General features: G+C 72.5%; 48 protein-coding genes and 2 pseudogenes (1 of these 50 running past the window's edge). 29 read left to right on the forward strand and 21 right to left on the reverse strand.

Annotated features, from left to right (window positions below; genetic code table 11):
- The 5 genes from AB0A61_RS32505 to zapE form a co-directional block, all read right to left on the reverse strand.
- A partial coding sequence (locus AB0A61_RS32505; protein WP_361300338.1) for an SPFH domain-containing protein occupies positions 1–255 on the reverse strand: 255 nt, incomplete at its 3' end.
- A 134-nt stretch (positions 256–389) separates the two neighbouring features.
- Entirely contained in the window at positions 390–1,934 is a 1,545-nt protein-coding gene (locus AB0A61_RS32510; RefSeq protein ID WP_361300341.1) for a SulP family inorganic anion transporter, read from the reverse strand.
- A gap of 17 nt (positions 1,935–1,951) precedes the next feature.
- Complete coding sequence (locus AB0A61_RS32515) at positions 1,952–2,530, reverse strand: carbonic anhydrase (RefSeq protein WP_361300344.1); 579 nt, start codon at positions 2,528–2,530, stop codon at positions 1,952–1,954.
- A 137-nt stretch (positions 2,531–2,667) separates the two neighbouring features.
- Positions 2,668–3,066: a hypothetical protein gene (locus AB0A61_RS32520; RefSeq protein WP_361300347.1), complete on the reverse strand. Its 399-nt coding sequence runs from the start codon at positions 3,064–3,066 to the stop codon at positions 2,668–2,670.
- Between the two features lie 219 nt (positions 3,067–3,285).
- A complete protein-coding gene (zapE, locus tag AB0A61_RS32525) occupies positions 3,286–4,398 on the reverse strand; it encodes a cell division protein ZapE (RefSeq protein ID WP_361300350.1) in 1,113 nt (370 codons plus the stop codon).
- 37 nt (positions 4,399–4,435) lie between these two features.
- Between zapE and AB0A61_RS32530 the strand changes: the two genes are divergently transcribed.
- The 10 genes from AB0A61_RS32530 (at position 4,436) to AB0A61_RS32575 (ending at position 14,321) form a co-directional block, all read left to right on the forward strand.
- Positions 4,436–5,263: a pyrimidine reductase family protein gene (locus AB0A61_RS32530; protein WP_361300353.1), complete on the forward strand. Its 828-nt coding sequence runs from the start codon at positions 4,436–4,438 to the stop codon at positions 5,261–5,263.
- A 255-nt stretch (positions 5,264–5,518) separates the two neighbouring features.
- Positions 5,519–5,992, forward strand: a complete 474-nt coding sequence (locus AB0A61_RS32535) for an indole-3-glycerol phosphate synthase (RefSeq protein WP_361300356.1) — start codon at positions 5,519–5,521, stop codon at positions 5,990–5,992.
- A gap of 235 nt (positions 5,993–6,227) precedes the next feature.
- A complete protein-coding gene (gene murC, locus AB0A61_RS32540) occupies positions 6,228–7,619 on the forward strand; it encodes a UDP-N-acetylmuramate--L-alanine ligase (RefSeq protein ID WP_361300359.1) in 1,392 nt (463 codons plus the stop codon).
- Between the two features lie 14 nt (positions 7,620–7,633).
- Positions 7,634–8,041, forward strand: a complete 408-nt coding sequence (msrB, locus tag AB0A61_RS32545) for a peptide-methionine (R)-S-oxide reductase MsrB (protein ID WP_361300362.1) — start codon at positions 7,634–7,636, stop codon at positions 8,039–8,041.
- Positions 8,042–8,225: 184 nt separating this feature from the next.
- Entirely contained in the window at positions 8,226–8,594 is a 369-nt protein-coding gene (locus tag AB0A61_RS32550; protein ID WP_361300365.1) for a DUF6479 family protein, read from the forward strand.
- A 251-nt stretch (positions 8,595–8,845) separates the two neighbouring features.
- Positions 8,846–9,976 (forward strand): ABC transporter ATP-binding protein, encoded by a 1,131-nt coding sequence (locus AB0A61_RS32555; protein ID WP_361300368.1) that lies wholly within the window; start codon positions 8,846–8,848, stop codon positions 9,974–9,976.
- Positions 9,973–10,689, forward strand: a complete 717-nt coding sequence (locus tag AB0A61_RS32560; protein WP_361300371.1) for an ABC transporter permease subunit — start codon at positions 9,973–9,975, stop codon at positions 10,687–10,689. The genes AB0A61_RS32555 and AB0A61_RS32560 overlap by 4 nt, the downstream gene beginning before the upstream one ends.
- Positions 10,686–11,354: an ABC transporter permease gene (locus AB0A61_RS32565; protein WP_361300373.1), complete on the forward strand. Its 669-nt coding sequence runs from the start codon at positions 10,686–10,688 to the stop codon at positions 11,352–11,354. Before AB0A61_RS32560 ends, AB0A61_RS32565 begins: the two co-directional genes overlap by 4 nt.
- A 171-nt stretch (positions 11,355–11,525) precedes the next feature.
- The gene (locus tag AB0A61_RS32570; RefSeq protein WP_361300376.1) at positions 11,526–12,482 is read left to right on the forward strand and encodes an ABC transporter substrate-binding protein; all 957 of its coding nucleotides are present in this window, start codon (positions 11,526–11,528) and stop codon (positions 12,480–12,482) included.
- 384 nt (positions 12,483–12,866) lie between these two features.
- Positions 12,867–14,321: an MFS transporter gene (locus AB0A61_RS32575; RefSeq protein ID WP_361300379.1), complete on the forward strand. Its 1,455-nt coding sequence runs from the start codon at positions 12,867–12,869 to the stop codon at positions 14,319–14,321.
- A 4-nt stretch (positions 14,322–14,325) separates the two neighbouring features.
- Here the strand turns inward: AB0A61_RS32575 and AB0A61_RS32580 are convergent, their stop codons facing one another.
- A complete protein-coding gene (locus tag AB0A61_RS32580; protein WP_361300382.1) occupies positions 14,326–15,345 on the reverse strand; it encodes an Lrp/AsnC family transcriptional regulator in 1,020 nt (339 codons plus the stop codon).
- 378 nt (positions 15,346–15,723) lie between these two features.
- Between AB0A61_RS32580 and AB0A61_RS32585 the strand changes: the two genes are divergently transcribed.
- On the forward strand, positions 15,724–16,080 hold the full coding sequence (locus AB0A61_RS32585; RefSeq protein WP_361300385.1) for a metalloregulator ArsR/SmtB family transcription factor: 357 nt from the start codon (positions 15,724–15,726) through the stop codon (positions 16,078–16,080).
- Positions 16,070–18,766, forward strand: a complete 2,697-nt coding sequence (gene mgtA, locus AB0A61_RS32590) for a magnesium-translocating P-type ATPase (protein WP_361300388.1) — start codon at positions 16,070–16,072, stop codon at positions 18,764–18,766. Before AB0A61_RS32585 ends, mgtA begins: the two co-directional genes overlap by 11 nt.
- Positions 18,767–18,801: 35 nt before the next feature.
- Here the strand turns inward: mgtA and AB0A61_RS32595 are convergent, their stop codons facing one another.
- Both AB0A61_RS32595 and AB0A61_RS32600 read right to left on the reverse strand, forming a co-directional pair.
- Positions 18,802–19,314, reverse strand: coding sequence for a DUF6114 domain-containing protein (locus AB0A61_RS32595; RefSeq protein WP_361300523.1), 513 nt, complete (start codon positions 19,312–19,314; stop codon positions 18,802–18,804).
- Positions 19,315–19,330: 16 nt separating this feature from the next.
- Complete coding sequence (locus AB0A61_RS32600) at positions 19,331–20,032, reverse strand: DUF6230 family protein (protein ID WP_361300526.1); 702 nt, start codon at positions 20,030–20,032, stop codon at positions 19,331–19,333.
- A 648-nt stretch (positions 20,033–20,680) separates the two neighbouring features.
- Here AB0A61_RS32600 and AB0A61_RS32605 point away from each other — a divergent pair.
- Positions 20,681–21,334, forward strand: a complete 654-nt coding sequence (locus AB0A61_RS32605) for a Tat pathway signal sequence domain protein (protein WP_361300391.1) — start codon at positions 20,681–20,683, stop codon at positions 21,332–21,334.
- An 18-nt stretch (positions 21,335–21,352) separates the two neighbouring features.
- On the opposite strand, the gene AB0A61_RS32610 is transcribed toward AB0A61_RS32605, so the two are convergent.
- The 3 genes from AB0A61_RS32610 to AB0A61_RS32620 all read right to left on the reverse strand — a co-directional run bounded on the left by AB0A61_RS32610 (position 21,353) and on the right by AB0A61_RS32620 (position 23,930).
- Entirely contained in the window at positions 21,353–22,294 is a 942-nt protein-coding gene (locus AB0A61_RS32610; protein ID WP_361300394.1) for a lytic polysaccharide monooxygenase, read from the reverse strand.
- Between the two features lie 137 nt (positions 22,295–22,431).
- Positions 22,432–23,280 carry an NAD(P)H-binding protein gene (locus AB0A61_RS32615; RefSeq protein ID WP_361300397.1) on the reverse strand — a complete coding sequence of 283 codons (849 nt, stop codon included), beginning with the start codon at positions 23,278–23,280 and terminating at the stop codon, positions 22,432–22,434.
- Positions 23,280–23,930 (reverse strand): ScbR family autoregulator-binding transcription factor, encoded by a 651-nt coding sequence (locus AB0A61_RS32620; RefSeq protein ID WP_361300400.1) that lies wholly within the window; start codon positions 23,928–23,930, stop codon positions 23,280–23,282. Before AB0A61_RS32620 ends, AB0A61_RS32615 begins: the two co-directional genes overlap by 1 nt.
- 174 nt (positions 23,931–24,104) lie before the next feature.
- Between AB0A61_RS32620 and AB0A61_RS32625 the strand changes: the two genes are divergently transcribed.
- The 3 genes from AB0A61_RS32625 to AB0A61_RS32635 all read left to right on the forward strand — a co-directional run bounded on the left by AB0A61_RS32625 (position 24,105) and on the right by AB0A61_RS32635 (position 26,951).
- Complete coding sequence (locus AB0A61_RS32625) at positions 24,105–25,031, forward strand: ScbA/BarX family gamma-butyrolactone biosynthesis protein (RefSeq protein WP_361300403.1); 927 nt, start codon at positions 24,105–24,107, stop codon at positions 25,029–25,031.
- A 71-nt stretch (positions 25,032–25,102) separates the two neighbouring features.
- Positions 25,103–25,750 (forward strand): ScbR family autoregulator-binding transcription factor, encoded by a 648-nt coding sequence (locus tag AB0A61_RS32630; RefSeq protein WP_361300406.1) that lies wholly within the window; start codon positions 25,103–25,105, stop codon positions 25,748–25,750.
- Between the two features lie 22 nt (positions 25,751–25,772).
- Positions 25,773–26,951: a damage-control phosphatase ARMT1 family protein gene (locus AB0A61_RS32635; protein WP_361300409.1), complete on the forward strand. Its 1,179-nt coding sequence runs from the start codon at positions 25,773–25,775 to the stop codon at positions 26,949–26,951.
- 84 nt (positions 26,952–27,035) lie between these two features.
- On the opposite strand, the gene AB0A61_RS32640 is transcribed toward AB0A61_RS32635, so the two are convergent.
- Positions 27,036–28,340 carry a cytochrome P450 gene (locus AB0A61_RS32640; protein ID WP_361300412.1) on the reverse strand — a complete coding sequence of 435 codons (1,305 nt, stop codon included), beginning with the start codon at positions 28,338–28,340 and terminating at the stop codon, positions 27,036–27,038.
- The gene (locus tag AB0A61_RS32645; protein ID WP_361300415.1) at positions 28,337–29,128 is read right to left on the reverse strand and encodes an alpha/beta hydrolase; all 792 of its coding nucleotides are present in this window, start codon (positions 29,126–29,128) and stop codon (positions 28,337–28,339) included. Before AB0A61_RS32645 ends, AB0A61_RS32640 begins: the two co-directional genes overlap by 4 nt.
- A 243-nt stretch (positions 29,129–29,371) precedes the next feature.
- Between AB0A61_RS32645 and cyc2 the strand changes: the two genes are divergently transcribed.
- The 4 genes from cyc2 (at position 29,372) to AB0A61_RS32665 (ending at position 35,028) form a co-directional block, all read left to right on the forward strand.
- Positions 29,372–31,606 carry a germacradienol/geosmin synthase Cyc2 gene (cyc2, locus tag AB0A61_RS32650; RefSeq protein ID WP_361300418.1) on the forward strand — a complete coding sequence of 745 codons (2,235 nt, stop codon included), beginning with the start codon at positions 29,372–29,374 and terminating at the stop codon, positions 31,604–31,606.
- A 113-nt stretch (positions 31,607–31,719) separates the two neighbouring features.
- The gene (locus AB0A61_RS32655) at positions 31,720–32,304 is read left to right on the forward strand and encodes a PDZ domain-containing protein (RefSeq protein WP_361300421.1); all 585 of its coding nucleotides are present in this window, start codon (positions 31,720–31,722) and stop codon (positions 32,302–32,304) included.
- A gap of 458 nt (positions 32,305–32,762) precedes the next feature.
- On the forward strand, positions 32,763–33,890 hold the full coding sequence (locus AB0A61_RS32660) for an aminopeptidase P family protein (RefSeq protein WP_361300424.1): 1,128 nt from the start codon (positions 32,763–32,765) through the stop codon (positions 33,888–33,890).
- Between the two features lie 49 nt (positions 33,891–33,939).
- Positions 33,940–35,028 (forward strand): aminoglycoside phosphotransferase family protein, encoded by a 1,089-nt coding sequence (locus tag AB0A61_RS32665; protein WP_361300427.1) that lies wholly within the window; start codon positions 33,940–33,942, stop codon positions 35,026–35,028.
- Between the two features lie 231 nt (positions 35,029–35,259).
- Here the strand turns inward: AB0A61_RS32665 and treZ are convergent, their stop codons facing one another.
- A complete protein-coding gene (gene treZ, locus AB0A61_RS32670) occupies positions 35,260–37,014 on the reverse strand; it encodes a malto-oligosyltrehalose trehalohydrolase (RefSeq protein WP_361300430.1) in 1,755 nt (584 codons plus the stop codon).
- 174 nt (positions 37,015–37,188) lie between these two features.
- On the opposite strand from treZ, the gene AB0A61_RS32675 reads away from it, so the two are divergent.
- The 3 genes from AB0A61_RS32675 (at position 37,189) to AB0A61_RS32685 (ending at position 39,716) form a co-directional block, all read left to right on the forward strand.
- Complete coding sequence (locus AB0A61_RS32675) at positions 37,189–37,740, forward strand: DUF1707 and FHA domain-containing protein (RefSeq protein ID WP_361300433.1); 552 nt, start codon at positions 37,189–37,191, stop codon at positions 37,738–37,740.
- A 228-nt stretch (positions 37,741–37,968) separates the two neighbouring features.
- Positions 37,969–39,294: a M14 family zinc carboxypeptidase gene (locus AB0A61_RS32680; RefSeq protein WP_361300436.1), complete on the forward strand. Its 1,326-nt coding sequence runs from the start codon at positions 37,969–37,971 to the stop codon at positions 39,292–39,294.
- Positions 39,291–39,716: an SSI family serine proteinase inhibitor gene (locus tag AB0A61_RS32685; RefSeq protein WP_361300439.1), complete on the forward strand. Its 426-nt coding sequence runs from the start codon at positions 39,291–39,293 to the stop codon at positions 39,714–39,716. The genes AB0A61_RS32680 and AB0A61_RS32685 overlap by 4 nt, the downstream gene beginning before the upstream one ends.
- An 82-nt stretch (positions 39,717–39,798) precedes the next feature.
- Here the strand turns inward: AB0A61_RS32685 and AB0A61_RS32690 are convergent, their stop codons facing one another.
- Both AB0A61_RS32690 and AB0A61_RS32695 read right to left on the reverse strand, forming a co-directional pair.
- Positions 39,799–41,049, reverse strand: coding sequence for a M14 family zinc carboxypeptidase (locus tag AB0A61_RS32690; protein ID WP_361300442.1), 1,251 nt, complete (start codon positions 41,047–41,049; stop codon positions 39,799–39,801).
- 244 nt (positions 41,050–41,293) lie between these two features.
- Positions 41,294–41,485 (reverse strand): annotated as a pseudogene (locus AB0A61_RS32695) (FAD-dependent oxidoreductase); the annotation flags it as partial.
- Positions 41,486–41,617: 132 nt separating this feature from the next.
- Here AB0A61_RS32695 and AB0A61_RS32700 point away from each other — a divergent pair.
- Positions 41,618–42,162, forward strand: a pseudogene (locus tag AB0A61_RS32700) (LysR family transcriptional regulator); the annotation flags it as partial.
- A gap of 157 nt (positions 42,163–42,319) precedes the next feature.
- Here the strand turns inward: AB0A61_RS32700 and treY are convergent.
- Together treY and glgX are read right to left on the reverse strand one after the other, a co-directional pair.
- The gene (gene treY / locus AB0A61_RS32705; protein ID WP_361300445.1) at positions 42,320–44,677 is read right to left on the reverse strand and encodes a malto-oligosyltrehalose synthase; all 2,358 of its coding nucleotides are present in this window, start codon (positions 44,675–44,677) and stop codon (positions 42,320–42,322) included.
- Positions 44,678–44,874: 197 nt separating this feature from the next.
- Positions 44,875–46,992, reverse strand: a complete 2,118-nt coding sequence (gene glgX / locus AB0A61_RS32710) for a glycogen debranching protein GlgX (RefSeq protein WP_361300447.1) — start codon at positions 46,990–46,992, stop codon at positions 44,875–44,877.
- A 181-nt stretch (positions 46,993–47,173) separates the two neighbouring features.
- Between glgX and AB0A61_RS32715 the strand changes: the two genes are divergently transcribed.
- From AB0A61_RS32715 to AB0A61_RS32730, 4 genes are all read left to right on the forward strand, one after another.
- Entirely contained in the window at positions 47,174–47,983 is an 810-nt protein-coding gene (locus AB0A61_RS32715) for a Tat pathway signal sequence domain protein (protein WP_361300450.1), read from the forward strand.
- Positions 47,984–48,616: 633 nt separating this feature from the next.
- On the forward strand, positions 48,617–49,939 hold the full coding sequence (locus AB0A61_RS32720) for a copper amine oxidase (protein WP_361300453.1): 1,323 nt from the start codon (positions 48,617–48,619) through the stop codon (positions 49,937–49,939).
- Between the two features lie 102 nt (positions 49,940–50,041).
- Complete coding sequence (locus AB0A61_RS32725; RefSeq protein ID WP_361300456.1) at positions 50,042–51,280, forward strand: SAV2148 family HEPN domain-containing protein; 1,239 nt, start codon at positions 50,042–50,044, stop codon at positions 51,278–51,280.
- A gap of 175 nt (positions 51,281–51,455) precedes the next feature.
- On the forward strand, positions 51,456–52,178 hold the full coding sequence (locus AB0A61_RS32730; protein ID WP_361300459.1) for a 3'-5' exonuclease: 723 nt from the start codon (positions 51,456–51,458) through the stop codon (positions 52,176–52,178).
- A gap of 97 nt (positions 52,179–52,275) precedes the next feature.
- Here AB0A61_RS32730 and AB0A61_RS32735 read toward each other — a convergent pair whose 3' ends face one another.
- Both AB0A61_RS32735 and AB0A61_RS32740 read right to left on the reverse strand, forming a co-directional pair.
- The gene (locus AB0A61_RS32735; RefSeq protein ID WP_361300462.1) at positions 52,276–53,139 is read right to left on the reverse strand and encodes an aminoglycoside phosphotransferase family protein; all 864 of its coding nucleotides are present in this window, start codon (positions 53,137–53,139) and stop codon (positions 52,276–52,278) included.
- Positions 53,140–53,417: 278 nt separating this feature from the next.
- The gene (locus AB0A61_RS32740; RefSeq protein WP_361300465.1) at positions 53,418–55,667 is read right to left on the reverse strand and encodes an MMPL family transporter; all 2,250 of its coding nucleotides are present in this window, start codon (positions 55,665–55,667) and stop codon (positions 53,418–53,420) included.
- A gap of 440 nt (positions 55,668–56,107) precedes the next feature.
- Between AB0A61_RS32740 and AB0A61_RS32745 the strand changes: the two genes are divergently transcribed.
- Complete coding sequence (locus AB0A61_RS32745; RefSeq protein ID WP_361300468.1) at positions 56,108–56,659, forward strand: DUF1697 domain-containing protein; 552 nt, start codon at positions 56,108–56,110, stop codon at positions 56,657–56,659.
- 317 nt (positions 56,660–56,976) lie between these two features.
- Here AB0A61_RS32745 and AB0A61_RS32750 read toward each other — a convergent pair whose 3' ends face one another.
- Positions 56,977–57,671: the 3' portion of a sirohydrochlorin chelatase gene (locus AB0A61_RS32750; protein ID WP_361300471.1), read on the reverse strand. 58 nt of this gene lie beyond the right edge of the window; only the last 695 of its 753 coding nucleotides appear in the window; its start codon lies off the right edge, out of view — the gene reads right to left on this strand; it ends in the stop codon at positions 56,977–56,979.

The raw sequence follows: 57,671 nt of genomic DNA on the forward strand, positions 1-57,671 counted from the left end.
CACGGTCACGTTGTCCCGGGTGATGCCCTCCTGGGCAGGGATCGGCAGCGTGACGATCTGCATGTTCACCTTGTGCAGCCGGTCCACGAACGGAATGATCACCGCCATCCCGGGCGCGCGCGGCTCACCGGCCAGCCGGCCGAGCCGGAAGACCACCCCGCGCTCGTACTGCTTGACGATGCGCACGCCCGCGGCGAGGTAGACGAGCCCCACGCAGCCGGCGGCGATCACAGCGGACACCACTTCCTGAAGCATGATGACGACCCCTTAGCCAGCCGCCGATGCGCCCCTATGCGCCTGTTGCAACGATATGCCCGGTCCGAGACCGTGGTCGAGTCTCGGACCGGGCATCACCGTGCGCCCGTGTGCAGCTCGCGGGATCGGCGCTCTCAGGGTGCTGCTCCCGGCACGCCGCCCCCGGGCTGACGCTCCGAGGGTGCCGATCCCTCCGTGGGCTCGGTGGCGGCCACCGTCGCCGTCAGCTTCACCGGTTCGGTGCCGGCCGCGCTGTGCCGCTCGGCCCAGTTCTCCAGCGCCGTACGGCAGGCGTGGTCCAGGTGGTGCAGCCCGGACAGGTTCAGCTCGACGGGCCGGTTCCGGGGGAGTGCCTCCAGGGTGTCGAGGATCTTCGGCAGCCGCAGGAAGGTCGCGTTGCCCGACAGATGGGCCTGCACCGGGCCGGCGCCCTTGTCGATGACCTCCAGCTTCACGTGCGAGGCCGCCCAGGCGGTCTTGGCCACGGACAGGGCCAGGCCGACCAGCACGCCCTCGAACATGTTCACCACGACTATGGACACGGCCGTGACGACCAGTATCAGTGCCTCGCCCCGGTGTCCCCGCCACAGCGACACGACCTGGCGGAAGGGGATCAGCTTCCAGCCCGCGTGCACGAGGATTCCGGCGAGGGCGGGCAGCGGTATGAGCGCCAGCGCTGACGGCAGCAGCGCGGCGAACAGCAGCAGCCACATGCCGTGCAGGACGCGGGAGGCCTTGGTACGGGCACCGGCCTGGACGTTGGCGGAGCTGCGCACGATCACCGCGGTCATCGGCAGCGCGCCGAGCAGCCCGCACACGGCGTTGCCCGCGCCCTGGGCCATCAGCTCCTTGTCGTACCGGGTGCGCGGACCGTGGTGCAGCCGGTCCACGGCGGCCGCGCTGAACAGGCTCTCCGCCGAGGCGATGAGCACGAAGGCGAGGATCGTGCCGAGGAGCGCGGGGTTTGCGAGCTTGCCGAAGGCGTCGGCCCCGGGCGGCTGGACCGCTCCGAGCAGGCCCTTCACCTCGACCGTGGCGACGGGCAGGTCCAGGGCGACGGCGGCGGCCGTGGCCACGAGCACCGCGGCCAGCGCGCCCGGTACGGCCCGGATCCGCCGCGGCATCCGCTTCCACAGCACGATCACGGCTATGACGCCGGCGCCGACCGCGACCGAGGCGAGGGCCTCGGCGCTGCCGAGCGCGTCGACGGCCGCCCCCGGCAGCCCGGCGATCTTGCCGAGGCCGGACGCCGGAGCCTTCAGGCCCGCCGCGGCATACAGCTGGCCGGCGATGATCACCAGACCGATGCCGGCCAGCATGCCCTCGACCACCGAGACCGATATGGCGCGGAACCAGCGGCCCCACTTCAGCGCTCCCATGGTGAGTTGCAGCAGCCCGGCGGCGAGCACGATCACCCCGAGCGCGGGCAGCCCGAACTCCCGGACCGCCTCCAGGACCAGCACGGTGAGCCCCGCGGCCGGACCGGACACCTGCAGGCTGCTGCCGGGCAGCAGCCCCGTGACGATGCCGCCGACGATGCCGGTGATCAGCCCCAGTTCGGCCGGAACGCCGGAGGCGACGGCCACGCCGACACACAGCGGCAGCGCGACCAGAAACACGACGAGCGAGGCGGGGAAGTCCTGCTTGAGACAAGGGAACTTGGAGGTCACAGCCGTCATGGTCCTCATGGCGCCGCTCACAGGGCCGTGAAGGCGTCGGTCTGCGGGTGGTGCGCCAGGACAGCACCGGTGTGCACCTCGTAGTACCAGGCGTGCAGGGTCAGCCGGCCCTCGGCCAGCTTTGCCTCGACGCACGGGTACGAGCGCAGCCGCAGCAGCTGGGCCAGGACGTGGCCCTGGACGCCCTCGGCGACGGCCGGGTCCTCGGCGGCCCCCTGGGGCCGGGGTGTCGCGCTGGCCAGCCAGTCGCGCACGGCGGGTACGGCGTCCAGGTCGTCGCCGCGGACGAGGGCGCCCACGGCTCCGCAGTGCGAGTGGCCGCAGACGACGAGGTCCCGCACACCGAGCACCTCCACGGCGTACTCGATGGTGGCGGCCTCACTGGTGGGGTGCTCGCAGGCGTACGGCGGCACGATGTTGCCCGCGGTGCGCAGCTCGAAGAGCTCGCCGGGGCGGGCGCCCGTGATCAGGGCCGGGACGACCCGGGAGTCGGAGCAGGTGATGAACAGGACCTGAGGGGACTGGCCCTGGGCGAGCTCGGCGAACTCCTCGGGGCGCTGTCCGAACATACGGGCGTTGTCGATGAGCGGCTGCATGTCTGGTGACTCCTCCTGGCGCGCCGTGGGGGCGCGTCGGGCTTGCACGGCGAAGGTGGGGGGAGGCGCTCTGCTGCTCGTCAGTGCCGCCCCGCTCCTCGGCAGGGCGGCACTGACGCGGGGCAGCGGAAGACGGCTCAGCAGCGGAAGACCTGGAGCGCGGCCGGAGTGTGTCCGGCCGAGGATCTCGACGTGCGGGAGTGCGCGGCGCCGGACGGGGCCGCACGGCGGGCGGCCGCGGGGTCCTGCTCGAGCGCGGGGCGCTCGGGCGCCTCGGGAGCGGAGTCGGCGGCGCACCGGCGGTCGCGGGTGTGCAGGGGACCGGTGGGGTTCCCCGAGGGGCCGCAGTCGCGGATCGTGGCCCTCTCGTCACGCAGCGCGGCAACGGTGGGACTGATTCCGGTCAGGGCGTTGGCCTGGGCCTGACGGCTCGTGTGCGCGGATGCGAAGGAAGTGGCCGGTGCGAACAGCGGGAGAGTGAGCAGGGCGGTGAAGAGGGTGGTGAAGAGGAGCGCGAGCGCTGTCCGGGCCGTCATCCGACGGAACATGTGCCCCCCTCCACGCCGTACGCGGCTCCCGTGCAGACCAATGGATGGTCAATGGATGGTCAAGAGACACGGTAACCCTGCAACGTTGTTTGCAGGGTCAACTCCACGTTTCGTGGCGAAGAGAGCCCGGAAAGTGCAGGTGGAATGGCGCGAACCCGCCCTTGATCGGCGCGGGTCGCTCGGGTAAGGAAGGGGGCGGGAGGCCGGTCAGCCGGTCTCGACGAGCCCCTTGGCGTCCCGGGCGAGCGCGGTGAGCCGCGATATCGCCCGGAAGTACTTCTTGCGGTATCCGCCGTTCAGCATCTCCTCGCTGAACAGCCGGTCGAACGGCAGACCCGAGGCCAGTACGGGCACCTCACGGTCGTAGAGCCGGTCCGCGAGCACGACGAGCCGCAGCGCCGTCGACTGGTCCGGCACCGGCCGGACGTCGGTGAGGCACACGGCCCTCAGCCCGTCCGTCAGCGCGCCGTAACGGCTCGGGTGGACCTTGGCCAGGTGTTCCAGCAGGTGCGGGAAGTCGTCGAGCGAGGCGCCCTCGGTGGCGTAGGCCGCCTTGGTCACCTGCTCGTCGGAGTAGGGTGCCGGCGCCTGGGGCAGGCCGCGGTGGCGGTAGTCCTCGCCGTCGATGCGCAGCGTGCGGAAGTGGGCGGACAGGCCCTGGATCTCGCGCAGGAAGTCGGCGGCCGCGAACCGGCCCTCCCCGAGCTTGCCCGGCAGCGTGTTGGAGGTGGCGGCGAGCGCGACACCGGCGTCGACGAGCCTGCCGAGCAGCGTCGAGACCAGGACGGTGTCTCCGGGGTCGTCCAGCTCGAACTCGTCGATGCACAGCAGACGGTGTCCGGAGAGAGTCTCGACGGTCTTCTGGAAGCCGAGGGCGCCGACCAGGTTGGTCAGCTCGACGAACGTGCCGAACGCCTTGAGGGCGGGCTCGGCCGGGGTGGCGTGCCACAGGGAGGCGAGCAGGTGGGTCTTGCCCACGCCGTAGCCGCCGTCGAGATAGACGCCGCGGGGTCCGGCCTGGGCCTTCGCGGACCTGGCCCGGCCCTTGCCGAAGCCGAGGAAGCCGCGCCTGCCGGAGCCGGTGGCGTGCGCCCCGCCGAGTCCGGCGGCGAAGTCCTCCAGGACCCGCACGGCCTCGGTCTGGCTGGGCTGCCCCGGGTCCGGGATGTACGTGGCGAAGCGCACCGAGTCGAAGCGCGGCGGCGGCACCATCTCGGCGACCAGCCGGTCCGCGGGGACGTGCGGCTCGCGGGCGCACAGGGACACGGGGGCCGCGTCGGTTATCGGACTGAGCCCGGAGGCGGCTGTGGAGGACGACACGGTTCCCCATGGTAAGCGGCGTGGAACACTGCACGTCATGCGACGCCTGTTCCCTGTGACCGACGAGACAGCAGCCCGGGCCCCGGGCGAGACGCGCGGGGCGGGTGAGCCGAACGTGCCCGATGCCCCGGCGGACCGGGAGTGGAGCCTCGCCGAGCTGGCCGCCGCCTACGCCTACCCGCAGCCCGGGCCGGGGGGCCCGCTGCCGTGGCTGCGGGCCAACATGGTGGCCACCCTCGACGGGGCCGCGCAGCACGAGGGCCGTTCGCAGCCCATCTCCAGCGCCACCGACATGCGCGTCTTCGGCACCCTTCGGGCGCTGGCGGACGTCGTGGTCGTCGGCGCGGAAACGGTACGTCAGGAGGGGTACCGGCCGGCTCGGGAGCGCGGGGAGTTCGCGGCGATGCGGGCCGCGGCCGGGCAGGAACGGGTCCCGGCGATCGCGGTCGTCACCGCGAGCCTGGAGCTGGACTTCTCCCTCCCGCTGTTCACCTCGCCCCTGGTGCCCACGCTGATCCTGACGGGCGCGGCGGCGGCCCCGGACCGGGTGGCCGCGGCGGAGAAGGCGGGCGCCCGGGTGGTGGTCGCGGGCGACGGCGTCGGCGTGGAGCCGGCCCGCGCCGTACGGGCCCTCGCCGAGCTCGGGCACACCCGGCTGCTGACCGAGGGCGGTCCGCGGCTGCTCGGGCAGATGGTGGCGGCCGGTGTGCTCGACGAGCTGTGCCTGACCGTGTCCCCGATGCTCACCGCGGGGGGCGCGCAGCGCATCGCCGGAGGGCCCTCGGTGGCGGTTCCGCGGCGGTTCACGCTGGCGTCCCTGCTGGAGGAGGACGGCTTTCTCTTCAGCCGCTACCGGCGGCCCTGATTCAGCCGTTACCGGCGGCCCCGACCAGTCGCTGCCGAGGGCCCTGACCGTGGGCCCGGGCCCGCCGGCCGCTGGGCCCGCATCGGCGGCCGATGGTCCCGACATGTGCGGAATGAGTCGTTCCACTTGGCTTGGGCTGGGCAAACTAATCCGGCAGTACCCGTGCGATCACGGGGCAGGATGGTTTCCGCAGGGGCTGCACGGCCCACGGAGGAGAGCGGGCACACGGGCCCGCGCGAGGAGAAGGGGCGCCTGGTGTTCACAAGCGTATTGATGATCGAGAAGGCCCTGACGTCCGCCGACGTGGAGTTCGTCACCACTCTGCACGGGGAGGAGCCGGTCTTCTTCCACGTGCTGATCCAGCCGCGCGGCGACCAGGCGGACCGGTTGCTGCGGGCCATCGACGACATTGCGCTCGGCGAACTGGACGAGGCGGCGCGCGAGGGCGAGACCCCCGAGGGCGATGCCGCGAAGAGCGCCGGGCAGCAGGCCCTGGAGGTGTCCGTCAAGGCCCTGCGGGCGGCCGGCGCCGAGGCCGAGGGCCGGCTGGTCGAGGACCATCCGCTGGACGCCCTGAAGACCCTGGTCGCCGAGATCGACGCGGACGAGGTCATCGTCCTGACCGACCCGCACTACGTGGAGGAGTTCTTCCACCGCGACTGGGCCTCGCGGGCGCGGCACAAGGTGGGGGTGCCGGTGCTGAAGCTGTTCTCCCACAGCAAGGCGTGAGCGGTTCTCCCGCAGCGAGACGTGAGCGCTGCCGACCGGCCCGGCCGCGGCTCCGCGGGTACGGTGCCTGTCCACCGGCGGGCCGTGGCGGCTCGGCGCGCGGTGGCACGGGACAAGCCGCTTGTCGCGCGGTTCCCGCGCCCCTTGCGAGGTGGGCCCCGCCGCACCGCATAGGCTTGGGGCGCCTTCCTTCGCGCAGGCGCGCTCACCGTCGTACAGGAGCTTGGAGAAACACATGGCACCCGGCCTTCCCACCGCCATGGACCGACCGCACTTCATCGGCATCGGCGGCGCCGGGATGTCGGGCATTGCCAAGATCCTCGCGCAGCGCGGGGCCGAGGTGGCCGGCAGCGACGCGAAGGAGTCGGAGACCGCCCAGGCGCTTCGGGCCCTGGGGGTGAGCGTGCACATCGGGCACGCGGCCGAGCACCTCGCCGACGACGCGAGCTGCGTCGTGGTCTCCTCGGCGATCCGCAAGGACAACCCGGAGCTGGCCCGTGCGGCCGAGCTGGGCATCCCGGTCGTCCACCGTTCCGACGCGCTCGCCGCGCTGATGGAGGGCCTGCGCCCGATCGCCGTCGCCGGCACCCACGGCAAGACCACCACCACCTCCATGCTGGCGGTCTCGCTCACCGCGCTCGGGCTGCGGCCGTCGTACGCCATCGGCGGCGACCTGGACGCCCCGGGCTCCAACGCGCTGCACGGCGAGGGCGACATCTTCGTCGCCGAGGCGGACGAGTCGGACCGCAGCTTCCACAAGTACGCGCCCGAGGTCGCCATCGTCCTCAACGTCGAGCTCGACCACCACGCCAACTACGCCTCGATGGAGGAGATCTACGAGTCCTTCGAGACCTTCGCCGGGCGGATCGTGCCCGGCGGCACGCTGGTGGTCGCGGCGGACCACGAGGGCGCGCGGGAGTTCACTCGGCGCCTGGCCGGCTCGGTGCGCACGGTCACGTACGGCGAGTCCGAGGACGCCGACGTACGGATCCTGTCGGTGCTGCCGCAGGGCCTGAAGAGCGAGGTCACCGTGCTGCTGCTGGATGGCAGCGAGCTCACCTTCACGGTCTCCGTGCCCGGCCGCCACTACGCGCACAACGCCGTCGCCGCGCTGGCCGCGGGCGCCGCCCTGGGCGTTCCGGCCGCGGAGCTCGCTCCCGCGCTGGCGGCGTACACCGGTGTCAAGCGCCGTCTGCAGCTCAAGGGCGAGGCGGCCGGCGTCCAGGTGATCGACTCCTACGCCCACCACCCCACGGAGATGACGGCCGACCTGGAGGCCATGCGCGCCGCCGCGGGCGACGCCCGGATCCTGGTGGTCTTCCAGCCGCACCTGTTCTCCCGCACCCAGGAACTGGGCAAGGAGATGGGACAGGCGCTGGCCCTCGCGGACGCCTCGGTCGTCCTCGACATCTACCCGGCCCGTGAGGACCCGATCCCCGGTGTCACCAGCGGGCTGATCATCGAGGCGGCCCGGGTGGCGGGCGCGGACGTCACGGCGGTGCACGACAAGGCGGAGGTGCCGGACGTGATCGCGGGAATGGCGAAGGCCGGCGATCTCGTTCTCACCATGGGCGCGGGCGACGTCACGGACCTCGGACCGCGCATCCTGGATCGTCTGTCGAAGTGAAGGGCTGAGGGCTCATGTCGTACGACGTCGAGAAGCCGGACGAGCAGTGGCGGGCGGAGCTGACTCCCGCGGAGTACGCCGTGCTGCGCGAGGCGGCCACGGAGCCCGCCTTCACGGGTGAGTACACGGACACCAAGACCAAGGGTGTGTACTCCTGTCGCGCCTGCGGAGCCGAGTTGTTCACCTCGGACACCAAGTTCGCGTCCCACTGCGGCTGGCCGTCCTTCTTCGACCCCAAGGACACCGACGCGGTGGAGCTGCTGGAGGACGGCTCGCACGGGATGGTGCGCACCGAGGTGCGGTGCGCCCGGTGCGGTTCACACCTCGGGCACGTGTTCGAGGGGGAGGGGTATCCGACCCCGACCGACCAGCGGTACTGCATCAACAGCATCGCGCTGCGGCTCGCGCCCGCCGAGGAGTAGGCCGGAGGGCCGGGTCCGGAAGGCCGGCTCCGGCCGGCCCCGGCCGATCGCTTTCGGCCGATTGTTTTCGGCCGACTCGCCACTTTGCGGCGGGCCGGGACGGTGGGACACTGTGTGGCACAGGTGACATTCAAGGCGTCACCGGACAGTCCTCACTTTCTCGGTGGAGGCGGGTGGCAAAACCATGGACACAGCTTCCCATCTGGTACTGGCCGCGACGACACACGAGTGGGGCGTCCTCGTCGCCTTCATCATCGGGTTCGTGGTCGTCGTCGGGGGTCTGGTGTGGGCCGTCTGGCTGGGCATCCGGGTGATGCGCCGGGAGCCCGACCGACCCAACGAGGCCGAGCAGCCGCACCTGCCGGTCACCGGGGCCGTCCACGAAATCAGCGAGATGCGGGACCTGGACGAACTGCACCCCGAGGACGGGGAACGGATCATGCCGTACGCACTCCACACCACCCGAAGCAAGCGCAGCCCGGACCAGCACCGACCCCGCTGGTCTCCCGGCAGCAGCGGGTCCTTCGGCGGTGGCGGCGGGGGCCGCACCTGACCCCATGCGCCACAACCCCGACGGGGCGGGCCACGGGAGGCCCGCCCCGTCGGCATGCCGTACCCCTCCGGCCGATGCCCGTGAGCCGACGGGGACTTCCGCGCCCCGCGCACAGCGCGGTCACGTCCCGGGCCCGGGGTCTCGCCCGCCGAAGTCCTGCAACACAAGGCGTCTAGACTCTCCCCGCAACGGCCCGTGCGACCGTGGCCGAGAGCGGGCAGCTCCTGCCAGACCGAAGGGCATTCGGCGTTTTGATACGCATAGATTCAGTCACCAAGCGGTACCCGGACGGCACGGTGGCGGTCGACCGGCTCTCGCTGGAGATCCCGGACCGCTCGATCACCGTCCTCGTGGGGCCGTCCGGCTGCGGCAAGACCACGACCCTGCGCATGATCAACCGGATGGTCGAGCCGAGCGACGGCACCATCACGCTGGACGGCGTCGACATCCAGAAGCAACCGGTCAACACCCTGCGGCGGTCGATGGGTTACGTCATCCAGAACGCCGGGCTCTTCCAGCACCGCACCATCGTCGACAACATCGCGACCGTTCCCCGTCTGCTCGGCTGGAGCAGGCAGAAGGCGCGGGCACGGGCGGCCGAGCTGATGGAGCGGGTCGGGCTCGATGCAGCGCTCGCCCGGCGCTACCCCTATCAGCTGTCGGGCGGCCAGCAGCAGCGCGTCGGTGTGGCGAGGGCGCTCGCCGCGGATCCGCCGGTGCTGCTGATGGACGAGCCGTTCTCGGCCGTCGACCCGGTGGTGCGCAAGGGTCTTCAGGACGAACTTCTGCGTATCCAGGAGGAGTTGGGCAAGACGATCGTCTTCGTCACCCACGACATCGACGAAGCCATCAAGCTGGGCACCATGGTCGCGGTGCTGCGCACCGGCGGCAGACTCGCCCAGTTCGCCCCGCCCGCCGAACTGCTGTCCGCCCCCGCGGACGACTTCGTCGAGGACTTCCTCGGCGCCGACCGCGGCATTCGCAGGCTGTCCTTCTTCGCCTCCGGGGAACTGGAGTTGCAGACGGACCCGATCGTCGCCGCCGACTCCACCGCCGAGCAGATCGCCGCCCGCACGACCGCGGACGTGCCCTACCTCCTTGTCACCGACGCGGACGGCAGACCCCTCGGCTGGGGCGAGCCCGGCGAGTTGACCGCAGGGGAGGTGGACGCCGCCCGACTGCTGCCCTACGGACGGCCCTTCGAGCACGGCAGGGATTCGCTGCGCGCCGCCCTCGACGGCGCCGTGCTGTCGCCGACCGGCTGGTCGGTCGCCGTGGACGGCACCGGCCGCGTGGTCGGCGTCGTCTCCCAGCAGGCCATCGGCGAGGCGATCCGCAGCGCCCACGCCGAGGACGGCACCGGCGCCAAGGCCGCCGGATGAACCGCTTCTTCGACATCCCGAGCGACCTCCAGCACAGCTGGTTCGGCCTGATCGGGCTGCATCTGCGCGAGGCCCTGCTGCCGGTCCTCGCGGGGCTCGCGGTGGCCCTGCCGATCGCCCAGATCTGCGTGCGGTTCCGCTGGCTGTACGCCCCCGTACTGGGTGTGACGACCGTGCTCTACGCCATCCCGTCACTGGCCTTCTTCGTCGTCCTCATCGACTACACCGGCCAGACCGAACTCACGGTGATGATCCCGCTCGCCGTCTACAGCCTGGTCGTGCTCGTGCCCGCGATCGTCGACGGCGTCCGCTCGGTGCCGCAGGAGACCCTCGCCGCGGCCACCGCCATGGGTCTGGGGCCCGTACGGCGTTACGTCCAGGTGCAGTTGCCGATCGCCGTGCCCGCGATCATCGCCGGACTGCGCGTGGCCACGGTGTCGAGCATCTCACTCGTCAGCGTCGGCATGCTGATCGGCAACCAGGGCGCCCTGGGCAACCTGCTCCACGACGCCAACATCTACCACCGGCCCGAGCTGGCCGTGAACTCCGTGCTCACCACGGCGGCCCTGGCCGTCCTCGTCGACGGCGCGCTGGTCCTCGTACGCCTCCTGCTCACTCCCTGGATGCCGCGCGCCACCCGGAGGGCGAGAGCGAAGTCCACCGACGCCCGGTCCGAACCGGCCGTACCCGCACTGGAGGACGCCGCCCGGTGAACCTGTTCCACTTCGCCAACGCCTTCTTCAGCGACAGCGCCCACTGGCACGGGTACGACGGCATTCCCACCCGCCTGCTCGAGCACGTCCGGTACTCGCTGATCGCGCTCGGCCTCGCCGCCGCCATCGCACTGCCGGTGGGCCTGCTCACCGGCCACTACGGGCGCGGCGGCAACGCCCTCGCCCTGATCGCCACCGCCGGACGGGCGCTGCCCAGTTTCGGTCTGCTGGTGCTGATGTTCATCCTGCTCGGGTTCGGCCTGGTGCCCGTGATGATCCCCCTGGTCGTACTCGCCGTCCCGCCGATCCTGGTGACGACCTACGAGGCGGTCCGCTCCGTCGACCCGTCCCCGGTGGACGCCGCCCGGGGCATGGGCATGCCCGAGTCGCGGGTCCTCTTCCAGGTGGAACTGCCGGTCGCGCTCCCGCTGATCCTCAGCGGCCTGCGCTCGGCCGCCATCCAGATCGTCTCCACCGCCACCATCGCCGCGTACGTCAGCCTCGGCGGCCTGGGCCGGTACATCCTCGACGGTCTCTACCAGCTCAACTACGAGAAGGTCGTGGGCGGTGCCGTCCTGGTCGCCGTACTGGCGCTCGCGACCCTCGCGGTGTTCTGGGCGATCGCGCGGTTCGCGGTCTCGCCCGGAGTGCGGCGAAGCGGCTGAGGCCCGGCGCGCCGCGGCCCGGGTGCCGTGGCGCGCCGACACAATCTCCACAACTGGACGCGTATCGAGGCCAATCGGTGACGCGGCTGCTCTTGACCGACCGAGAAGTGGCTGGATTGGATCAGCGTAGAGTTCTTTCCTCACCCATCCTCCGAGCTCGGAACGGGAACCGTGACTTCTACCGCGCACAGCAGCAGGTACCTCCGGAGACTCCCCGCGGCGGCCGTCGCGCTCGCCGCGACCACGGCCCTGCTGGCGGGATGTTCCTCCTCCGACAACAACTCCGACAATCCCCTCTCGGGCGGCAAGGCGAGCGGCGACAGCGTGGTCGTCGGCTCCAACAACTTCGCCGAGAGCATCCTGCTCGCCGACATCTACGGCGAGGCCCTCAAGTCCAAGGGCATCAAGGTCACCTACAAGCCCAACATCGGCAGCCGTGAGACCACGTACGGTCTGCTGAAGAACGGCGCCATCACCGTCCTGCCCGAGTACAACGGCGCCCTGCTGGCGTACCTCGACAAGAACGCCACCCCGAAGACGGTCGCCGCCACGACGGCCGCCATCGGTGCCAAGCTCGACTCGAAGCTGACGCTGCTGCAGCCGGCGCCCGCGCAGGACAAGGACTCCGTCACCGTCAACCAGGAGACGGCGAAGAAGTACCACCTCACCGAGAAATCCTCCATCGCGGACCTCAAGGGCGCCGCCAAGGACCTGGTCATCGGCGGCTCGCCGGAGTTCCAGGCGCGTCAGCAGGGCCTGGAGGGCCTGAAGTCGGTGTACGGGCTTCAGTTCAAGTCCTTCAAGGCGCTGGACGCGGGCGGTCCGCTGACCCAGGCCGCGCTGCAGAAGAACGCCGTGCAGGCGGCGGACATCTTCACCACCGCCCCGGCCATCTCCAAGGAGAAGTTCGTCGTCCTGCAGGACCCGAAGAACCTCTTCGGGTTCGAGAACGTACAGCCCCTCGTATACAAGTCCGGCCTCGACCAGAAGGGCGTCGACGCGCTCAACGCGGTCTCCGCCAAGCTCGACACGGTCACCCTGCTGAACCTGGGCACCCAGGTGCAGACGCAGCACAAGGACCCGCTGGACGTCGCCAAGGCCTGGCTGAAGTCCGCCGGCCTCGACTGACACACCGCACCCCGGACACAACTGCCTGCGGTTCGCCGTGGGTTCCCCCTGAACCGGGGGGACCCGCGGCGCGTCGGCCTGCCCGCCGTTCTCGCCCTGCAGCCCCGGCCGTTCTCGCCCTGCAGACCCGGCCGACCTCGCCACTGCGAGCCGCCCGCCCACGCCACCGTGCCGACTCGCGAACTCCTCACCGCCGTACGGGCCTCGCCGCTGAGCCCGGACCCGCCGCGCGTGTGAGATCTCTGCACGCACGGCGCCGCCCATGGCAGAAATCCTCCGTCTCCGAGCCGTGGCTGGAGTGGCCCTCCCGCGCACTCCCACGCTGACCGTGACCGGTACCGGTTCCCGGGTCCGGCGTGACCACCACGGTGGAGAGGAACTCCCATGACTGCTACGGAGCACGTGCTGCCCCCGACGGCCACGGCCCCCCGACGGCGCGGGCCCGCGCTCGTCGCCCTGCTGCTCGGCGAGGCGATGAATCTGCTGGACGCGACGATCGTCCAGGTCGCCGCGCCCGCGATCCATGCCGACCTGGGCGGGTCGGTGTCCGACATCCAGTGGTTCACCACGGCGTACACACTGCCGTTCGCGGTGCTGCTGATCACCGGTGGCCGGCTGGGCGACATCGCGGGCCGGCGGCGGCTGTTCGTGCTCGGCGTCAGCGGGTTCACGGCCGCGTCCCTCGCCTGCGCCCTGGCCCCGTCCGTGGGCGTGCTGATCGGCTTCCGGGCGGTGCAGGGGGCCGCGGCGGCGCTGATCGTCCCGCAGACCATCGGACTGATCAAGACCATGTTCTCCGGCCCCGAACTGTCCCGGGCGCTGGGCAGTATCGGACCCGTGATGGGTCTGTCCGCCGTCTGCGGTCCCCTGCTCGGCGGGGTGCTGACCCACGCCGACCTGTTCGGCTCGTCCTGGCGAGCGGCCTTCCTCGTGAACGTCCCGGTCTCCCTGGTGGTCCTCGTCCTCGCGCGCAAGCTGCCGGAGAACCGTGCCCCGCGGCGCCCCACCCTCGACCTGACGGGCACCCTCCTCGCGGCGACCGGCACCGGGCTCCTGGTCCTCCCGCTGATCGGCGCCGACCTCGCGGACCTGTCCGCGCGCAGTTGGGCGGCCCTGGCGGCCGGTCCGGCGGTACTGACCGTCTTCGCCCTGCACCAGCGGCGGGTCGCCGCCGCCGGACGCAGTCCGCTGGTCGAGCCCGGCCTGTTCACCCACCGAGGGTTCCCGGCCGCCCTCGTCACCTCCGCGGCCTTCTTCGCGGTGACCAACGGCCTCATGACGGTCGTCGTACTGCATCTCCAAGTCGGCCTGGGGATCGGTGTGCTGGAGTCGGGTCTCAGCCTCGCGCCGTGGTCGGCGGGCCTGGCCGTGGCGTCCTGGGCGGCGGGCGCGCGCCTGGTACGGCGCCACGGGCAGCGTGTGATGCCCGTCGGCCTCGGTGTGCTGCTGGCCGGGACGGCCGGTGCCGTCGCCGTCTACCACTGGGCGGACCCGGCCGCCTACCCGTGGCCGCTGCTGCTCGCCCTCGGTGTCATCGGCCTGGGCGCCGGACTGTTCACCCCCGCCTTCTTCACCCTGGCCCTCAAGCCGCTGCGCCCCCAGGAACTCGGCACGGCCGCCGGGCTGCTCAACGCCGTGCAGCAGCTCGGGGCCACCCTGGGCGTCGCCGTCCTCGGCACGGTCTACCTCGGCACCGCGCACCCCACCGGCCCGGCCGCCGCCCCGCACGCGGCCCAGGCGGCCTTCTGGGCCGCGGCCGGGCTCGTGGCGCTGAGCCTCGCCGGGAGCAGGGTGATGGTCGGGGCGATGCGGGCCGACGGGCGGCGCGACACGGCGTGAGCCGTCAGCGGTGGGCGGGCGCCTTCGAGCCTGCGCCGGGGCGTCCGGCCCGGGCGAGGTCCGTCAGAACGGGGCTCGCCGCCTTGAGGTTGCGCAGCACCGGGCTGGTCTCCAGGGAACGTATCGCCGCCAGCGAGCCCAGCCTGCGGGTGAGGTAGCGGTGCAGGTCGGCGGGGTCCCGGCACAGGGCCTGCGCGACCAGGTTGGTGGGGCCGGTGGTCGCGGCGACGAAGGCCAGCTCGTCGTGGCCGGCCAGGGCCTTCGCCACCGGCTCCAGGTGGGCCGGACGCACCGACATCCACAGCAGCGCCCGGGTGGTGACACCGAACAGCGCCGCGTCGACCTCCACGTCGAAGAAGAGCGCACCGCCCGCCCGCAGCCCGGCCAGCCGGCGTGCCACGGTGACCGGGGACCAGCCGGTCGCCCGGGCGAGCTCTCCCTGGTCGGCCCGCCCGTCCCGCTCCAGCGCGGCCAGCAACGCGGCGTCCTGCGGGCCCGGTTGGCGCGGAGTGTGCGCGGCGTCGGCCGCGGCCCGCTCCAACAGGGCGCTCTGCTGGGCCGCGTCGAGGGCCTCGGCGCTGCGCCGCCAGTTCGTCGGCCCGCCCAGGTAGGTGTGCAGGAGCAGATGCGCGGACACCGCGGTGACGCCACCGGTGCGTGGAATGTCCCGCAGCAGCAGGGAGTTGGCCGCGGCGGAGTCGGTGGCGGCGTGGACGACCGCGACGATCTCGGTGCCGCCCGAGGCGAGCTTGACCCAGGAGGTGTCGGACCGGCGAACGAGGGCCCGGGCGATGTCCTGCGCCGCGCTCGCCGCCGCCGTCAGCCGGACGAGCCACTGGGCGCGGCCCGCCCGGTCGGGATCGGTCAGCCCCACCACCCGCAACGACGCCTCGGTGCGCAGCCGCCGGTAGCGCCGGGCCACCGTCTGGGCCGACACGCCCAGCACACCGGCGATCCGGCTGAACGGCGCACGGGGGTCGATGTGCAGCGCGTGGATCAGGGCGCGGTCGAGGTCGTCGAGCATGCACCCATCATCCCGGGCACCCCGGCCACCGGGGCCGCCGTCCGAAGTCGCCGGGCTCTGCCCCGCGGCACACCTGCGGCGCGGCCTGTTCGAGCGCGGACAGGTTGCGCAGCCGTCCGCCCGCCCGCAGCGGGCCGGGGGGGTGTCGTTCGGATCAGCGCGGATCAGGCCGCGGCGCATGGTGCGGTGCATCGCAAGGCGGAGCATGACCCGCGTACCGGGCGTACTCGGGCGATGCGACAACGCGGCGAGGTGCCGGGCCAGGCGTCGCGCCCCGGGGTGATCCGAACGACACCCCCTAGACTGGTCCGGCCCGTACGGCCGTGCGCGAACGGCGGCCGGGCTCGGGAGCGAACAGGAAACAGGAGGGCGACCACGGTGGCGGCAGCCGGCAGAGGCTTCGAGGACCCGCACGCCGATGTGCTCGCGGAGGCGGCCGCGGCCTTCGGGCTGCTGGCCTCGCCCGCGCGGCTGCACATCGTGTGGACCCTGGCCCAGGGCGAGAGCGACGTCACCGGGCTCGCCGAGCGGGTCGGCGGCGCGCTGCCCGCGGTCAGCCAGCACCTGACCAAGCTGAAGCTCGCCGGTCTCGTCCGCTCCCGCCGGGAGGGCCGCCGTCAGGTCTACTTCGTCGACGACCCCGACGTGGTCGACGTGGTACGGCTCACGGTCTCCCGGCTCACCGACCGTACCGCCGGGACCGAGGCCCCGGAGCGCCGCCTCCGTGGCCTCTGAGCTCGCGCCGGTCCGCCCGTCCGTCCCCGACGGCACGCCCCTGCAGGTGCTGCGCGGGCTCGACAGCGGCCCGCGCGGGCTGACCGACACCGAGGCGCACACTCGGCTGGCGGCGGTCGGCGAGAACACGGTCCCCGAGCTCCGTACGGCGTCCTGGCCCCGCCTGTTCGTGCGCGGTCTGCGGGACCCGTTCACCGCCGTACTGCTCTGCCTCGGCCTGGTCTCGGCGCTCGTCGCGTCCTGGGGCACCGCCTCGGTGATCCTCTCCCTCGTCGTGGTCAGCTGCGTGCTCCGCGCGAGCGGCGAGTACCGGGCCGACCGGTCCACGGCCGCGCTGCGCGAGCTGGTCGCCGGCACTGCGGCGGTGCTGCGGCGCGCGGAGGGCGAGGACCTGCCGCGGGTCCGCGAGATCCCGGTAGCCGAACTGGTGCCGGGTGACGTGGTTCGGCTCGGGCCGGGCGACCTCGTCCCGGCGGACGTACGGCTGCTGCGCGCGCGTGGGCTGACCGTGCACCAGGCCGCGCTCACCGGCGAGTCGGCCCCGGTCGCCAAGGCGGCCGTCGAGGTCCCCGGCCGACGCGAACACGGGCCGTTCGCCCAGCCGCACCTGTGCTTCCAGGGCAGCAGCGTCGTCTCGGGCACCGCCACCGCGGTCGTCGTGCAGACGGGGCCGCGCACGCGGTTCGCCGCCGCCCACGGCACACCGGACGGCGGGGACCGGGCCGGTCCCAGCGCCTTCGACCGGTCCGTGCACGGCATCTCCTGGGTGCTGATCCGGTTCATGCTGCTCACCCCGCCGCTGGTGCTGATGGCGAACGGGGCCCTGCGCGGGCGCGGTCTGGAGACGCTGCCCTTCGCCGTGGCGGTGGCCGTCGGCCTCACGCCCGAGATGCTCCCCGTGATCGTCACCGCCTGTCTGGGCCGCGGCGCCCGCCTCCTCGCCCGGGCGCACGGCGTCATCGTCAAGCGGCTGCCCGCCCTGCACGACCTGGGCGCCATCGACGTGCTGTGCGTCGACAAGACCGGCACGCTCACCCAGGACCGGCCCGTCGTCGAACGGTCGCTCGACGCGGACGGCCGGGACGACCCGGAGGTGCTGCGCTGGGCCGCCGTCGGCGCCTGGTGGTCCCTTCAGCTCGCCGAACTGCCCGCACCCGACGCGCTCGACGAGGCGCTCCTGGCGGCCGCCGCGGACGCCGGCGAGGAGTACGACGGGGTGGCGGCCGTGCCCTTCGACCCGGTACGCCGGCTCGCCACCGCCGTGGTGCGCGGCCCGCTCGGCACGCATGTGGTCCTGGTCAGGGGCGCCGTGGAGGACGTGCTGGAGCGCTGCGTGCTCCAGCACGCCGAGCGGGAGCGGCTCAGGTCGTTCGCCGCGCGCGAGGCGGACGGCGGGCTGCGCCTGCTGGCCCTCGCCACGGCCGAACGCCCCGCCCGCGCGGGCGACTACACCCCGGCCGACGAACGCGGCCTGACCTTCCGGGGCCTGATCGGCTTCCGGGACGCCCTCGCACCGACCGCCGCCGAGGCCCTGCGCGAGCTGACCGATGCCGGCGTCACCGTCAAGGTCCTCACCGGCGACCACCCGGGCACCGCGGCACGGGCCTGCCGCGACCTCGGACTGGACGTGGGGGAGGTGTGCACCGCGGGCACCTGGGACACCGCGGGGAACGCCGGTGACGACGGCGAGGGGGAGACCGCGGGCGCCGGCGGCCGCGGCCGTGAGGCAACCGCCGGGAGGGACCTCGCCGCAGCCGCCCACCGCGCCACCGTCCTCGCCCGCTGCACCCCACAGGACAAGGCGCGCGTGGTCGCCGCCCTGCGGGCCGCCGGGCACACCGTCGGCTTCCTCGGCGACGGGGTCAACGACGTGCCCGCCCTCCGCGCGGCCGACGTCGGCATCGCCCCGCGGGCCGCCTGTGACGTGGCCCGGGAGAGCGCCGACGTCGTGCTCGCAGAGAAGGACCTCACAGCGATCGGCCACGCCGTCGCGGCCGGCCGGCATGCGAGCGGCAACATCGCCTCGTACCTGCGCGTCACGCTCTCCTCCAATCTCGGCAACGTCATCGCGATGCTCGCCGCCGGTCTGCTGCTGCCCTTCCTGCCGATGCTCCCGGCGCAGGTGCTCGTGCAGAACCTCTGCTTCGACGCGGCCCAGTCGGCCTTCGCCCGCGACCATCCCGGTACCGGGTCGCTGCGCCGTCCTACCGTGCTGCGGCCCCGCGCCTTCCTGCGGTTCATCACGGGCTTCGGCGCGCTCAACGCGGTCGCCGACCTCGCCACGTTCGCCGTTCTGGCGGTCGCGCTGCGGGGTCCGGACGCCCTGAACGACGAGGCTGTCTTCCACTCGGCCTGGTTCACCGAGAACCTGCTGACCCAGGCCCTGGTGATGATCCTTTTGCGCACCGGCCGACGCGGCCCATGGCGTGGCGGACGGTCCGGGGCGACCGACCCGGGAGCCGTCGGCGGAGGCTGCGGTGCCGCCGGACGGTGGGCGTCCGGGCCGGTCGGCCGGGCCGCGGCCGTCCTCTGCGCCGTCGGGCTGCTGCTGCCGGTCAGTCCACTGGGCGCGCCGCTCGGCATGACGGCGCTGCCGGTGCCGTACTACCTGCTGCTGGGAGCCGTGCTCGGCCTGTACGCGCTCGCGCTCTCGGCAACCGTGAAGCGGCACGAGCGGCGCAGGTGACGGCCGCCGTCGGCCACCGCCCACTGACCGCGGCCTCAGGCCTCTGAATCCTCTGATTCCTCGGATGCCTCGGGTGCCTGGGTTTCCGTGAATTCCTCGTTCAGGCCCCCGCTCTCGTCGGCGGCATGTGCCCTGACCATGCCCCGGCGTCCGCGCCGGGGCTCCTGGTCCGGCAGCCAGCCGAACGTGAGGCAGCTTCCGGTGGCCCCGAGCAGCAGACCGAGGAAGAAGCCGCCCAGGTTCGAGGTGAGCCAGGTACCCAGGGAGAGCAGGATGCCGGTGAGGGAGTAGAAGAGCCGCTGCGCCGGGTTGAAGAGGGTCAGCAGACCGCACAGCACCATCAGCACGGGCAGCAGATAGCCGGCCAGGCCCTGCATGCCGATGTGCAGGACGACCTTCAGCGACGCCTTCTCGGTGAGCAGGATCTCCGCCCCGCCCAGCGTGAGCAGCAGCCCGCCCCAGAACGGACGACGGGCCCGCCAGCGACGGAAAGCCGGTCCCGGGCCGGTGCGCGGCTCGCCGCCCGGTGTCCCCGCCCGCGGTCTCACGGCGTCCGCCACCACCTCAGCACCCCGAGTCGCTGAAACGGAGCTTCAGGCCGGGCAGCTTGAACACGCCTGCCGTGGTGGCGTAGTTGGTCTGCCGCAGGTTGCCGATGCGGACCGTGTCCGCCTGCTGGCTGAATACGCCCTTGGAGCCTTGCACCCCGGCCTTGGTCAGCGTGCTCGCGTCGTTGCCGATCTCGATGTGGTTGAACGCGGCGTCACCCGTGAGCTCGGTGGAGTCGGTGGTCAGGTCGCTCGCGGTCACCTTCTCGGCGCCGCTTCCCGCGGTGATGAGCAGATTCGTGCCGCCGAGGTCCACGCTCTGGCACAGCTTGGTCAGTGTCGCGTTCTTGATCGCGGAGGTCACGACCAGCACCTGCCCGCCGGTGTCACCCGCGTTGGGACTGCCGTCGGCCATGTTGTCCAGGTTGCCGAACTGCTCGAAGCCGGTGCCGTTCAGCTCGGTCGCGGTGACCGTGAAGGGCATGCCGGAGATCGCGAACTGCACCCCCAGCGCGCCCTGAGCGGTGAGGACCGCCAGCCCCGCGGCGACCAGCGTGGCGGGTACCGCCATCACTGCGGCGCGGCGCAGCCGGACCCGGCCGCCCCGGCCCGCGCCGTCGGAGGTCCCGTGCCCTTCGGCCACGTCGGTGACGGAATCGCTTTCCGGGTGGTCGGGGGTGTTGCCGGCGGACGGCGTGAGGTCCGGGGACGAGGCCATGTCTGCTCCCATGGGCACAGTGAATGCGGGTCGGGGTTCAGCGGCCCGTTGTCCTGGCGCGGACAGCGGCCACGGCGTACGCCGGTCGCACTCCCGGCGGGTGCAAGGGCTTTCTCGTTACGCCGCGGTAGCCGCCGAGGAAGTTACCGGGGGTTACAGCCGAGGGTCAAGAAGCCTGTGCCAGAAAGGTGTTGATTGTGTTCGACCTGTGGTGCCGAACCCCGGCACTACGGCTCGCGCGCCGGGTCACGTCACCGTCCCCCGCCGTCCCCGCGTCCCCGCAACATGCCGGCTGAGGCCCCAACTTCCTTGCGACGCCTTGACGTTGAGGGACCCGGAGGTCTACAACTCTGCCTGGTTCCCCCGGATCCGTGGCGCCGGATCCACTTCGCGACCCGGCCATGGTCCTTCCCGCCCGGAATCCCCTTCCAGCGCACGCTCGTTCACGGCGCCCCATGCGAATCCGGCACCCCATCGCACCAAGCCCCGGCCCGGCCGGGGGTCCTCCCCCCGGGCCTTCGGCCGGACACAGGCCGCTGCCGTCGCCGGTCCGTCATGTACGGAGAAGGCGTGACGGGCGGCGACGGCGGACGCGCCCTTCGGCGCCGTCTGCTCCCCAGCCCCCCACTTCGGAAACGAGGTACCCCCATGCGTACGCGTCCCCTGATCGCCCTCGCCGCCGCCGTCGCCGCGCTCTCCCCCCTCGCGGCCGGCTCCGCCTGCGCGGCCGACGGTGCGGTACTCACCACCGGCGGCACCGGCGGCACGCCCGTCGCGGTCGGCGACGTCCTCACCGCGCCCCTGGCGAGCGGCACCACCGCCACGCTGTACTCCAGCGCGACCGGCACGAGCGGCGTCTCCTGCACCTCGTCCACGTTCACCGCCACCGTCACCGACAACCCCGCCGCACCCGGCACGGCGACCGAGGCGGTGAGTGCGCACACCTTCGACAGCAGCAGTTGCACCAGCAACGTCACCGGAGTGCTCGGCGTCACCGCCATCACCGTCGACCATCTTCCGTACACGACCACCGTCGCCTCCGACGGCTCCCTCACCGTGACCCCCGCCGCCGGCTCGACCATCCAGACCACGGTCAAGCTGCGCACCCTGCTGGGCAGCATCACGTGCGTCTACCAGGCCCCCGGCCTGACCGGGAAGGCCGACAACACCGACAGCAGCATCACCTTCACCAACCAGCAGTTCACCAAGGTGTCCGGCTCGTCGCTGTGCTTCGGCAGCGGCTACTTCACCGCCAAGTACGCCCCGGTGACCGACGGGGGAGCCGCCGTCCACGTCAACTGATCCGCCCTGCGGGCGCGTTCAGCGTCGGCGCAGGCGTACGGCCAGGGCGGCGCCGCCGATGAGCACCAGCACCGCGGCGGCGCCGCCCGCCAGCAGGGGTGCAGAGGGACCGGAGTGGGCGTCGGTCGCCGAAGCCACGGGGCTGCTGTCGGGGGCGTTGCTTCCCGCCCGCGAAGCGGTCCCGGTCGGCTCCGCGGCCCCCCGCGAGGGCGTGGCCGCCTGCTCGTCGTGCGAGGGAGCGGCGCCCGTACCGGTCTCCTGCTTCGGCGCCCGGCCGCCGCTCGCCCGTCCCGCCGACGCGCCGTCAGCGGCGCTCGCGCCCTTCGCCAGCACCACGTCGGAGCACGAGTAGTACGTGTCCGGCGTGCTCGTGTTCTGCCAGATCGTGAGCAGTACGTGAGGGCCGGTCCGGTCGGCCGGAAGCGTGGCCCGGATGTGGTACGCGCCGGCCGTGAGCGCCGGGTCCGTCGCCTCGGCGAAGGGTTGCGCCGGAAAATCTGACCAGGTCAGCGGCTTCTTCGGGTCGTAGCCGGGCTTGGTCAGGTAGAGCTTGAACGTGCCCTCGTGCGGGATCGTCGAGGCGTACGTCATGGTGAACTTCCCGCCCGGCGAGAGCCGCGTCGACGGCCAGTCGGAGCGGGCGAGGTCGAGGCCTCTGTAGGCCGGCAGGCCCCCGCTGCACAGCTTCCCGTCCGGGATCACCTCGCGGTCCCTGCCGTTCACATCGGGGACCCGCAGGTTGTCCCAGGCGGTGAAGGGGGCGCCGTTCGCGGCGACCGCCGCACGGCACGCCGCCGTCCGGGCACGGCTGCCCCCGTCGGGCGAGCAGGCCACCACCCGGCTGACCGGGTCCGTCGGCGCTCCGTGCGCCCGGGCGGGTGCCGCCGCCCACAACGTGATCAGAGTCGAGGCCGCGATCGCGGCACCTGTGACCCTGAGGGGTGCGGTCATCCGAGTCATCCGAGACGTCTCCTCGGCAGGCGCGCGGGTTGGGGCTCTTCTCCGAGCAGTACGAGAACGGGGCGCGATGCGTTCAACGGGGTTCGGGGAGAGCGGTGGGAACGGGCGTGGTGCCCCCTGGACCCGACGACCGCCGATCAGCCCCCGAACGCGTCCAGGTGGTCGGCCGCCCACTGCCGATAGGTCCGCGCGGGGCGGCCGAGCAGCTCCGCGGTCGTCGGGTCGACTCGGGTCTTGGCGCCCGACCGCCCGCGGGCCGCGCTCTCCATGAGGGCGTCGGCCAGCTGCGCCGGATAGCGGGCGCGCAACGCGCGGTGTGCCTCGTCGGGCGTCAACTCGACGAACCGCACCGGCCGTTGCAGCAGCGACGCGAGGACCGCCGTCTGTTCGGCCGCGCTGATCGCCTGCGGACCGGTGAGCGGATGAGTCCGGCCCGCGTGGCCGTCCGGGTCGCACAGCGCGGCCGCCGCGACCTCGGCGATGTCCCGCGGATCGATCGTCGCGTTCGCCGAGCTCGCGTCGGGTGCGCGGACCACACCGTCCTCCCGGACCGAGCGGGCCCACCCGAGGGTGTTCGACATGAAGGCGCGCGGCCGCAGCACCGTCCACAGCAGGCCGCTTTCGCACAGGAGTTGTTCGTTGCCGCGCTGCCAGGTGGTGATGAGGTCGGTGGCCTCGGGGTCGGCCACCGCGAGGGCGGACAGCTTCACCACATGGCGCACACCGGCCCGCCGCGCCGCCGCCAGGAAGTGCTCGTCATGGGCGTGGGTGAGCGGATCCGTGGTGACCAGCAGGGCCGACCGCACGCCGGTCAGGGCTCGCTCCAGGCTCCGCGGGTCGCCGAAGTCGGCGCCCACCACCTCGACCCGGGTACCGGCGGTCAGCCGCCCGGGGTCTCGGGTCAGCAGCCGTACGGGCGTGACGCCGGACAGCCGCCGCGCCACCAGTCCGCCGACGGTACCGGTCGCTCCGGTCAGCAGGATCACTACTCGGCACTCCCGGGGTCGAGGGCGGCCAGGACGCGGGCACCCCGGTCGGGCCGGGTGTCCAGACCGGTGAGCAGGCCGGGCACCGCGATGCTCGGCAGTATGTGGCCCCAGAATACGGAGATCCGGTGCCCGAGGTCGCCGCGGTTGGTCAGCGCCCGCGACATCAGCTGGATGCCCGCGAACCCGCCCACGAGCAGCTCCACCGTGTCGCGCGGCTCGACCGTGGGCAGCAACTCGCCCTGCCGGCGGGCCTGTTCCATCAGCTCCATCAGGTGCTCGGCCCACTGCCGGAAGGGCCCCGTGTGATCGACGCCCGGCGGCGCGCACTGGTCAACGGTCAGCCGGACACTGCCTCTGAGCAGGGCGTTGCCGAGCAACCGCTGCCCGAACGCGAAGGTGATGTCGACGATCTCCTGCAGCTTGCACGGCTGGGAGGGGACCGCGCCGAGAGGCACCTGCTCGTCCAGCACCGCCTGGGCGAGAGACTCCTTGGACGGGAAGTGGAAGTACAGCGCGCCTTTGGTGACATCGGCCCGCTCCAGCACCATGGAGATGGTGGTGGACGTGTAGCCGTGCTCGTCGAACACCGCGCCCGCCGCTTCCAGGATCGCCCTGCGCGTCCTGATGGCGCGTTCCTGCTTCGCCATGAGAACCCCTCCACTGCGCCGAATCGGCCGGCTCCCCACCCGTGCCCCGGGCAGTCGTGCCCGGGTCCGGTCCACCCGATCTCATTGAAAACAAACCGGTCGCCTCGTACTCTAGCGCTCACCGGCACAAGCACCTCGCCGTCTGCGATGGCCGCCGGGGGACCAGGGAGAGACATGCCTCAACTGCGGCAGCTCGCCGGGATACCGGCGACAACGACGAATCCGACGACCGCGGGCAACCTGACGGCCACCGTTCCCCGCCAGCTCGTGCACCGCGCGGCGCTCGCCGAGACCTTCCTCACCGGTTGGACGAGAATCGGGGACGACCGGTTCGCAGTTTTCGCGCAGTGGCCGCGAGCCCACCAGTTACACGTGTCGCCCGACCGGTCGGCCTACGAGCCGCTTCTCGTCACCGAAACCGTCCGCCAGTGCGGGGCGTTGCTCGCCCACACCGAGTACGACGTGCCGCTCGGCCACCAGTTCGTGCTCCAGGAACTGCGCATCTCCACGCACCCCGAGCAGCTGGCCGTCGGGCCCGTACCCGCCGAAACCGTCCTGGACATAAGGTTTTCCCCGGTCGCCCGGCGACGCTCGACGACCCTGCGCTTCGAGGCCGACGTGACCCGGGACGGCGAGCACGTCGCCCACGCGCACCTGCTCTACACCAGCGTCGGCGAGTCCGCCTACCGCAGGCTGCGCGGCGGACGCACACCCGCGTCGGTGACCGCGTTGCCGGTACCGCCGGGGCTGCCGCCCACCGCCGTCCACCGGGCGCTGCCCGACGACGTCGTCCTCGCCCCCACCCCGCGCGGCAACCGCTGGCAACTCCGAGTCGATACCGCGCATCCCGTTTTCTTCGATCATCCGCTCGACCATGTCCCCGGCATGCTTCTGCTGGAGGCCGCCCGCCAGGCCGCCTGCCTCTCGGGGTCCTCCCGGCGGCCGCCGGCCTCCTTCCAGGCCACCTTCCACAGGTACGCCGAACTGGACTGTCCCACCTGGATCCAGACAGAACCCGGGACCGGCGGGCGCATACGCATCCTGGGAGTCCAGGGCGAGTCGGCCGTCTTCGAGTGTCTGGTGGACGCGGTGCCCTCGTGAGCTATCGTATACCGGCAGCAAGAAAACAAACGGCATGCCCCGTTCTTTTACAGCCCCGGGAGAGTCAGTCGATGCCGAGGCAGTTACGCGCCGAGCAGACTCGCGCGACGATCATCACGGCCGCCGCCGACCTGTTCGACCGGCACGGCTACGAACGCACCAGCCTCAGCGACATCGTCGAGCACGCACGGGTCACCAAGGGTGCCCTGTACTTCCACTTCGCGGCCAAGGAGGACCTGGCGCACGCCATCATGGAGCTGCAGTCCCAGGCCTCGCGCCGGGTCACGATCGAGGTGGACGGGCGTGGCTACTCCTCGCTGGAAGCGCTGATCCGCATCACCTTCGCGCTGACCCGCCTGGCCGTCGAGGGCCCGATCACCAGGGCGGGCCTGCGCCTTGCGACCGGGGGAGTGGAGGTGCGGGCGCCGCTGCGGCACCCCTTCACCGAGTGGCTGGAGATCGCCACCCGCAAACTCCACGGCGCGGTCAGGGAGTCCGACGTCCATGCCGAGGCCGACGTGCAGGCCGTCGCCCACTCCCTCGTCTGCTTCTTCGTCGGCACCCGGATCGCGGGCCGGCCGCTGGAACCGGTGGCACGGCTGCCGCGCCGGACGGCCGAGATGTGGCACCTGCTGATCCGCGGTCTGGTACCGGTGCACAGGCGCCCGCGCTATCTGACCCTGGCCTCGCAACTGGAGCGGGAGATCGGAGGCGTGTGATCCGCGCGCTACGGTGAGGCGTATGCCCGAGACCCCGTCCGCCCCGGTGCTCCTCGCCGACGAGCCCGGTTCGTTCCCGCACAGTGTGCTGGCCGAACGGCACCCGGCGATCATCCGGCAGGTCCGGGACGCCGTCCCGTACGGCCCCGAACAGCTCCACGCCCTCGACGCGCTGCTGAGGAACTGCACCGAGGGTGTGATCGAGCCCCTCCCCGCCGACGCGCACGACCGGGACCGCTGGCAGGACTGGGGGCTTGCCCGGTACGCGGGCCGGTCCTGGTTCGAGGTGCCGTGGCTGTGGTCGGAAAGCTACTTCTACCGCCGGCTCCTCCACGCGGTCGGCCACTTCACGCCCGGCCCCTGGCAGGGCATCGACCCCTTCCGCCCGTCCAAGCTCGCCGAACTCGACGCCCCGGAGACCGCCGAGGAACTCGCCGCGCTCGACGCCCTGGAGGACCGGCCCGCCGAGGAACGGGCGCGGGCCCTGCTGCACGGCTCGCTCTGGGGCAACCGTGCCGACCTCGGCTTCCGCCTGTCGGCGGCCGGCGCCGAGGCCGCGCGGGCCGCACCCGGCCTGATCGCCGACGACAGCGACGCGTTCTGGTCGCTGCTGCCGCCCTCCGGCACGGGAACGCTCTGCCTGGTCGCCGACAACGCCGGCCGTGAACTGGTCCCCGACCTCCTCCTCGTCGCCCATCTCCTCGCCCACGGGCACGTCGAGCGCGCTGTCCTGCACGTCAAGCCGTACCCGTACTACGTCTCCGACGCGACCACCGCCGACGTCGTCGACGCCGTGCGCCGGCTGCGGACCGCACCGGGCGCGGCCGCCTCGTACGGGCACCGGCTGTGGGCGGCGATGACCGACGGCCGCCTGACGGTGCGGACCCACCCCTTCTCCTGCGCCCCGCTGCCGTATGCCGACATGCCGGACGATCTCCGCGGGGAGTTCGCCGCGGCCACACTGACCGTGCTGAAGGGCGACCTCAACTACCGGCGCCTGGTCGGCGACCGTCTGTGGCCCCCGACCAGCCCCTTCGCGGACGTCACCGCGTACTTCCCCGGCCCGGTCGCCGCCCTGCGCACCCTGAAGTCCGACGTGGTCACCGGACTCGACGCGCGCACCGAGGCCGCGCTCGACGCGGCCGAGGACGGGCACTGGCGCACCAGCGGCACACATGCGCTGATCCAGGTCGCGCGGTGACGTCCGGGGAGGGCCGGCGAGCCGTCCGTCCGGAAAGGGGCGACGGGTCGGCCGTCCGGGGAGGGCCGGTGGGCCGGGGGGGTCTCATGCCACCCGCACCGGCAGGGACTTCAACCCGTTGATGAAGTTCGAGACGAGCCGCCGGGCAGGCGCGGCGGTCGTCGGAGGCGAGGGCAGCACCCGCAGCGCCTCCCGGTACAGCAGCCGCAGCTGCAGCCGGGCGAAGTGGGCGCCCGGACAGACGTGCGGGCCGTCCCCGAAGGACACGTGCGGATTCGGCGTACGCCCGGGGTGGAAGGCGTCCGGAGCGGCGAAGACCCGCTCGTCGCGGTTGGCCGAGGCGTGGAAGACGACCACCTTGTCACCGGCCCGGATCCGGCGGCCGGCCAGCTCGGTGTCCTGAGCGGCCGTACGGCGGAAGGTGAGGACGGGCGGATGCAGGCGCAGCAACTCGTCGACGGCCGTGGACAGTTCCGCCCTGCCCGCGCGCAGCAGCGCGTAGGTATCCGGGTGCTCGGCCAGGATCAGCAGGCCCCCGGGGGCAGCGCTGCGCACGGTGTCGTTGCCCGCGACCGTGAGCAGGAAGAAGAACATCTCCAGTTCTGCGTCGGCCAGTTCGGTGGCGGGGGTGCCCCCGGTTCGAGCGGAGCCGGGAACACGGGGGAGCGCCAGGGCGGTCATCACGTCGTCGGCCGGATGGCGCCGCTTGTACGCGGCCAGATGCCGTGCGTAGTCGAACATGTCCCGCAGCATCGCCGGTGAGCGCGGATTGACCGGCCTGCCCGCCGCGTCCAGTACCGGGGCGCCCGCCTCGTCCGGGTCCTGGTAGCCGATGACCCGCTGCGTCCAGTGCAGCAGCAGCCCCCGGTCCCGCTCCGGCACCCCGAGCAGATCCGCGAGGTTCAGCAGGGCGTAGTCGTCGGTGACGGCGGTGACGAGGTCGACGGTGCCGTCCCCCGCGCGGGCCGTGTCGAGGGCCCCTGCGAACAGTGCCCGTGCACGCCCGGCGGCGACCGCCGCGAACCGCTCGATACGGCCCGGCGTGAACGCCCGGCTGACCAGGCGCCGCAGCCGTGCGTGCCGGGGCGGGTCCTGATTGAGCATCATGCGGCGGATGAACGGCAGGTCGTCCGGGTCCGGGTCCCGGATCTGGGTGGCGCCGAGAGACGACGAGTACGTGGCCGAGTCCCGCAGGACGCGCACCACGTCCGCGTGCCGTGTCACCGCCCAGAACCCGGGCCCGGCCGGCCAGCCCAGCACCTCGGGCTCGTCCTGCCGGGCGACCGGGTGATGGTCGCGCAGCACGCGGTAGGCGGCGTACGGCACCGCGACGGCGTACTGCCGAGGATCGAACACGTCAGGAACGGGCGGGGTCCCACGCACCGTCACGCCTTCTCGCCCCCACCGTCCCGGTCGGCCCGCAAGAAGTCCTCCACCACCCGGACCAGCTCCAACGGGGTCTCGTCCATGGGGTAGTGCCCGGCCGAGGGCAGCTCCCGCAGCTCGGCGCGCGGATACCAGGCCATCCACGTCCGTCGCAGCAACTCGACGGACATCGCCGGGTCGAGCGCCCCGGTCACGGCGAGCGCGGGAGTGCCGGATCCCTCGACCCGGTCGTGGAAGTCCTCACCGGCCCACGAGTCGAACCAAGCGCGGAACGCCCTGTCGTCACTCCGCTCCAGCGAGCGGGCCACCATGCGGTCCAGCCAGGCGGCGGGCCGCTGCCCACCGGTGGTGACGTCGATGATCACGCGCCGGTTCTCCGGCTTGTGCGCCGCCTGCTCGAACAGCTCCCGCTGCTCGGACGGCAGGGCCGGCCCCGAGGCGGGCACCGGGGACACCCCGACGAGCCGCCGCAGCCGGTGCGGGGCGAGGACGAGCAGCCGCTGGGCGACCGCGGCGCCCATCGAGTGCCCCACCACCGAGAACCGGTCCCAGCCGAGCCGGGCGGCCAGGTCCACGAGGTCCTGGGCCGCCTCGGCGGTCGTGTACGTGCCCTCGGCGTCCTGGGCCTGCCCGTACCCGCGCAGATCCACCAGCGCGTAGGTGAACGACTCGCGGTCGAGGTCCGGCAGGACGGCCGCGTACGCGGACCGGTCGGCGAACCAGCCGTGCACGGCGAACACCTTGTGGGCGCCGTCGCCGTGCAGCTCGTGGGGCAGCACGAAGGAGGTCATGCGACCACCGTGACCCGGAGACCGGGGCTCGGCAAGAGCGCGATGCGCGGTCCCGCACCGAGTGCACGACCGTCTGACGTCTGACGTCTCCCGTCTCACGTCTGACGTCGCGCGTCACTGATGCCGCAGGTCGTCGATGCCGCAAGTCACGTCACCCGTCGCCGACTTCTGCGAATTCACGCGATGGTGTGATCAGATCCGGGGCGGCGGATGTCCCGGAAGACCCACGGGTAGGGCCCGGCCATGACGCAGCAGCCCTTCGAACTCCCGCACTTCTACCTGCCGCATCCCGCGCGGCTGAACCCACACGTCGACGAGGCACGCACCCACTGCACCGAGTGGGCGCGCGAGATGGGAATGCTGGAGGGCTCCGGGATCTGGGAGCAGGCCGACCTCGACGCGCACGACTACGGACTGCTCTGCGCCTACACCCACCCCGACTGCGACGGACCCGCGCTCTCCCTCATCACCGACTGGTACGTGTGGGTGTTCTTCTTCGACGACCACTTCCTGGAGACCTTCAAACGCAGCCAGGACCGCGTCGGCGGCAAGGCCTACCTGGACCGTCTGCCCCTGTTCATGCCGCTGGACCTGTCGGCATCCGTGCCGGACCCGCAGAACCCGGTGGAGGCGGGCCTCGCGGACCTGTGGGCGCGCACGGTGCCGGCCATGTCGGCCGACTGGCGGCAGCGGTTCGCCCTGGCCACCGAGCATCTACTCAACGAGTCCCTGTGGGAGCTGTCCAACATCAACGAGGGGCGGATCGCCAACCCCGTCGAGTACATCGAGATGCGCCGCAAGGTCGGCGGCGCGCCCTGGTCCGCCGGGCTCGTGGAGTACGCGACCGCCGAAGTGCCCGCGTCCGCCGCGGGGTCCAGGCCGCTCAGGGTGCTGATGGAGACGTTCTCCGACGGCGTGCACCTGCGCAACGACCTGTTCTCCTACCAGCGGGAGGTCGAGGAGGAGGGGGAGCTCAGCAACGGCGTGCTGGTCCTGGAGACCTTCTTCGGCTGCACCACCCAGGAGGCCGCCGACACCGTCAACGACGTTCTCACCTCACGCCTCCACCAGTTCGAGCACACCGCGCTGACCGAAGTGCCCGCGCTGGCCCTGGAGAAAAGCCTCACCCCGGACGAGGTCGCGGCGGTCGCCGCGTACACCAAGGGACTGCAGGACTGGCAGTCCGGCGGCCACGAGTGGCACATGCGCTCCAGCCGGTACATGAACGAACGGGCCCGGCCCACGAGTTCCTGGGAGCGCCCCTCCGCGCGCGGCACCTCGGCCGTCGATGTCGGCGACCTGCTCGCGGCGGCCGGAGCCGAGCGGCTGCGCGCCTACACGCACGTGCCGTACCAGAAGGTCGGGCGGTCGCTGCTCCCCGACTTCCACATGCCCTTCCAGCTGGAGCTCAGCCCGCACCTGGACGGCGCCCGAGGCCGGCTCGTCGACTGGAGCCACCGCGTCGGCATCCTCGAAGAGGGCGTGTGGGACGAGGACAAGCTCGCCGCATACGACCTGGCGCTGTGCTCGGCGGGCCTCGATCCGGACGCGACGCCCGACGCGCTCGACCTGAGCGCGCAATGGCTCGCCTGGGGCACCTACGGCGACGACTACTACCCGCTCGTCTTCGGCCGTCGACGCGACCTGGCCGCCGCGAGGCTGACCACCGCGCGCCTGTCGGCCTGCATGCCCGTCGAGGGGGAGCAGGCGCCCGTTCCCGTCAACGCCATGGAGCGGGGACTGGCCGACCTGTGGGCGCGGACCACGGCACAGATGACGCCCGACCAACGACGTGCCCTGAAGCAGACGATCGACACGATGACGGGGAGCTGGGTGTGGGAGCTGTCCAACCAGTTCCAGAACCGCATCCCGGACCCGGTCGACTACCTGGAGATGCGGCGCGCGACCTTCGGCTCCGACCTCACCCTGAGCCTGTGCCGGATGGGCCACGGCCCGCAGATCCCGCCGGAGGTCTACCGCAGCGGACCGGTCCGCTCCCTGGAGAACGCGGCCGTCGACTACGCCTGCCTCCTCAACGACGTCTTCTCGTACCAGAAGGAGATCGAGTACGAGGGTGAGATCCACAACGCCGTCCTCGTCGTGCAGAACTTCTTCGGCATCGACTACCCGGCCGCGCTCGCCGTCGTCCACGACCTGATGACCCAGCGCATGCGGCAGTTCGAGCACGTCGTCGCTCATGAACTGCCCGTCGTCCACGACGACTTCCAGCTCTCCGAGGAGGCGCGGGAGGCCTTGCAGGGTTACGTGACCGACCTGCAGAACTGGTTGGCCGGGATCCTGCACTGGCACCAGTCGGTCGACCGCTACAAGGCCGAGTGGCTGGCCCGCCGCGCCCACGGGTTCCTCCCCGACCGGCCGCCCACGCCGCTGCCCGCCGGCCGGGATTACGGAACGTCCGTGCTGCTGTCCGCCGGCGCCGGTCGGCGTCGCGGAGCGCCTGTGCTGCCCGTGGGCTGAGGGCCTTGACCGTCGGTGCCTGTCCGTCGGCTGAGACGCGCACCGGTCAGTCTCACTCGTTCGTGGCTCGTGCCGTGCCGGTGCGCCGGGTAGTCACCAGCCGGAGGCGATCGATGGAACAGTCTGCGTTGCGTGCCAAGCCGATGCCGGGGCAGAAGACCGGCGCCGGATCGCGCGGCTCTGCCCGGCACCCGCATGCCGCGCGCCGGCGCGGCCGTCGGCTCACCACTCTGCTGCTGGGCTTGTTCATCGGCGCGGTACTGGTCCTGTCCGGGGTCGGCCTCGGCACTGTGGGGGCCACGCTGATCGGAATGAGCAAACTGGCCGAGTTGCAGCGCCAGACGGGTCGGCCGGGGATGTCGCCGGAGCCCCGGTCCGGGCCGGCCCGGACCGGGGCTCCGGCGACCACGGCGAGCCCCAGTCCGGCGCCCGTGCGCATGACGCTCGGGATCGAGGTGGCGGACTACGACAAGCCCGGGGCGCTGGTCGTCGGCGTCCACGTTCCCGGTCCCGGCTACACGGCGGGCCTGGTCCGGGGTGACGTGCTCCTGGCGTTCGGCCGGACCCGTATCGACTCGGCGGCGGATCTCGCGCGGGCGGTCGCCCGAGCGCGCCCGGGACGTGCGGTGGTCCTGACCCTGCGCCACGGCAGTGGCGGTTACCGGCAGTTGGGCGTCGTCCCGGGTGTCGTGACGTGACGACACGGAAGTGGCTCGTGAGGCGTCGCTGATCGTCAAGCACCAGGTCACTCCGGGACCGGCCGATGCCAATGGCTCCTGTGATCTGAGCCATTAGGCATAAGACGGTTGTTCGAGTGGCGTCCCTTGGGTGGGCTTCGGAAAAGTGCTGGTCGTACATCCGCCGGACCGACCAGGATGGGCCCATGCCGCGCATCCTCGTCGCTGCCCCGCTGCCCCGCTGCCCCGCTGCCCCGCTGCCCCGCTGCCCCGCTGCCCCACCGACCTCGGACCCGGTGCCGTGCCCCGGCCAGGCGGCGCCGGGTGCCGCGCAGCCGACGCCGTGGGCGGCGGTCCTGATCCAGAAGCCCCGCCGACCGGCTCGCGCGACCCGACCCGTCCGGGCAGGATGCTGCCCGTAGCCCCACACCGTCCCACACCGCCCTTCACGGTTCTTTCATCCGCATACGGAGGCACGGATGACCGGCAGCACGCTCGCGCCCTTCACCGCCGACGACTACAGGGCCCGGATGCAGCGCGCCGCGCAGGCGGCCTCCGACGCCGGCCTGGCCGGGCTGCTGGTGGCGCCGGGGCCCGACATGGTGTGGCTGACCGGCTATGCGCCGCCCGCCGCGACCGAACGGCTCACCCTGCTCGTTCTCACCCCCGGTCACGAACCGGTCCTGGTCGTCCCCACGCTGGAGGCCCCGGACGCCCTGAAGGCGACCGGCGCGCCCGCCCTGGCCGTGCGCGACTGGACCGACGGCAAGGATCCCTACGCCGTCACCGCCGCCCTCCTCGACGGCAGCGGCCGGTTCGGCATCAGTGACAACGCCTGGGCCATGCACCTGCTGGGGCTGCAGAAGACCCTGCCCGGAACCTCGTACGCCTCCCTCACCGAGGCGCTGCCGATGCTGCGTGCCGTGAAGGACGCGGCCGAACTGGAACTCCTCGCCGCCGCGGGCGCGGCCGCCGACGCGACCTTCGAGGAGATCCGGAAGCTTCCCTTCGAGGGCCGCCGTGAGTCCCAGGTCGGTGCCGACCTCGCCGACCTGCTGCGGCGGTTCGGGCACTCCCAGGTCGACTTCACCATCGTCGGTTCGGGTCCCAACGGCGCCAATCCGCACCACGAGATGGGCAACCGCGTCATCCGGCGCGGTGACATGGTCGTCCTCGACTTCGGCGGCCTCAAGGACGGCTACGGCTCCGACACCACCCGCACCGTCCACGTCGGCGAGCCCACCGACGAGGAGCGCCGGGTGCACGACATCGTGCGCGAGGCCCAGGAAGCAGGATTCCGGGCCGTGCGCCCCGGTGTCGCCTGCCAGGAGGTCGACCGGGCCGCCCGCGCGGTCATCACGGAGGCCGGATACGGCGAGTACTTCATCCACCGCACCGGCCACGGCATCGGTGTCACCACGCACGAGCCGCCGTACATGATCGAGGGAGAGGAACAGCCCCTCGTGCCCGGCATGTGCTTCTCCGTCGAGCCCGGCATCTACCTGCCCGGACGCTTCGGGGTGCGCATCGAGGACATTGTCACGGTGACCGGGGAGGGGGGCCGCCGCCTCAATGACACGACCCGCGAGATGGTGATAGTGGACTGACCCGACGACCGGCATCCCCACCATGCACCCCGAACGACACGGCGCGACGATGACCCAGGCACCGACACCCACCGCGGACACCGTCCGCCGACTGGTCCGCACCCTGCTCAAGGACGGCAAGGAGGGCAAGGGCGGCGTCGGCGGTGTGTCAGGTGCAGGCGGTACCGCAGGTGCAGGCGGTACTGGAGGTATTCGCGGTACTGGGGGTGCTGGCAGCACTGGAGGTACGGGCAGCACCGGAGGTACGGGCGGCAGGGGCGGCGCGGAGTCCGCCGCCGGGCCCGACGTCCGGCCGGTCGCCGGGGGCGTCGAGCACTTCACCTGGTGGGTCGGCACCCGCCACGTGCTGCGCCTCGCCCCCGATCGCGAGGCCTCTGTGCGCCAGCGCCGCGAACTACGCCTGCGGGACCTGGTCCGCCCCCAGGTGCCGGTCGCCGTGCCGGCCAGCGTCGCGCACGGCGAGTGGGCGCCCGGGCTGACGTACACGCTGGACCTCAGGATCGCCGGTGGCACGGCCGGGGACCACGACGTCTCCGCCGTCGGCGAGGACGACCTGGCCGGGCTGCTGCACGGGCTGCGCGAGGTCCCCGTACGCCAGGCCGAGGCGCTCGGCGTCCCGCGCACCCCGCCGCGCTCCCTCGAGGCGCTGCGCCGGATGGCCGTGCACGCCGCCGAACGCCTCGGCGTGGCCGACGAGTTCGACCCCGCCAGGATGACCCAGCTGGCGCCACCCGCCGCGGCCCAGCTCGCCGCCCAGCCCGGTACCGCGGTCCTCGTCCACCACGCCCTGAGGGGCGAACATCTCGTGGTGAGCGCCGACGGCCGGGTGCGCGGCGTCCTCGACTGGACCGCCGCGGTCGTCGGCGACCCCGCGGAGGACATCGCCGGCCTCGCCCTCGCCGTCGGTTCCCCCGCCGCGGTGCGCGCCGCCACCCTCGCCGGCTACGGCGCCCGCCCCTGCCTGCGGGGGCTGTGGCTGGCCCGCTGCGACAGCCTGATCCGTCTCGCCGACCGCCTCGAGGGCCGCGACGACACCCCTCTGCCGCCGCTCAGGGCCCAGCTGCGCCATGCCTGGGAGGCGATCCTGCTGGAGCGGGTGACGGAGCTGCGCGAGGACGAGGCGGACGAGGAGCTGTAGGGGCAGTGGGCAATGGCAACAGGGGCGGTGTGCGCGACAGGACGGTATGGGCCGCAGTGGCCCGGCCGCGGCCCGCGTAATCGCTTGCGCAACCGCATGCGCAATCCTTCGCGCAAGCGTTTGCGCAAGCGTTTGCGCGAAGGATTGCGCAGGCGATTACGCAGGCCCTTGCCGAGCCGCTCCCAGCGCTCCGAGCGCTCCGGGCGCCTGCGGCCCCACGGGATGCCGTGATCAGCTCTGCAGCAGCACCACGCAGGATTCGCCGGGCAGGTGCAGCACCCCGTCCTCGTCCGGTGGCTGTACCGGCTCCCAGGCGGCGAGCACCCGGGCCGGGCGGGTGCCCAGGGGGATCTCCGCCGGCTCCTTGCCCAGGTTGACCGCCACCCGCACGTCGCCACGCCGGAAGGCGAGCCAGCGGGCCTCCTCGTCGAAGGCCACCTTGGTGTCGGCGAGGTCGGGATCGGTGAGATCCGGCTGGTCGTGCCGCAGGGCGATCAGCCGGCGGTACCAGGCCAGCACGCGCGCGTGCGGCTCACGTTCGGGCTCGGTCCAGTCCAGGCAGGAGTGGTCCCTGGTCGCCGGGTCCTGCGGGTCGGGCACGTCCTCCTCCGCCCACCCGTGCGCGGCGAACTCCCGTCGCCGGCCCCGGCGTACCGCTTCCGCGAGCTCGGGGTCGGTGTGGTCGGTGAAGAACTGCCACGGCGTGCCGGCCGCCCACTCCTCGCCCATGAACAGCATCGGCGTGAACGGCGCGGTCAGCGTCAGCGTCGCCGCGCACGCCAGCAGTCCCGCCGACCCCGACAGCATCATGGAGAGGCGGTCCCCCTGGGCGCGGTTGCCGACCTGGTCGTGGGTCTGGCTGTAGCCGAGAAGCCGGTGCGCCGCCACCCGGTTGTGGTCCAGCGGGCGGCCGTGGTGACGGCCCCGGAAGCTGGAGTAGGTCCCGTCGTGGAAGTAGCCGCCGGTGAGCGTCTTGGTGACCGCGGCGAAGGGGGCGCGCGCGAAGTCGGCGTAGTAGCCCTGGGACTCGCCCGTCAGCGCGGTGTGGACGGCGTGGTGGAAGTCGTCGTTCCACTGGGCGTGCAGGCCCAGGCCGCCCTCCCCACGCGGGGTGATGAGCCGCGGATCGTTGAGGTCCGTCTCGGCGATCAGGAACAGGGGGCGGCCGAGGTCGGCGGAGAGCCCGTCCACGGCCGTCGACAGCTCCTCCAGGAAATGGCACGCGCGCGTGTCCGCCAGGGCGTGCACCGCGTCCAGGCGCAGCCCGTCGATCCGGTAGTCGCGCAGCCACGCCAGTGCGCTGCCGAGCAGGAACGCCCGTACCTCGTCCGAGCCGGGCGCGTCCAGGTTGACGGCGGCACCCCAGGGGGTGTGGTGCGTGTCGGTGAAGTACGGGCCGAACCGCGGCAGGTAGTTGCCCGAGGGACCCAGGTGGTTGTGCACCACGTCCAGGACCACGCCCAGGCCCAGCTCGTGCGCCCGGTCGACGAAGCGTTTCAGCCCCTCGGGTCCGCCGTAAGGTTCGTGCACCGCCCACAGCGAGACTCCCTCGTATCCCCAGCCGTGCCGGCCGGGGAACGGGCACACGGGCATCAACTCGACGTGGGTCACACCCAGTTCCACCAGGTGCTCCAGCCGTGCGGCGGCCGCTTCGAAAGTGCCCTCGCTCGTGTACGTGCCGATGTGCAGTTCGTACAGGACCGCGCCGGGCAGCGGGCGCCCGGTCCACGCACCGGAGCGCCAGGTGTACCGCGCGTGGTCGACGACGGCGCTCAGCCCGTCGGGGCCGTCCGGCTGCCGCCGCGAGCGGGGGTCGGGCAGCACCGGGCCGCCGTCCAGTGCGAACCCGTACCGCGAGCCGTCACGCGCCCCGGCCTCGCCGACCCACCACCCCGCCCGCTCCGGATCACGCTCCAACGCGCGCGTGGTGTCATCGCACTGGAGTGTCACTCGGCCGGCCTCAGGTGCCCACACCTCGAACTGCACGGACGGTTCCCCTTCGTCTGCTCACCGTGATGTAGCCGCGTCCATGGTGCTCCAAACGAGATCAATCCGCTTTCGAATCTTCCCTTTCACGGCGGGTGTCGTCAGATATGCACGTCCGGCGGCCCTTTCCGCGTTTCCTGGACACCCGCGGTTCACTGACCGACAATCACCACCGTGACGTCGTCCTTCGAGTTCCACACCTACCCCGCGCGGCTGTCGGACGCGGAGCGCGACAAGGCGCTGCGGGTGCTCCGTGACGGCGTCGCCATGGGCCGTCTGTCGCACGACACCTTCGTCCGTCGTATGGAACTCGCGTTGGCCGCCCGCCGCTCCGACGAGCTCGCCGTCCTCACCTCGGACCTGCCCACCGAGGGCCGTCTTTCCCGACTGGTGTTCGGCACGGTCGAGGCGGTCTCCGGCTTCACCGTGCGGCTGCGCCGGGCCTGGCAGGCCGAGCGGCTGCCCAAGCTGCTGCTGCCCCACCCGGGCGACCGCCATCCGCTGCGCATAGGCCGCGACCCCGCGAGCGGCCTCAGGCTGAGCCACGAGACCGTCTCGCGTGCGCACGCCGAGCTCACCCGCCAGGGCGGGATGTGGATCCTGCGGGACCTCGGCTCGACCAACGGCACCACCGTCAACGGGCGGCGCGTGTCCGGCGCGGTCGTCGTCCGCGACGGCGACCAGGTCGCTTTCGGCCAGATGTCGTTCCGTCTCTCCGTGAACTGACGTACCTCGCGGGCGGCAGCGGCTCTGCGCGAACCGACGTACCTCGCACGCGGTATCGGTTCTTGGCCTGAAGGTCACATTCCGTGACGGGTCAAGTCTCTTTTCGGACGAGGGTGTTGACGTACCCCGCAACTAGTGACTGACTGTGCCTACACCATGCACACCAGGTGAATCGACGGCATCACATTGGGGAGGTGTGCCCTGCCGCCACTTGTCCGCTACCCGACCGTGGACGAACTGGGCGCCCGGGCCGCCGCGCTCGTCGCCCGCCACCCCCGGGACGCCCGGCTGCGCCGCGTCGGGGCCTCCCGCGCGGGTACGCCCCTGTGGCTGCTTTCCGTCGGCCACGGCAGCCGCCAGGCCCTCGTGGTCGCCGGACCCCACGCCAACGAGCCCGTGGGCGGCGCCACCGTCCTCCGACTGGCCGAACGGGCCCTGGCCGACCCGGGCATCGGCGAGGGCGCCGACGTCACCTGGAACCTGCTGCTCTGCCTGGACCCCGACGGTTCCCGCCGCAACGAGGGCTGGCTCGCGGGCCCGTACACCCTTGGCCGCTACTTCCGGAACTTCTTCCGGCCGGGCTTCCTGGAGCAGCCCGAGTGGCTGCCCGACGGCGCCGCGGCCGCCGTGCTGCCGGAGACCCGCGCCCTGCTCGACCTCCAGGACGAACTGCGGCCCTTCCTCCAGTGCTCGCTGCACGGCGTCGACGTGGGCGGCGGCTTCGTCGAGGTGACGCGCGAGCTGCCGGGCCTGGCGCAGCGTGTCGCGCACAGCGCGGCCCGCCTCGGCATCCCACGCGAACTCGGCGCCTACGACACGCTGTACTGGCCCGGCCTGGGACCCGCCGTCTACCGCATCCCGCCGCCACGCAGGGGCGGCCTGGCCGCCGCCATCACCGAGGCGGCCGTGGAGTCGACCTGGTTCCACCCGCACCGGCACGGCACGGTGACGGCGGTGGTCGAGGCGCCCATGTGGGGCGTGGCCGCCGTGGCCGACGGCTCGGCGCCCGCGGACCGGGACGCGGTGCTGCGCACCGTGAGCCGCACCCTGCGCCACGACGCGCGGGTTCTGGACCGTCTCCTGGCCCGGACGCGGCCGCACCTCGCAGGCGTGCCGGACGCGGCCCGTCTGCTCGCCCCGGTGGACGACTATTTACTCGTCTGCCCCGGGCTCGCCGACGCGTGGGACCCCGACACCGACGACGGCACGGCGCGCCCGCTGCCGCCGCTGACCCGCGCCCACCTGGCCGCCCTGCGCATCGCCGGACGGCGGCTGGCCCTGCGGAGCGCGGGGCTGCTGCACCAGCTGGTCCGCACCGCCGGACGTGATCCGGCCGATGTGCTGCCGGACCTGGACCGGCTCCTCGACGAGTGGTGTGCCGACTACCGCGACGGCCTCGGAGCGCGCTGGATCCCGGTCGCGCGGCAGGCCGAGTACCAGGCGCGGGTGGTGCTCGCCGCGTCCGCGCTGGCGGGGCGGTACGCGCGTGCGTGCTCCCGTTCGGGTGAGCCGGGCTGGGGTCCGCAGGCTGCCGTGCCGATACCTCTGGAATGACGTACATCATCAAGGCGACAAAGACATGGTTGCGGCGCGGCCTTCCGGCGGCGGCCGCCCTGCTCATCGCGGGATCGGTACCGGCCCAGGCGGCACATCGGCCCGTCGACCGCGGCGACTGGCTCTACGTCTCGGTGACCCGAGGCGACTCCCGCTCCAGTGACACGCGCGGCACGCTGCTGCTGTGCGACCCTCCCCGTGGCCACTCCCGCGCGAGCCAGGCCTGCGCGCAGCTCAGGGCGGCCGGTGGCGACGTCCGGGGGATCCCGCACCGGACCACGTTCTGCTCGATGATCTACGCGCCTGTGACGGTGCAGGCTCGCGGAGTGTGGCAGGGACGGGCGGTCGACTACACGGAGACCTTCGCCAACGCGTGCGTGATGAGGGCCCGGACGGGCGATGTGTTCGCACTGGACGGCTGACGGCTGACGGCTGTTGGCCGGTGTCCTGCGGCACGCGCGCGTGGAGAGCATGCGGTGGTTCGGACGCGCCGGGTCGGCGCCGTCAGTCCGCCGGTTCGCGCGCGTGCCGCGCCGCCGCCACGACCGTGCGGCACTGGTGCTCGACTTGATGCTCCAGCGGCACCCAGCGGGCCCGGAAGCGCTCCGCGAACGCCTCGCTCCAGCTCACCACGAGCTGTTCGAGACGCGGCACCGCACGGTCGTCGGCCCGTCGCAGCACCCGCAGCAGCATCGCCGCCGCCCGCAGCGGCAGCCGCCGGCCGAACGCGTCCACGCTGCCGACGTACGCCATCGTCGTGTCGGCCGGCGGTGTGTGGGTCCAGTCCGCGGCCAGCCCCGGCACCAGGCTCAGCGCCCACTTCGCGGCCCGCAGCAGCGGATCGTCGACCCCCTCGAGGCGGGGCAGGGCGTCGGCGAGCACCAGTTCCACCTCGCGCCCGTCCCGCAGCAGCCGGTGGGCCAGCCGCCGTATCGCCGCGGCCGGCGCCGGATGCGGGGCGGGGTCGTCCACCAGGTCGCTCGCCCACATCGGCACCTCCACGACCGCGGTCAGGCCGCCGTACCGGTGCACGTGGTACCAGGTGCTGTGGCGCGCGTCGTCCGGCAGGCTCGGGTACGCCACGTGTGTGCCGGGCTCCGGCATCACGCGCACCCCGGGCCCCGACGCGGGCCAGCCCGCCGCGTCCGAGGCGCCCGTCTCCACCGGAATGTGCAGTTCTGCCGCCGATTTGGCGAACGGCTCGGCGAGCCCGGGGACGTCTTTCGTCAGCTGTACCCAGCTGCCGCCCAGGTCGGTCCCGTGCAACGTCACCTGGAGATAGGGCCGGAGCTCGTCGATGACGCCCGTCAGCGCCCGCGTCTCGGGCGGCAGCCGGTCCGGCGGCAGCACGGAGGGTGACCACTCCGGCTGCTCGGCCCCGGCGGGCCGGAAGAAGCCGAGGTGGTAGTCGAGCAGACTGCGCGGGGCCGGCGTGACGTGCAGGCTCGCACCGTCCGGGTCCGCGCACAGCAGGAAGTGCCAGGAGGTGTCCGCACGCAACTCCTGCTCGTGCAGGACGCGATGTGCGAGCGCCAGCAGGGCCGAGCCGCCCGTCGGCTCGTTCGCGTGAGCCCCCGCGACCACCAGCACGGCGCGCCGCGCGTGCCCCATGGACAGCAGGTGCAGCGGTCTGCCCGCGCGGGAGACACCGACCTGCTGCAGGGCACACAGCTCCGGCCGCTCCGCGGCCAACGCCAGAGCGGAGGCAACCAGTTCGGGAACACTGGGGTAGCGCAGCTCCGGCAGAGGACTCACCCCCCGACTTGTCCGCCCGGCTTCGCATCCGCAGTACCCCACGGACCGTGTGAACTGTCAAGGACGCGGCGGGGTAGGCGCCCCGGGGCGCCCGGAGGCACTCGCCGTCACCCGGGCTGCGGCCCGGCGGTCACTGCTGGTGCAAACCACGCCCGGCCAGTGTCAGGAAGGCATCCCCGACCGCCTCCGACAACGTCGGGTTCGGATGAACGTGCCGGGCCACGTCCCAGGGCTGGGCGTCCCAGCCCGCGATCAACTGGCTCTCGGCGATCATCTGCGGCATGGCCTTGCTCGGGATGCGGCCGCGGTGCGGGCAGGTCCCGCCGACCTTGTCGCGTTCGACGAGCACGACCTCCAGGCCGAGGGCGGCGGCGCGCAGGGCGGTGCTGTACCCGCCGGTGCCGCCGCCGATGACGATGACGTCCGGTGTGTTCATGCCATGCCCCCACCCTCCGCCCGCCCCTTGCCATGAGTCCGAGGCAAGTTCTTGTTGAACCGATGCAGGATGCTTATGGGACGCCGGCCCGTCTCGGATCCCGGGGGAGGCGGCGGCGATGAGCCTGCGCAGATGGAGTACTTCCTGACGGTCGTGGAAGAGGCGTCCTTCACGCGTGCGGCCGAGACGCTGCACGTCTCCCAGCCGGCCCTGTCGCACCAGATCAAGGCGCTGGAACGGTCGCTCGGCGGCCCGCTCCTGGAACGCCTCCCGCGCGGCGTGCGCCTGACCCCGAGGGGCCGTGCCTTCCGCCCGCACGCCGAACGAGCCGTGCGCAGCGCCGCCCAGGCCCGCCGGGCGGCCCGCGCCGCCGCCGGGGCGGAGGGCGGCGAACTGCACGTCGCGGCCGTGCACGCGGTCGCCGTCGGCGTCCTGCCGGACGTCTTCGCCCGCTCGACTGGGCGTGCGGACGGGCCGGCTTCCGGCCACGGACCGCCGTGTTCACCGAGCACACCTCGACGGCGGTCCGGATGGCCGCCGCCGGGGTCCGGGTGTGCGTCGCGCCCTCGCACATCGTGCGCGGCGCGGTCGGCGAGGACTGCGTGGTCCTGCGGCCCGACCCGCCCTGGAGGCGTGCCCTGACCGTCTTCACGCGCGTACCGCTCACGGGCGCGGCCGAGAGGCCTTCGCACACCTGCTGCGGGAGACCTGGCCGTCCCATGGCGCCGTACCGGCCGTCGGGCTGCCGTCCCCGTCCCTCGCCGCCGGGAGGAGGCCACTCCGCGCGGGGCGACGGCCGGCCGCTGAGGGGCGCGACCACCGCGCCCCCGCCCGTCAGCCGCTCCCGCCGACCCGCTCCAGCAGCGCAACCGGCAGTCGCTCGAAGAGCTCCGCCACGCGCACGTGCGCCTCGAACTCCCGTCCCGCGGTCAGCACATCGGCCCACCGGCCCGGCGGCAGCGCCAGCCGGGTGTCCCGCCAGCCGCCCCGCTCCGCCAGGCGCAGCGACAGCCGGGTCACGGCCGTGACCGCCTCCCCGGAGCGTGCGAAGGCCACACAGTGGGCCGCCGCCGGGCCCTTGGCGGCGAGCGGCGCGTAGGTCGCCGATTCGCCGAAGACCTCGGGCCGGCGGGCACGCAGCCGCAGCGCCGCCTCCGTCACCGCGCCCTTGTCCCCGCGAGCTGCGGGCGGGAAGCGCACCGGCCGCCGGTTGTCCGGGTCCACCAGGGCCCGGTACTCGGCCTCCGTGCCCTGGTAGAGGTCCGGCACGCCGGGCATCGTCAGGTGCACCAGGGCCGTCCCGAGGGCGTTGGCCCGGATGTGCGGCTCCAGGGTGTTCCGGAAGGCGGCCACCCGTTCGCCGGGCGCCCCGCACGGCCCCTGGGCGACGAACCGTGCCACCGCCTCCTCGTACGGGGGCTCCTGCTCAGTCCAGCTCGTATACAGACCGGCCTCACGCACGTGCTTCAGAAGGGCCTCCTGCACCCGCTCCGCGTCCGCCGGACCCAGTCCGAAGACCGTCTGCCAGGCCGCCCACGCCAGTTGCGCGTCCGGCACCCCCGCACCCTCGCCGGTGACCTCGGCCAGGAGGTCCGCCCAGCGCTCCGGGCACTCGGTCAGCACCGCCAGCGCCGCCCGCACGTCGGCGCTGCGTTTGGTGTCGTGAGTCGTGGTGACGGTCCCGGTGAGCGGCCAGTCGCTCTGCAGGCGCGCACAGTAGGCGTGGAAGTCCTCGACGGACACCGCGGGCCGGCCGGGGTTGCCGCCGACCTCGTTGGCGGACAGCAGTGGTACGTATCGGTAGAAGGCGGTGTCCTCGACGGACTTCGCGCGCAGCGCGGAGGCGGCCTGCGCGAACCGGGTCCGGAACTCCACGTGCCCGGGACCGTCACCGGTCCGCCCGAGCACCAGGTCCCGCACGACGTCGACGCCCTCGCCCTCCTCGGGAACGACGAAGGCGAGCCGGGCCTCGTGGGCGGCCTCCTCGGTGACCACGAGGGCCGCGTCCACCGAGGCGTAGGGCCGGTAGACCGGCATGCGGACGAGCAGCTCCTGCAGCGCGGTACGCAGCACCCACGGGGCGCGGTCGCGCAGCGCCAGGTCCGGCGAGGTGGTGCACACCCGGCTCGTCACCCGCGTCAGCCGCTCCGTCTCGGCGGCCAGCTCGTGCGTGATCACGTTGTACGCGGCGCGCCGCACCGTGGCGTCCCAGTCCCCGCCGCGGTCCGTCTGCGGGGCGGCGAACCGGCGGTACCGGGCGAGCAGTTCCCCTGCTCCGGCAGGGTCGGCGAACAGGCCGTCGACCTGACGGAGGGCGTCGTAGCCGGTGGTGCCCGCGACCGGCCAGGACGCCGGCAGGTGCTCGCCGTCGGCGAGGATCTTCTCGACGACCGTCCAGCGGCCGCCGGTCGCCTCGTGCAGCCGGTCGAGGTAGGCGTCGGGGTCGGCGAGGCCGTCCGGGTGGTCGACGCGCAGTCCGTCGACGACACCCTCGTGCAGCAGCTGAAGGATCTTGGCATGGGTCGCGCGGAAGACCTCCGGGTCCTCCACCCGCACTCCGATCAGCTCCGAGATGCTGAAGAAACGCCGGTAGTTGAGCTCCGTACGGGCCAGACGCCACCACACGGGGCGATACCACTGCGCGTCCAGCAGCTGCGGCAACGGCAGCTTCCCGGTGCCCTCGCGCAGCGGGAAGGCGTGGTCGTAGTAACGCAGGACGTCGCCGTCGACCTTCAGGTGGTCGATCTCCTTGCCGACCGGGCCGCCGAGCACGGGCAGCAGCACCTTGCCGCCCTGCGCCTCCCAGTCGATGTCGAACCACCGTGCGTACGGCGACGCGGGGCCCTCCCGCAGGACCTCCCACAGGGCGTGGTTGTGCCGCGGCGCCATGGCCATGTGGTTGGGCACGATGTCCACGACCAGACCGAGCCCGTGCTCCCGCGCGGTACGCGCCAGCGCCCGCAGGCCCTCCTCGCCGCCGAGCTCGTCACGCACGCGCGCGTGGTCCACGACGTCGTAGCCGTGCCGGGAGCCCGGGACGGCCTCCAGGACGGGCGACAGGTGCAGGTGGGAGACGCCGAGCGAGGCCAGGTAGGGCACGGCCGCCGCCGCGGCCGCGAACGGGAACTCGGGCTGGATCTGGAGCCGGTAGGTGGCCGTGGGCACGACGGGGTCGGGTCGCTCGGGTGTCATGGAGTGCTAGGTACCCGCCCGACCGGCTTTCGTGTCATCGCCCGGCCGCGTCCTCACGCGCGCGTGGCCGGCGTCGAGCGCCGGCCGTACCACCCCGGCGGCGCCGTCCCGTCGACCGTGGTCACCCGGACGGGTGTGGCCCGGGCCCGCCTGACCGGTGGGCCCGGGCTCGCTCAGGCCGGTCGCCGGAGCACCGCTCAGGCCGGTCGCTGGAGTACGGTCATGCTCCGGTCCTTCAAGGTCAGCCGCTCCCCGGCCCGCACCTTGGGTCCCTCGCCCGCCGGGACCGGGCCCGTGCGGGCCGTGTCGACCACCACCTGCCACTGCTGCCCGTGGTCGACCGGCACGACGAAGTCCAGCGGCTTCGGCGCGGCGTTGAACATCAGCAGGAAGGAGTCGTCGGCGATGCGCTCCCCGCGCGGGCCGGGTTCCGAGATCGCGTTGCCGTTGAGGAACACCGTCAGCGCCGAGGCCCGCGCCGAGTCCCAGTCCCGCTGGGCCATCTCCTTCCCCTCCGGGGTGAACCAGGCGATGTCCGACAGCTCGTCGTGCGTGCCCTCCACCGGTCGCCCGTGGAAGAAGCGGCGCCGCCGGAACACGGGGTGCTCCCGGCGCAGCTCGGCCATCGACCGCACGAACTCCAGCAGCTTGCTGCTGCGGTTCTCGATGTCCGGCCACTTCACCCAGGCCAGCTCGTTGTCCTGGCAGTACGCGTTGTTGTTGCCGTGCTGGGTGCGCGCGAACTCGTCGCCGTGACTGATCATCGGCACGCCCTGGGACAGCATCAGCGTGGCGAAGAAGTTCCGCATCTGGCGGGCCCGCAGCTCCAGCACGTCCGGATCGTCGGTCTCGCCCTCGACCCCGCAGTTCCAGGACCGGTTATGACTCTCGCCGTCCCGGTTGTCCTCGCCGTTGGCCTGGTTGTGCTTCTCGTTGTACGACACCAGGTCGTGCAGCGTGAACCCGTCGTGGCAGGTCACGAAGTTGATCGAGGCCAGCGGGCGGCGGCCGTCGTCCTGGTACAGGTCGGAGGAGCCGGTCAGCCGGGAGGCGAACTCCGCGAGCGCCCGCGGCTCGCCCCGCCACAGGTCCCGTACGGTGTCGCGGTACTTGCCGTTCCACTCGGTCCACAGCGGCGGGAAGTTGCCCACCTGGTAGCCGCCCTCGCCCAGGTCCCAGGGCTCGGCGATCAGCTTGACCTGGGAGACGACCGGGTCCTGCTGCACCAGGTCGAAGAACGACGACAGCCGGTCCACCTCGTGGAACTGCCTGGCCAAAGTAGCCGCCAGGTCGAAGCGGAAGCCGTCCACGTGCATATCGGTGACCCAGTAGCGCAGCGAGTCCATGATCAGCTGCAGGACGTGCGGCGACCGCATGAGCAGGGAGTTCCCGGTGCCCGTGGTGTCCATGTAGTACCGGGGGTCGTCCGTGAGCCGGTAGTAGCGCTGGTTGTCGATGCCCTTGAAGGACAGCGTCGGCCCCAGATGGTTGCCCTCGGCGGTGTGGTTGTAGACCACGTCGAGGATGACCTCGATCCCGGCCTCGTGCAGCGCCCGGACCGCCGACTTGAACTCCAGGACCTGCTGTCCGCGGTCGCCCCAGGAGGCGTAGGCGTTGTGCGGGGCGAAGAAGCCGATCGTGTTGTAGCCCCAGTAGTTGTTCAGGCCCATGTCGACCAGCCGGTGGTCGTTCACGAACTGGTGCACCGGCATCATTTCCAGCGCCGTGACCCCGAGCTCGCTCAGGTGCTCGATGATCGCCGGGTGGGCCAGCGCCGCGTAGGTGCCGCGCAGCTCCTCGGGCAGTCCCGGATGCCGCATGGTGAGGCCCTTGACATGAGCTTCGTAGATCACCGTCTCGTGATAGCCGCGGCGCGGCGGCCGGTCGTCGCCCCAGTCGAAGTACGGGTTGACCACGACCGACGTCATGGTGTGCGGGGCGGAGTCCAGGTCGTTGCGCTTGCCGGGGTCGCCGAAGTGGTAGCCGTACACCTCCTCGCCCCACTGCACCGAGCCGCTGATCGCACGCGCGTACGGGTCGAGCAGCAGCTTCGCGGAGTTGCACCGCAGCCCGCGCTCGGGAGCGTACGGACCGTGCACCCGGAAGCCGTAGCGCTGTCCCGGCATGATCCCGGGCACATACGCGTGCCGGACGAACGCGTCGCTCTCCCGCAGTTCCACCGCCGTTTCCGAGCCGTCGTCGTGCAGCAGACACAGCTCTACTCGGTCCGCGGCCTCGGTGAAGACCGCGAAGTTGGTGCCGGCGCCGTCGTACGTGGCGCCGAGCGGATACGCCTCTCCAGGCCAGACCTGCATGGATACGACTCTTTCAGGTGTGCGGCGCCGCTGGTGACGCCTTGGGCCCGAGTCTCCCCGAAAGTGATGGAACCACCTATGACTTACATCCCTCTTACCCCACGACCAGTGCATACGCGGTATGCCGAATCCAGTGGGGCAATCACGTACTCCCGGGTCACACGGGGAGTAGGGGGAAGATGTGCGCAGATTAGTGCACCGCCATCTGGGCAAAGTGGTGGCCGGTGCGGCAGTGGCGGTGGCGGGGACCGCCGCCATGGTCGCGGTCACGCTGCCGGGCACGGCCGGCGCCGACGAGTCGGGAGGGATCAAGGACGGGCTGTCCGCCCAGCAGGCGGCCGCCCAGGGGCCGGGCGCAGCCGCGCCGGGCGTCGTCGAGCAGGCCCCGCCCGAGGGCGGGAAGGGAATGGGCAGTGACCCGCTCACCGGCGACGAGATCAGACGGGCCGAGGCCCTGGCCCTCAACCGGCAGCTGCTGAGCGCCGGCAAGAACGTCGAGGGCGACCGCGGTCCGCAGCGCCTCGGCACCGAGCTCGCCGAACCCGAGACCGGCGAGCTCGACGACCCGCACGCACCCCGGCGCGCGGACGTGACCTTCTACGACTACCGGAACGACACCGTTGTCACCAGGACGGTGAACCTCGACACCGGGAAGGTCGAGCAGACCGGCACCCAGCACGGCGTCCAGCCGCCGCTCAGCCGTGACGAGAACACCGAGGCCGCCCGGATCCTGATCGCCGACCCGCTCGGCGCGGGCCTGCGCGCGGACTACCAGGACGCCACCGGCAAGCCGCTGACCTCGCCCGACCAGCTGCTGCTCGACAGCATGGTCTACCGGGCCACCCCCGGCGCCCAGCCCGCGGGCCTCGACAAATGCGGCGAGCAGCGCTGCGTGCGGCTCTTCCCCAAGATCCGCAACGGCGCGTGGATCGACGCCCGTTCGTTCGTGATCGACCTCAGCGCCCGCAAGGTCGGCCGCCTCGCCGCCTGACCCGCCGACCGCCGGTCGCCGCGGATGCCGATGCGCTCGCCGCTGATTGCCACGGAGACGGGATCTCTGTCTTCTACGGTCCGCCACGGATACGGGATCTCTGTCTTCTACGGTCCGCCACGGATACGGGATCTCTGTCTTCGACGGTCGCCACGAATACGGATCCCCCCTCGACGGCCGCCACGGACCCCCGACGCGCTCGGTGCCGGCGGTCACGGACGGCCGGGCCCGCCCGGCGACCGCCGATTCGACGCCGACCCCTGTCGCCGAGGTCCGGCCCCACTCCGGACCCCGTCTCCGACACCCGGCTCGGCGGCCGATCAGGTCTTCGCCCGATCCGGTCTCCGCCGGATGCGGCGGACGCCGGGCGGGGTCTGCGAGGTCGGGTCCGGTCTACGGCGTCGGGTCCCGTCTGCGAGGTCGGGTCCGGTCTACGACGTCGCGCTCGACGCCGGGTCTGGTTCCGCATGGTCGTCGCGGACGCCGCGCCCGGGTCTCGGGCGGTCGTCGGGGACGCCCGGTCCGGTCCCGACCGGGCGGTTCGACGCCCGCGGGGCACGGCCACGGTCGCCTCGGCGCCCCAGCCGTGCCCTCCTCCACCTTTCTGTCTGCTCTTCGCAAGGGAGTCGTCTCTTGAGGCCCGTCAACAGAATCAGCCGTGCCCGCCGCCGGGCGGCGTTGGGCCTGTCCCTCGCCGCGCTGGCCGCCGGTGCGACGACCGGTGCGGGGCCGGCCGCGGCCCGGCCGAGGACCGCCCCGGCCCCGGCCGCGGACTGCAGCGCGGCGTACCGCATCGAGCAGAAGCTCGCCACCGGCACCACCTGGCGGATGTGCTGGCACTACGAGAAGGAGGCCGGGCTGGTCCTGGAGCACGTCTCCTACCAGCCGCCGGGCGAGTCCCAGCCGATCAAGGTCCTGGCCACCGCCAAGCTCGCCCAGATCCACGTGCCCTACGACGACGGCAGGAACGAGTACAGCGACCTCACCCAGGCGGGCTTCGGCCAGGGCCTGATGGACCTCGCACCCGCCGAGTGCCCCGGCGGCACCATCAAGACCGTGAAGGTCCCCGAGGCCTGGGACCCGCAGCATCAGCAGATCAAGGGGCTGTGCACCACGACCCGCTCGCGCGGTCACGCCTACCGCATGCAGACCGATCCGGGGAGCAGGGTCTACCAGGCCCAGGGCAAGGACCTGCTGGTCTACGCCGTCAACAAGGTCGGCTGGTACGAGTACATCACCGAGTGGCGCTTCCAGGACGACGGCACCATCAACATGAACATCGGAGCCACCGGCAGCCTCTCGCCGTTCGACTACGACGCGGGCGTCGGCCGCGGCTGGCCGATCGGCAAGGGCGCCAAGGCGTACGCGACCAGCCACAGCCACAACGTTTTCTGGCGGCTGAACTTCGACCTGGACGGCTCCTCCAAGGGCCGCGTCGAGCAGTACGACTCGGTGGTCAGCCCGCCCACCTCCGGACAGCAGGGGCCGACCGACCGGACGACCCTCACCCAGGTCACCAAGGAGCTCGCGGGCGACGCGAAGAACAGCCGCTGGTGGCGGATCGTCAGTGCGGCCGGGAAGAACAAGGACGACCATCCCCGTTCGTACGAGATCGTTCCGGGCGCCACCACCAAGTACCTCGGCCGTCCCTACACCCAGCACGACGTCTACTTCACCGAGTACGACAAGTGCGAGCAGTTCGCCAGTGACAACCTGCGCAACTGCGGTGCCGGACAAGGCAAGTCCGTGGACACGTGGGTCAACGGACAGGCCCTCACTCACCCGGTGGTGTGGGTGAACGTCGGATTTCACCACATCGCCCGGGATGAGGACCAGCAGCCGATGCCGGTCCACTGGCAGGGCTTCTCGATCGCCCCGCGCGACGTCACCGCTATGAATCCGCTCACTCCGCCGGCGCTGGCCAATCAGAACGGTCAAGTGGACGGCGGAAGTTGAGAAACGAGCTGTCCATCCGGCTGCACCGCGGACCGCTCCCGGAGTACCCTTCCTTGATCGTTGAGACGGGGAGTGCTCGGGGGAGCGGAAGGCGGTGCACGGGTGGGCTCGGGAGGCCTGGAGCTACCCCCTGGTGACGACGGTCACGAGGGGAACTCCACAGACGTCCCGCCCGGCGCGGTGTCCCTCGCCCGTCCCATGGATGCGGGCGCCATCGGGCCGGAGCTGGACTGGGACGCCGACGCCTGGCGCGAGGTGCGGACCCGCGCGCAGCGGGCCGGCCGCGCCTACATCTGGCTGAACCTCGTCGAGCAGCGGCTGCGGGCCGTGGTGGCCGCGGTCCTGCGCCCCATCTACGAGCCCGTCCACGGCGACGAGTGGGTGGTCGCCGCGGCCGGGCCGGCCGGCCAGGAATGGGTGCAGCGCGCGGTCGCCGTACGCGAAGTCAGCCGCCGCAAGGGCTACTTGCTCGACCCGGCCGACGACAACGTGATCAGCTTCCTCACGCTGCCGCAGCTGCGCGAGCTGATGGTGCAGCACTGGCCGTGCTTCGAGCCGTACATCGACGAGCGCCGCGACGTCGAACTCGCCCTGGACGAGCTGGAGGTCACGCGGAACGTCGTCTCGCGCAACCGGGCCCTGTCCGAGGCGGTCCTCAACCAGGCCGAGCGGGCCTCGGCGCGTCTGCTGGAGATCCTCGGCTCGGGCAGCGACGTCCCCTCCGCGCGTCGGCTGCCGGTCGACGCGGTCGAGGATCTGGTCGGCGACCGGTACGCCGACGTGGTCGCCGTGCACCCGGACCGGGTCCGGCTGCTGCGCCAGTTCCCGGCCGAGGACATCTTCGGCGGCGCCCGTCGCCTCGACGCCATCGGCATCGGACTCAACCTGCTCGTGCAGAACTTCTCCGGACGCCGCCTGGTGCGGCTGGCCGAGTCCGGCTGCCGCCTGCGGCTGCTCTTCCTGAACCCGGCCTCCAGCGCGGTGAAACGGCGCGAGCGTGAACTCGGCCTCAAGCGCAGCGAGCTGAGCCGCGCGGTGGAGATGAACATCCTGCACATGCGCCGGGTGCGGTCCCGGCTGCGCGACCCGGCCGCCTTCGAGATCCAGGTCTACGACGAGACGCCCCGCGTCACGGCCTACCTGGTGGACGGCGACGGCTCCGACGGCATTGCGGTCGTGCAGTCCTATCTGCGGCGCAGCCGCGGTATGGAGGCTCCGGTGCTCGTCCTGCGCAACGGGAACAGAACCGTCAAGTCGGACGAGGTCGACGAAGGTGGCCTTTTCCCCACCTATCGTGAGGAGTTCGAGACGATGTGGGCGGATTCGCGACCCGTGTCCTGAGGAGGCGGACGGTGCACGCTTCCTGACACGTTTTCGCATTACGCGAGTTGCCGGTCCGGGTCCGGGTCCGGGTCCGGGTCCGTCGCCGGAAACGGAACGCGGTCCTCGGATTGTCAGTGGTGCATGCGATCGTGGAGACCACTGGGGGAAAGCACCACCGAGAAGGGGGGCCGCCATGGGCTGGCACCGGGAGCTGCTGATCGGCTTCGACCTGGAGACGACGGGGACGGATCCGCATTCGGCACGCATCGTCACGGCAGCCGTGATCGAGGTCAGGGGAGGGGAGCCGGGAGGGCGCCGGGAGTGGCTGGCGGACCCCGGGGTGGAGATCCCGCCGGACGCGGTGGCGGTGCACGGCATCAGCAACGAGCGGGCGGCGGCCGAGGGCAGACCGGCCGACCGGGTCGCGGACGCGATCGCCGACGTCCTCGTGGGCTACTGGAGGAGCGGTGTGCCGGTCGTGGCGTACAACGCGGCCTTCGACCTGACCCTGCTCTCCGCGGAACTTCGGCGGTACGGCCTGCCGTCCCTGCGCGACCGCCTCGGCGGCCCGGAGCCGGGCCCGGTCGTCGACCCGTACACCATCGACCGCTGGGCCGACCGCTACCGCCGTGGCAAGCGCACCCTGGAGGCGGTCTGCACGGAGTACGGCGTCGTCCTCGACGCCGCCCACGACGCCTCGGCCGACGCCCTCGCCGCAGCCCGGCTGGCCTGTGCGATAGCCGGCCGCCACCCCAAGGTCGCGGCCCTCGGCCCGGCGGAGCTGCACCGCCGTCAGGTCGAGTGGTACGCCGAGTGGGCGGCGGACTTCCAGAACTTCCTGCGCCGCAAGGGCGATTCGGCCGCGGTGGTCGACGGGGCGTGGCCCCTGCGGGAGTTGGCCGGCGAGACCGTCTGACCGGCCGGAGCCGGGGGAGGCGGTCCGAGAAGAGGCGGTCCGAGGAGAGCCGCACGCAGCGCGCCCCCGCGACGGATCAGAGACGGATCAGAGAGGATCAGAACGGATACCAGCGCACCGCCTCGTCCCCCTCCCGCAGGGACGCCACCCTGCGCTCGAACTCGGCCAGCGCCTTGGGGTTGCTCGGGGCGTGCTGGGCCACCCAGGCGCAGCCGGCCGTCTCCCGGGCGCCGCGCAGCACCGAGCAGCCCGCCCACTGCCGCACGTCCCAGCCGTACGCCGCCGTGAAGGAGTCGTAGGCCTCGGGGGGCAGTCCGTAGCGGTCGCGGACGAGGGCCATGACCACCAGGTCGTGCTCGCGCAGGTCGGCGGAGAACGTCTCCAGGTCGACCAGGACCGGACCTTCCGGTCCGACGTGCACATTGCGCGGCAGCGCGTCGCCGTGGATCGGGCCCGGCGGGAGCCGCGGGGTGAGCGCGGCCGCGGCCGCCGCGAAGCCGTCCCGCCGCTCACGCAGATAGGCCGCGTCCGCCGGGTCGATCGCGTCGCCCGCGAGCCGCAGCCAGCGCTCCACACCGCCCAGCAGATCGCGGGGCGGCAGACCGAAGGGGGGAGAGGGCAGTGCGTGGACGGTCCGCAGCAGTGCGGCCAGGTCACCGGGTTCGGCCGGCCGTACCGGATCGGGCAGCCGGTGCCACACGGTCACCGGGTGCCCGTCCACCAGCAGCGCCTCGGGTTCGGCGGCCCGCACCGCGGGCACCCCGGCCGCGGCCAGCCACATCGCGATCCGGAGCTCGTGCCGCGCCCGGTCCAGCAGTTCGGCGTCGCGGCCCACCTTGACGACCAGGTCACCGGCGGCGAACACCGCGTTCTCGCCCAGGGCGAGGAGCCGCGCGTCCCGTACCGGGCCGGGCAGCACCCCCGCCGCGGCCAGTACCTCCCGCCCCCGCGCCTCGTCCATCGCCCGCCTCCGTGTACGTGTCCGTGACGGCGCCCGAGACCCGCACCGTCGCCCGTGGCCTCGCTCCCGCCGTCGCCTGCCGTCGCCCGCCGGTGGACGCGTTCCCGCCACCCCGCGGCCAGTCTCGCATCCGTCCGGGCCGCAGCCCGGATGCGGGGTCCAGCACATCGGCACGGTCCGCTGCACCTGCCCGTGCGGCGCCAGGCGCAGAGGAGGGCCCGTCGGCTCCCCGAAGCCGACGGGCCCTCCGTCAGGGGTGGTGGGACCGGGGTGAGGGGTCAGACCCGCAGCCGCTCGCCCTCGTCCTGCGCGGCGGGGGCGGCCGCCGCCTCGGGTGCCTCGTCGTGGGTGAGGTCCGGCAGCCGGTGCAGCCACCTCGGCAGGTACCAGTTGCGTTCACCGAGCAGCGCCATCACCGCGGGCAGCAGCACGCCCCGGATGACCGTCGCGTCGATGAGCACGGCGGCCGCAAGGCCCACGCCCATCTGCTTCATGGACTGCATGGACAGCGTGCCGAAGATCGCGAACACGGCGACCATGATGACCGCGGCACTGGTGACGACACCCGCGGTGGTGACCACACCGTGCTGAACGGCGTCCCGGGTGGTCCGGCCGCGCAGCCGCGCCTCCCGGATCCGGGAGACCACGAACACGTGGTAGTCCATCGAGAGGCCGAACAGGATCACGAACAGGAACAGCGGCAGCCAGGTGACGATGGCGCCGACGCCCTGCGCGCCCACCAGGGACGCCCCCCAGCCGTGCTGGAAGACGGCGACGAGGATGCCGTAGGCCGCACCCACGGACAGCAGGTTCAGCAGGATCGACGTGATCGCGACGGTCAGCGAGCGGAACGACAGCAGCATCAGCAGGAAGGCGAAGACCACGACGAAGGCGAAGACCGGCACCACGGAGCCGAGGAGCTGGTCGTTGAAGTCGTGCGAGCCGGCGACCTGCCCGGTGATCGGCGCCTGCACCCCGTCGACCTTGCCGAGTGTGGCGGGGCGTACCTCGTCGCGCAGCTTCTCCAGGCTCCTGGTCGCCTGGTCCATGTCGGAGCCGCCGACCAGCGGTACGGACACCAGGGCGACGTTCTGCGCCTGGTGCAGCTTGATGTCGACCGGGCCGCGTGAGGCGCCCGAGGCGATCGCCCGCTTCTTGAAGTCCGCCAGCGCCTGGCGCACCTCGGGTGCGTTGATGTCCTTGGCCTTGACGACCACCTGGGCGGGCTCGGAGCCGCCCGGGAAGGCCTCGTTGAGCCGGTTGTAGGTCTGCACGATGGGCAGCTTGTCGCCGAACTCCTGGTCCAGGGTGAGCTGGGAGGTCTTCATGCCCAGCGCGGGCGCCGCGACGGCCAGCAGCGCGCCCGTCGCCACGACCACGGAGACCACGGGCTTGGCGAGCACGCCCCGCAGCACAGCGGTCCAGAACCGGCTCTCCGCGTTGCCGCCGTGGCGCCGGCGGCGGCGCAGGAAGGGGATCCGGCCCTTCTCCACCCGCTCGCCCAGCAGCGACAGCAGCGCGGGCAGCACGGTCACCGACCCGACCATGGCGACCGCGACCACCATCAGCGAAGCCAGGCCCATCGCCTCGAACTCCGCGAGCCCGGTGAACAGCATGCCCGCCATCGCCACGCACACGGTGACACCGGAGACGATGATCGCGCGGCCGCTGGTCGCGGCGGCGATCCGCAGCGCGGTGGCGGCGTCCCGGCCGGCCTCGCGCTCCTCGCGCTCGCGGCGCAGGTAGAACAGGCAGTAGTCGACGCCGACCGCCATACCGACCAGCAGCATCACGGAGTTGGCGGTGTCGCTCATCGGCTGCAGATGGCTGACGATGCCCATCAGGCCCATGGTCGCCATGATCGCGGTGATCGCCAGCGCCACCGGCAGCAGCGCGGCCACCAGCGCCCCGAAGGCGATCAGCAGGATGCCGAGCGCCACCGGCACGGCGGAGTACTCGGCCTGCTTGAAGTCGTCCCCGAAGGCGTCGGCGTACTGCTTCTGCATGCTGGCGCCGCCGATCTCCTCGATCCGCAGCGACCCGTGACCCTTCTGGACGTCGTCGACGGCCTTCAGCACCGGCGCGACGCGTTCCTTCGCGGTGTCCGCGTCGCCGCGCATGTCGAACTGCACCAGCGCGCTGCGGCCGTCCTTCGAGACCGACCGGGTGTCGTACGGCGACGTCACGTTCGTGACCTTGCCGGTGGCCCGGACCGCATCGACCACGGCGGTGACGGCGGACCGGAACTCGGTGTCCGTGGCCTTGACGGCACCGTCCCTGGACTGGATCAGGACGGTCTCCCCGGCCGGCCGCTTGATCCCGGCATCGTCGATGATCTTCGCAGCGGTGTGCGTCTCGCCCTTGAGCTGGTCGCTCTCGTTGACGTCGACCCGGCCCGCCGCCGAACCAAGCCCCATCGCCAGGACGACGAACAGCACCCATATGCCGACAGCCGCCCATCGGTGCCGGGCGCTCCAGCCGCCGGCCCGCGCGGCGAGGCCCCGCACCCGCGATTCTCCGATCCCCATGACGGGCTTGCCCCCTCCTGCGCGGTGGCAGCCCCCTGCCGCCACCTTCCGCTACGACAGTAGGGGCGGCATGAGGAAGTCTCGTCGTGCTGCCCGGTGAAGTGGCGTGGCCGGATGTCCTCCCCTCGGACTCCGGATCCTCCGCACTGGGGAGGACGACGGCCCCTTACAACTACCGGGGCTTCTCGGGGGTGGTGGTCAGGGTGTCCGTTCCGCCGGATGGGCTCGGCTTTGTGATTACGAAGGTTTGTTGAACAAGTCACAGCTGAGTGAAGAGGTTGATCCGCGGGCCGCGATCCGCCAGGGTTTCGATCACCCCCACACGGTCGACGGCCGTCGTGCCCGCCCCCACGGGGCACGACGGCCGCCGGCGCGGTGAGTGGCCCCGGGCGGCGGCCCGCGAGGGTCCGCCGCCCGGGGCTGCCGCTTATGGTGGGCGGATGACGACGTATGCGGCGCTGCTGCGCGGGATCAACGTGGGCGGCGGCAAGAAGGTGCCGATGGCCGAGTTGCGGGCGCTCATGACCGCGCTCGGGTACGACGGCGTTCGTACGTATCTGCAGAGCGGCCAGGCCGCCTTCACCGCCCGCCACGGCGACGAGGAGTCCCTGGCCGGGGAGCTTGCCCAGGCGATCGGCAAGCGGTTCGGCTTCCCGGTCGACGTGATCGTGCGCGACCACGCCTATCTGCGGGCGGTGGCCGAGGCATGCCCGTTCCCGGCCGCCGAGTTGGCGGCCAAGCAGCTGCACGCGACGTACTTCTCCGCCCCGGTCGACGCGGCGCGTTTCGCGGAGGTCGACCAGGCCGCCTATCTGCCCGAGGAGTTCCGGCTGGGTGACCGGGTGCTCTACCTGTACGCGCCGGACGGGCTGGGCCGCTCCAAGCTCGCCGAGCACCTGTCCCGGCCCCGGCTGGACAAGGGCGTGATCGCCACCAGCCGGAACTGGAACACCGTCGTCAAACTGGTCGAGATGACCGCCGGTGGAGCCTGAGCCGGTCCGGCGGCCCCGCGGACGGCGAGGAGGCCCGGTGCGGTACGCCGGGCGACGACGACGCCGACCGCAGCGCTCGACCGGCCCCATCATCCGTCGCGCGGTGGCTTGGTGACGCAGTGACAGATTCGGGCTTCGTGACGCTTAAGTAAAAGGCGGCCCCTGTGCGTCGGCAGCAGACGCCCGGTGGCCGGTACGTCCGCGGACCGGCACCACGGGGGAGTGCCGGGCCGCGGACACGCTCTCGGACCGTACGTCCCACAGCCCCGGCCACCGCCGACCGTGCGGGTGTCAGGAGCCGGGGGCGCGATCGAGTGTCAGGCCCCGAGGGCCGTCAGGACGGGCGTTCGGGCCGCGTCGTAGCGCTCCAGCAGCAGCCGCGCCACCTCCGGCGCCGGGCCCAGCACCTCGGCGAGCACGTCCGCCTCCGCAGCGCCCCGCCCGATGCGGTCGGGGAGGAAGCCGGGCGCCAGCACGTACGGGGCGACCGCGACCTTCGCGCAGCCCAGGGCGCGCAGTTCGCGTACCGCGTCCTCGGTGCGGGGGAATCCGCCGGGAGAGGAAGCGGAGGCGAACGCAGGCCGCACGGCGCACCAACCGGTGTGCCGCCACTCCCGCGCGATACCTGCGATCACTGCGATCGCCTCCGGGTCGGTGGACCCCGCCGAGGCCAGTACGACCCCGGTCGAGGACTTGTCGGCGGGGTCGAGACCCGCCTCGTACAGACGGCGTTCCAGGGCCCCCGTCAGCAGGGGCGAGGGGCCCAGTACCTCCGCCTGCCGGATCCGCAGCCGGGGCGGCGCCTCGCGCAGCACCGCCGGGATGTCCGCCTTCGCGTGGAACGCACGGGTGAGCAGCAACGGCATGGCGACGACGTCACGCACGCCCTGAGCCGTCAGGGACTCCAGCACCCCCTGCACCGACGGGATGTTGAAGTCCAGGAAGCCGGTCTCCACGCGCAGGCCCGGCCGCAGCGACCGGACCCGCCGGACCAGGGCGTGCACGGTCGCGG

This window comes from Streptomyces sp. NPDC046197 (genome assembly GCF_040646295.1).
Classification (GTDB): Bacteria; Actinomycetota; Actinomycetes; order Streptomycetales; family Streptomycetaceae; genus Streptomyces.

Bases quoted from the DNA above. Each gene is read 5' to 3' on its own strand.
- AB0A61_RS32580 (WP_361300382.1), bottom strand. From the start codon at position 15,345: ATGCTCGACGACCTCGACCGCGCCCTGATCCACGCGCTGCACATCGAC.
- glgX (WP_361300447.1), bottom strand. From the start codon at position 46,992: ATGCAGGTCTGGCCTGGAGAGGCGTATCCGCTCGGCGCCACGTACGAC.
- treY (WP_361300445.1), bottom strand. From the start codon at position 44,677: ATGACACCCGAGCGACCCGACCCCGTCGTGCCCACGGCCACCTACCGG.
- AB0A61_RS32520 (WP_361300347.1), bottom strand. From the start codon at position 3,066: ATGACGGCCCGGACAGCGCTCGCGCTCCTCTTCACCACCCTCTTCACC.
- AB0A61_RS32745 (WP_361300468.1), top strand. From the start codon at position 56,108: ATGACGACGTATGCGGCGCTGCTGCGCGGGATCAACGTGGGCGGCGGC.
- AB0A61_RS32620 (WP_361300400.1), bottom strand. From the start codon at position 23,930: ATGGCGAAGCAGGAACGCGCCATCAGGACGCGCAGGGCGATCCTGGAA.
- AB0A61_RS32630 (WP_361300406.1), top strand. From the start codon at position 25,103: ATGCCGAGGCAGTTACGCGCCGAGCAGACTCGCGCGACGATCATCACG.
- AB0A61_RS32645 (WP_361300415.1), bottom strand. From the start codon at position 29,128: ATGACCTCCTTCGTGCTGCCCCACGAGCTGCACGGCGACGGCGCCCAC.
- AB0A61_RS32610 (WP_361300394.1), bottom strand. From the start codon at position 22,294: ATGACTCGGATGACCGCACCCCTCAGGGTCACAGGTGCCGCGATCGCG.
- AB0A61_RS32605 (WP_361300391.1), top strand. From the start codon at position 20,681: ATGCGTACGCGTCCCCTGATCGCCCTCGCCGCCGCCGTCGCCGCGCTC.
- AB0A61_RS32600 (WP_361300526.1), bottom strand. From the start codon at position 20,032: ATGGCCTCGTCCCCGGACCTCACGCCGTCCGCCGGCAACACCCCCGAC.
- cyc2 (WP_361300418.1), top strand. From the start codon at position 29,372: ATGACGCAGCAGCCCTTCGAACTCCCGCACTTCTACCTGCCGCATCCC.
- AB0A61_RS32730 (WP_361300459.1), top strand. From the start codon at position 51,456: ATGGGCTGGCACCGGGAGCTGCTGATCGGCTTCGACCTGGAGACGACG.
- murC (WP_361300359.1), top strand. From the start codon at position 6,228: ATGGCACCCGGCCTTCCCACCGCCATGGACCGACCGCACTTCATCGGC.
- AB0A61_RS32560 (WP_361300371.1), top strand. From the start codon at position 9,973: ATGAACCGCTTCTTCGACATCCCGAGCGACCTCCAGCACAGCTGGTTC.
- AB0A61_RS32635 (WP_361300409.1), top strand. From the start codon at position 25,773: ATGCCCGAGACCCCGTCCGCCCCGGTGCTCCTCGCCGACGAGCCCGGT.
- AB0A61_RS32550 (WP_361300365.1), top strand. From the start codon at position 8,226: ATGGACACAGCTTCCCATCTGGTACTGGCCGCGACGACACACGAGTGG.
- AB0A61_RS32660 (WP_361300424.1), top strand. From the start codon at position 32,763: ATGACCGGCAGCACGCTCGCGCCCTTCACCGCCGACGACTACAGGGCC.
- AB0A61_RS32530 (WP_361300353.1), top strand. From the start codon at position 4,436: ATGCGACGCCTGTTCCCTGTGACCGACGAGACAGCAGCCCGGGCCCCG.
- AB0A61_RS32665 (WP_361300427.1), top strand. From the start codon at position 33,940: ATGACCCAGGCACCGACACCCACCGCGGACACCGTCCGCCGACTGGTC.
- AB0A61_RS32735 (WP_361300462.1), bottom strand. From the start codon at position 53,139: ATGGACGAGGCGCGGGGGCGGGAGGTACTGGCCGCGGCGGGGGTGCTG.
- AB0A61_RS32625 (WP_361300403.1), top strand. From the start codon at position 24,105: ATGCCTCAACTGCGGCAGCTCGCCGGGATACCGGCGACAACGACGAAT.
- AB0A61_RS32510 (WP_361300341.1), bottom strand. From the start codon at position 1,934: ATGACGGCTGTGACCTCCAAGTTCCCTTGTCTCAAGCAGGACTTCCCC.
- AB0A61_RS32740 (WP_361300465.1), bottom strand. From the start codon at position 55,667: ATGGGGATCGGAGAATCGCGGGTGCGGGGCCTCGCCGCGCGGGCCGGC.
- AB0A61_RS32575 (WP_361300379.1), top strand. From the start codon at position 12,867: ATGACTGCTACGGAGCACGTGCTGCCCCCGACGGCCACGGCCCCCCGA.
- msrB (WP_361300362.1), top strand. From the start codon at position 7,634: ATGTCGTACGACGTCGAGAAGCCGGACGAGCAGTGGCGGGCGGAGCTG.
- AB0A61_RS32515 (WP_361300344.1), bottom strand. From the start codon at position 2,530: ATGCAGCCGCTCATCGACAACGCCCGTATGTTCGGACAGCGCCCCGAG.
- AB0A61_RS32685 (WP_361300439.1), top strand. From the start codon at position 39,291: ATGACGTACATCATCAAGGCGACAAAGACATGGTTGCGGCGCGGCCTT.
- AB0A61_RS32655 (WP_361300421.1), top strand. From the start codon at position 31,720: ATGGAACAGTCTGCGTTGCGTGCCAAGCCGATGCCGGGGCAGAAGACC.